The organism is Thiocystis violacea, from assembly GCF_016583565.1.
Lineage (GTDB): Bacteria > Pseudomonadota > Gammaproteobacteria > Chromatiales > Chromatiaceae > Thiorhodococcus > Thiorhodococcus violaceus_A.
Genome location: NZ_NRRF01000018.1, coordinates 1 through 56,987, shown reverse-complemented (window position 1 = coordinate 56,987; position 56,987 = coordinate 1). Strand labels below are relative to the sequence as shown.

The following is a 56,987-nucleotide window of genomic DNA, read 5'->3' as shown; positions in this document are numbered from 1 at the left end:
ACGCGATTCAAGGGCTGCTTGTGCTCGATGCGGAGGGCAAGGCTATCTGGCGCTCACGCAGCGGCGCGCATCCGCTGGCGCAGCGGCTCGTCACTGCCGCCCGAGGGGTCGCGGAGACACAAACGATCGGCGACTACGGACCCTACCGCGATAGCGCGGGCGAGAACCACCTGGACTTCCTGGTGCCCTTGCCGCGCGGTGAGGCTGGCGCGCCAGGATCCGTGCTGGTGCTGCACACGGATCCCGCCGCCTTCCTTTACCCGGAACTCCAGGTGTGGCCCGTGCCTTCAACGACGGGCGAGACGCTCTTGTGTCGACGCGAGGGCGAGCGGGTGCTGTTTCTGAATCAGCTGAGGCATCAGGGGGATCAGCCGCTGACCTTCAGCTTGCCGCTCGCGACGCCTGAGCTGCTGACGGCCAAGTATCTGCGCGATACCCGGTTGATCGGACGTCAGGTCGAGGGTGAGGACTACCGCGGCGAGACTGTGATCGGGTTTGGCGTTGCGGTTCCCGGGACCGATTGGCTCCTGGTGGTCAAGATGGATGTCGCCGAGATTTATGCAGAGGCGACCGGAAATTCACTGTGGATCGGTTTCACCGGGCTGCTGGCACTCTTCATGACGGCCGCCGGTGCCTTCCTGATGCGCCAGCGCCAACGGATCGCGATGGCCGAGGCGCTGCAGCGCTCGCAGTCCGAGCGGCTTCAGGCATTGAGTCTGCTGGACGCTATCGTGGATGGCTCGACCGATGCCATCTACGCCAAGGACAGGGAGGGGCGCTACATTCTCTTCAACCAGGCGGCGGCGGAGCTCGTCGGGGTGTCGGTCGAGCAGGTGATGGGACACGACGAATCCGCCTTCTTCGAGCCAGATGCGGTCAAAGCGATCAAGGCCACGGATCTCGAGGTGTTGAAGGGAAACAGTCTGACCAGCTTCACGGAGCATCTCAAGACCCTGAGGGGCGAGCGTACCTTCCTGACCAGCAAGGGGCCTCTACGCGATGGGCAGGGTCGGGCGATCGGCGTCTTTGGTGTCTCGCGCGACATCACCGAGATCGATCGCGTCAACCGCGCGCTGGCGGATGAGACGCGGCGCCGTCAGGCGCTGATCGAGGGCTCGCGGGACGGGATTCTGGTCATCGATCGCGACCATCGCATCATCGAGGCCAATACCCGATTCGCAGAGATGCTGGGCTATCCGCTCGAGGAAGTCATCGGCCTGCAAACCTGGGACTACGACGTCTTGCTGGACGAGGCGCAGGTGCGCAGCCGCTTCTCTCAGTTGGGGAATCTGCGGGCGCTTGTCGAGACGCGCTATCGTCGCAAGGATGGCTCCGAATTCGACGTGGAGGTCGGTGTCAGTGGCGTGAGCTGGGGCGGCGAGCAGGAGATCCTTTGCGTTTGCCGTGACATCACCGAGCGCAAGCAGGCGGAGCGGTGGATTCGCGAGACCCATCAGCTCCTCTCCGAGATGAGCGCCATCGCCCACATTGGCGCCTGGGAGTTCGATCCGGCAACGGGTGAGGGGACCTGGACCGAGGAGGTCGCGCGCATCCATGGCATGCGTCCGGATCAGACGACGAATGCCGGCATTGGGCTCGGCTTCTTCGAGGGCGAAGATCGCCGGCGCCTCGAAGCGGCCATCGCCAAGGCGCGCGACCTGGGTGAGCCCTATGACCTGGAGCTGCGGCTAGTTGCGGCCGATGGTCGGCGCAAGTGGATCCGCACCATCGGGCGGCCGGTCTTGCGGGATGGCCGCGCGGTGAAGATGTGCGGCTCGATCCAGGACATCAGCGCGCTCAAGGAGGCCAGCCTGGAGGTGGAGCGCTACCGCGGCGAGCTTGAGGCGTTGGTGGACAGCCGCACGGCCGAGCTGCGCCGTCAGGGCCAGACGTTGCGCGCCGTGATCGACAACATCCCCTTGCTGATCTGGCTCAAGGACTGCGAGGGCCGTTTCATGGCGCTCAACCGCGCGACCGCCGAGACCTGCGGGCGCGCGGTCGAGGAGATGGTCGGCAAGACCGATTTCGAGATCTGGTCTCACGAGGTTGCGCGCGTCTATCGCGCGGACGACGTAGAGGTCATGGAGACAGGGCGCTCCAAAGTGGTGGAAGAGTTGATTCCCGGCGCGCGGCCCATCTGGAGCGAGACCTTCAAGGCGCCCGTGCTGGATGCCGATGGCAGCATCCTGGGCACCGTTGGCTTCTCCCGTGACATCAGCGTTCAGAAGGAGACCGAGCGCCTGCGGGAACTGGCGCGGCAGGGCGCCGAGGAGGCCAACCGGGCGAAGAGCGCCTTCCTGGCGAATATGAGCCACGAGATTCGCACGCCCATGAATGCCATCGTGGGCTTCTCCTATCTGCTGCAGCAGGGCGAGGTCACCCCTGATCAGGCCGAGGCATTGGGCAAGATCGAGGCGGCCGCCAAACACCTGCTGTCCATCATCAACGATGTGCTCGATCTCTCCAAGATCGAGTCGGGGCGCATGGAGCTGGAAGCGACCGATTTCGCCCTGGCGGTCGTGCTGGACTACACCAGATCCATGATCGCCGATCAGGCGCAGGCCAAGGGACTGCGCATCGAGGTCGATCCGGGCGATGTGCCGCCGTGGCTGTGCGGGGATCCGACCCGTTTGCGCCAGGCCCTGCTCAACTTCGCCGGCAACGCGGTCAAGTTCACCGAGCAGGGCAGCGTCAAGCTGGGTGCGCGTCTGGTCGCGGAAGCGGGAGACCGCCTGCTGGTGCGCTTCGAGGTTCGCGATACCGGCGTGGGATTGACCGACGCGCAGATTGCGCGGCTCTTCACGGCCTTCGCTCAAGCGGATGCCTCAACGACGCGCAAGCACGGCGGAACCGGCCTCGGGCTCGCGATCACACGGCGTTTGGCCGAGCTGATGGGCGGCGAGGTCGGGGTCGAGAGTGAGCCAGGGGTGGGCAGCCTCTTCTGGTTTACGGCCTGGCTCGGCCGCGGTCGCCAGTCCAGCGCGGCCCCCATGGCGGCCCGGATGCACGGCGCCGAGGCCGAGCTGCGGCGGCGCGTCGGGGGTGCGCGCGTGCTCCTGGTCGAGGACAACGCGATCAACCGGGAAGTGGCGCTTGAGCTGCTGCGTGCCGTCGACCTCTGCGTCGACACCGCCGAGCACGGTGGCCAGGCCCTGGAGCGTGCAGCCGCCGCGTCCTACGCGCTGATCCTGATGGATGTTCAGATGCCGGTGATGGATGGGCTGGAGGCCACCCGTCGCCTGAGAGCGGATGGGGTGCATGCCAGCATCCCAATCCTCGCCATGACGGCGAATGCCTTCGAGGAAGACCGGCGCGCCTGCCTGGAAGCCGGCATGAACGGGTTTGTCCCCAAGCCGGTCGAGCCGGACGTGCTCTACGCCACCTTGCTGGACTGGCTAGCGCCGGGGGCCGAGCCAGAGGTGGATCCCTCGATCGCCGATGCCGAGGAGGCGGCGGCGGTCGTCGACGATGCCGTCTTGGCGGAGTTTGAGGCGATCCCCGAGCTGAATGCTGCGCGCGGACTGCAGGTGGTTCGCGGCAAAGGCGCGAGCTATGTGCGGCTGCTGCGGATGTTCGCGGCCGGCCATGGCGATGATCTGCAGCGGCTGAGGGCGCTGCTGGCGCGGGGACGGTGGGGCGATGCCGCCGAGATCGCACATCGCCTGAAGGGCGTCGCGGCCAATCTGGGGGCTGATCACTTGGCGGACGCTGTGTCTGCTTTGCAGCAGCACTGTCGGGCCGACACGCAGTTGCAAGACCCCGAGGCGCTGCTTGCCGAAGCCGAGATGGCCTTGTCCGCGTTGGTGAAGGCCATTTGCGCCTTGCCGGAAGCGTACCCACAACCCGAACCGCCGGCATTGGACCACCAGGCGCTACGGGCCGTCCTGGAGACGCTGGAGGGGCTCCTTGCGGAAGACGACAGCCAGGCGATCCAATGCCTGCGGGCGTCGGCCGTTCAGCTGCGTGCGGTTTTGGGTACGTCCTTCGATCGACTCGCGCACCAGATCGAAGGGTTCGAGTTCGATGTCGCGCTCGCGACGCTGAGAGCCGCGCGCGCCCGGACAGGCACCTAGAGCCTGATCTGGTGGTGTTTCAGGCTGTGGCCCTGCTCGCGGTAGAGACGGTAGCGTTCCCGTCCGGCGTCGCGCAGACGGGGGTCGTGGTCGACGAGGTCGCAGACGCGCTCGAAACGTGCGACGAAGCTGGGTACCTGGGGCGCGAGGTTGATCAAGACCTGGCGCTCGGTTTCGGGGGCTGCGGTTGTGCTGATGAGGATGGGCGTGAGATGCGGATCCACCTGATCGACGAGACCGTGTGGCAGGAAGCTGTCGTCGCGAAAGGTCCAGAGGAGGCGGTCGAGATGGCGCGCCTCCTCGCGGTCCGGACAGTGGATGAGGATCCGAAGCGCGCTGGCGCGGATCCGCTCGACCAGTCGGCAGGTCAGCAGGAAGCGGTCGCCGCGGCTCTCGGGCTCAAGGCTGTAGAAGTCGATCTTGGTCATGCCGCTGTCTCGCGCCTCCGCTGTCCGAAGGGCACCCGCGCCGTGGCCTGTGGCCTGGTGGCTGCCGGCCCGCCCGGCGGCCCTCAGAAGCCCTCGGTCGAGGTGAAGAGTCCGACCCGCAGATCGCTGGCCGTATAGATGGTTCGCCCGTCCACCTGGACCACGCCGTCACCGATGCCGAGCACCAGCTTGCGCGAGATGACGCGCTTGATGTCGATGTGGTAAGTCACCTTGGTCGCACTGGGCAGGACCTGCCCCGTGAATTTGACCTCGCCGACGCCAAGGGCGCGGCCGTGTCCGGGATTGCCGATCCACGCCAGATAGAAGCCGACGAGCTGCCAGAGGGCATCCAGACCCAGGCAGCCGGGCATGACCGGATCCCCCGGGAAGTGGCACTGGAAGAACCAGAGGTCGGGGTTGATGTCCAGCTCGGCGAGGATCTCGCCCTTGCCATTGGCGCCGCCGAAGTTCGCGATCCGGATGACGCGATCCATCATCAGCATGTTGGGCACGGGCAACTGGGCGTTCCCAGGTCCAAACATCTCGCCGGCCCCGCAGGCCAACAGCTCATCGCGATCGAAAGAGGCTTCTTTATTCACGGGTGATCCTGGATTCCTCGACGGGAAACAGTTGGGCTCGGTCGTTCCGTCGCAGTGACCTGGGTCTGACGGGGCGACCGCCTGGTTGTGATTGAGGCAGGACGAACAGGGCTCCGGTCGACGCGGGTTTGCGCGATCGATGAACAGCGCGGGCATTCTGTGATTGCGTCGCCGAATCCTGTCGATCCTGCCGAGTGGTGGTGGGGCGGCTTCCGGCGACTAGGCCGAGAGACGATCCCGAACGAAGCCGACGATCTCGGAGATGGGGATGAGCTGCATCTCCGCGTCCGTGCGGCCCTTGTACTCGACCTGTCCGTCATCCAGACCCTTGTCGCCGACGACGATCCGGTGCGGGATGCCGATCAGCTCCATGTCGGCGAACATGAAGCCGGGGCGGGCGTCGCGGTCGTCGAGCAGGACTTCGATGCCTGCCGCCCGCAGGTCGGCGTAGAGCTGCTCGGTCGCCTCGCGCACGCGATAGGACTTGCCGAGCTTCATCGGCAGCAGGGCGACTTCAAAGGGGGCAATGGGCGCCGGCCAGCAGATGCCGCGGTCGTCGTGGTGCTGCTCGATGGCCGCCGCGACGACGCGCGAGACGCCAATGCCGTAGCAACCCATGGTCAGCGTGGTGGCCTTGCCGTCCTCGCCCAGCACGGTGGTCTTCATCGCCGCGCTGTATTTGCGCCCGAGCTGGAAGATGTGACCGACCTCGATCCCTCGGGCGATGGTGATTGCGCCCTTGCCGTCCGGGCTCGGGTCGCCTTCGACGACATTGCGCAGGTCGGCGACCTCGGGCAGCGGTAGATCGCGCCCCCAGTTGAGACCGAACCAGTGCCTGCCGTCCTGGTTGGCGCCGGCGCTGAAATCGGCGGTGACGGCGACGGCGCGGTCGACGATGCAGGGGATGGCCAGCTCCTTGGGGCCGAGCGAGCCGGGGCCGGCGCCGACGGCGGCGCGGATCTCTTCCTCGCTCGCCATGCGCAGCGGGATCGCGACCTGCGGCAGCTTCTCGGCCTTGACCGCGTTCAGCTCATGGTCGCCGCGGATCAGTAGCGCGACGAGGTCGGCCTCGACCGCGTCGGAGGCCGCGACGACCAGGGTCTTGACCGTGTGCTCGACGGGCTGGTCGAACTGCTCGACCAGATCGGCAATGGTCCTGGCCTTGGGCGTGTCGACCAGGCGGGCCTCCTGCCGCGGCGGCGGGAGGGTGTCGGTCGCGGCGACGGCCTCGGCCAGCTCGACGTTCGCCGCATAGTCGCTCTCGGTCGAGAAGGCGATGGCATCCTCGCCGGAGGTGGCGAGGACGTGGAACTCATGCGAGGCGTTGCCGCCGATGCTGCCCGTGTCCGCCTGCACCGGACGGAAGTCGAGTCCGCAGCGCGAAAAGATGCGGCAGTAGGTGTCGTGCATCTGCTGGTAGGTGGCGGCCAGCGAGGCATCGTCCAGATGGAAGGAGTAGGCGTCCTTCATCAGGAACTCACGCGCGCGCATCACGCCGAAACGCGGGCGGATTTCGTCGCGGAACTTGGTCTGAATCTGGTAGAAATTGATCGGGAGCTGCTTGTAGCTCTTCAGCTCGTTGCGCGCGAGGTCGGTGATGATCTCCTCGTGCGTCGGGCCGAAGCAGAAGTCGCGTTGGTGGCGGTCGCGCAGACGCAGCAGCTCTGGCCCGTATTGATCCCAGCGCCCCGACTCCTGCCAGAGTTCGGCCGGCTGCACGGCCGGCATGGCGACCTCAAGCGCGCCGGCGCGGTCCATCTCCTCCCGCACGATCCGCTCGACCTTGCGCAGCACCCTCAATCCCAGCGGCAACCAGGTGTAGAGACCGGCGGCCAGTTTGCGGATCATGCCCGCACGCAGCATCAGCCGGTGACTGGCGATCTCGGCGTCGGCGGGTGTCTCCTTGACGGTCTGGAGGGGGAACTCAGAGGTGCGCATCAAATCGCCTTCGGTCGGATAAAGCGCGGGAGTCTATTGGTCCTCGCGCGCAGAAACAACTTCTGCGTCTCAGAATTCGGTCCGCGCGTCGGGTAAACTCTTGGAACTGTCATCGGATGGTGCCGTTGCCTGACCAGCGGCGCGGGTCTGTGTTTGGTTTCGGACCAAAGTGGGATTCTTTTCAATTGCCAATGCCCGACAATTCAAGGCTTGCCAAGGTACCGACGTTTCTCGCGCCGCGCGGCACGTCAGTATCCTCTAGGGAGCTTTGCCGACAGGCTATAGGGTATGTTTGCCATGAATCAGTTGCAGCCACAGCTTGAATCGCCGACCCCTCGGGATCGTCGCACGCAGATTCGGGTCGACGTGCGCATCCCCGTGCAGGTCACCTTCCCCGGGCGGGAGGAGCCGATCACGGCGATCAACCAGGACATTTCCTGGGGCGGGGCCTTGCTGCTCATTTCCGAGCCGCTTCCCAAGCAGGCGGGTCCGCTGAAGATTACGTTGCCCTGGAAACGCGACGAGAAGATCACCGCCCACGCTCAGCTGCTGCGGGCCCGGCCCCTGCAGAGTGGCGACTACCTCATCGCCGTGCGCTTCATCAGTCTCTCACCGCGCAGCCAATCCAGGCTGGAGCGCTTGCTCAAGATGCTGAGCGCATGCAACGAGATGGTCGAGTTCGACGAGGAGAACGGCCTCGTCAGGGAGCTGGAGGTCACGGTGAACGATGCCGACGAGCTGCGCCATATGCTGCGCCAGATCGCCAAGGGTCGGCATACGGTGACCGTCTTCGATGCCTACGAGGCCAATCAGAGCATCAGTCTCTCCATCACGGGGACGCGCGATCTTCCCGGTATCCGGCTGCGCGCCCGCGTCGTCGAGGTCCGGCAGTCGCGCTCCAAGGGGTTCGACTGGACCAATCTCTACACCCTGGTGCTGGAGTTCGAGCACCCGAGGAAGGCGGTCAGATCCTTCGTGAAGCTCCTGCTGGATCAGCTTCCGGAGAGCAGCTCCGATTCGGGACACTCGCACGAGCGTCCGGATTGGCTGCGCTCCGTGCCCTTGGCCAAGCCAACCAAGGCCGACGTGGCGCGGCAGGCGGTGCGCGGCGGCGACCTCTCCTCGCTCGAGATGGACTTCCCGGATGCGCTCACCCGCCTGATCGCCGGCTGGGGCGATCCGGAGTCCTTCGAGATCATGTTCCGCGATCTGGTCCTCGGTGATCAGGGTCAGCCTGGTGGTTGGCCGACAGAGGCCTGGGTCGAGCTCGAGCTTCTGCAGAACGTCCATGACGAGGCCTACGGCATGTCCCCGACCCGCAAGAGCGTGCTGAAAGGTGGCCGCATCTGATGCCGCTCGGATGGCGGTGCTTGGGGCGCTCCCAAGGCCGCGCGTCGATCCGATCGGATCGCGCCCATCCAGCCATCTCCCCCCGGATCCGTCCTCGGCCGAGACGCGGCCCCGCCGAACGCCCCGCGTGAGGTCTGAAGGTCCTCGGCTGAGGCCGAATGCGCCGGCGACTGCCGCTATTGCTTGACCGCTGCCTGCGATCCTTGTAACGTCAATCTCTTTTTCAACGTTTTCAACGTCCCTCTCCCGAGGGCATCGCAACCACCTGCGCCGCGACTGGCGTTGCAGGTCTTGCGTGTGGCGTGAGCCAGGGGTAGCGCGGCGCTTGCCGTGCGCAGGATCCCTGGCCCTCGCCGTCGACGGGGCGGGGCGATCGGAGGTCGCTTAAGGTGGCACTGACTGACGCGCAACCGGACGAGGCTGGCATGAGCGAGGCTGGCGTGGAGCTGAGCGGGGCGGAGATCGTCATCCAGGCCCTGATCGACGAGGGCGTCGAGTACGTCTTCGGGTATCCGGGCGGGGCGGTCCTGCACATCTACGACGCCCTCTTCAAACGCGGGGCGCTCAAACACATCCTGGTCCGCCATGAGCAGGCCGCCGCGCACGCGGCGGACGGCTACGCACGCGCAACCGGCAAGTGCGGTGTCTGTCTCGTCACCTCTGGCCCGGGCGCGACCAACGCGGTGACTGGCATCGCGACCGCCTACATGGATTCCATCCCCATGGTGGTGCTCACCGGGCAGGTGCCGACGCCCTTTATTGGCAGCGATGCCTTTCAGGAGGTCGACACCGTTGGCATCACCCGTCCCTGCGTGAAGCACAATTTCCTGGTCAAGGACGTCAAGGATCTTGCGGTGACCATCCGCAAGGCCTTCTTCATCGCCATGACCGGGCGACCGGGGCCTGTCGTGGTCGACATCCCCAAGGATGTGACGGATCCCAATATCAAGATTCCCTACGTCTATCCGCGCGAGATCCGGATGCGCTCCTACAATCCGGTGGAAAAGGGACACCTGGGGCAGATTAAGAAGGCCGTGGATCTCATGCTCGCGGCCAAGCGTCCGGTCTTCTACACCGGCGGTGGCGTGGTGCTCGGCGAGGGCTCGGCCCAGCTGACCGAGCTGGTGCATGCGACCGGTTTTCCGATCACCAGTACCCTCATGGGACTGGGCGCCGTCCCGATGACGGATCCGCAGTTCCTCGGCATGCTCGGCATGCACGGGACCTACGAGGCCAACATGGCGATGCACGAGACCGACGTGCTCATCGCCGTGGGTGCGCGCTTCGACGATCGCGTGACGGGCAAGATCGAGCACTTCTGCCCGCATGCCCAGATCATTCACATCGATGTGGATCCCGCCTCGATCGCCAAGAACGTCAAGGTGGATGTCCCCATCGTCGGCCAGGTCGCCAGTGTGCTTGCCGACCTGCTGCGGCTCTATCAAGAGCGCGCGTCCAAGTCGAGCGAGCCGCCGGTGGCGCAGTGGTGGGCCAAGATCGCCGAATGGCGCGCCGTCAACTGCCTCAAGTACGACGGCTCTGGCCCCGCGATCAAACCGCAGTACGCGGTCGAGACGCTCTATAAGGTCACGAATGGGGAGCTCTATCTCGCATCGGACGTGGGCCAGCACCAGATGTTCGCGGCCCAGTTCTATCCGTTCGACAAGCCGCGCCGCTGGATCAATTCGGGCGGTCTCGGCACCATGGGCTATGGTCTGCCGGCGGCCATGGGTGCCCAACTGGCCTTTCCGGAGGCACAGGTCGCCTGCATCACGGGGGATGCCAGCATCCTCATGTGCATCCAGGAGCTGGCGACCTGTCAGCAGTACCAGCTGCCGATCAAGGTGCTGCTGCTGAACAACGGCTACATGGGAATGGTGAGGCAGTGGCAGGAGCTCTTCTACGAGAGCCGGTATTCGCACTCCTATGTCGATGCGCTCCCGGACTTCGTGAAGCTTTCCGAGAGTTTTGGGCACGTTGGCATGCGGATCGAGCGGCCCGAAGACCTCGAAGACGCCATGCGCGAGGCCTTCGCCATGAAGGACCGCTTCGTCTTCATGGACGTCATCGTCGACCCGACCGAGAACGTCTACCCGATGATCGTGGCCGGTAAAGGGCATCACGAGATGCAGCTCTCGCCAAGCCACTCAGACCGGGAATTGGCCTGATTCCTCGGTAGTAACGATCAGAATCGACACGAGATCCGCCCATGAGACATATCATCGCCGTGTTGCTGGAGAACGAAGCCGGCGCCCTGTCGCGCGTTGCCGGCCTCTTCTCGGCCCGTGGCTACAACATCGAATCATTGACCGTCGCCCCGACGGACGACCCGACCCTGTCGCGCATGACCCTGGTCACGACCGGGAACGACGAGGTTGTCGAGCAGATCAAGAAACAGCTCAACAAGCTGATCGATACTGTGAAGCTCCTCGACCTCTCCGAGGGGCCGCATATCGAGCGCGAGATGATGATGGTCAAGGTGCGCGCCGAACGGCAGGACCGCGAGGAGCTCAAGCGCCTGACCGAGATCTTCCGCGCCAAGATCATCGACGTGACGGACACCAGCTATGTCGTCGAGCTGACCGGGGCGTCCAAGAAGCTCGATGCCTTCATCGACGCCGTTCCCGAAGGTCTGATCATTGAGGTCGTCCGCTCCGGCCCAACGGGCATCGCGCGCGGCGAGAAAGGGCTCTCTCTCTAATCTCTTCCGTCAACCGGTGGTTCAGGTCTCGAATGTGCCGCGAGGCACACCCGTGGCCTGTGCTCGCCGGTCTTGACACTTAAATCCAACAGGATCCATGCAATGACCATCAACGTGTATTACGACAAAGACGCCGATCTCTCCCTGATTCAAGGAAAGAAGGTGGCCATCATCGGCTACGGCTCGCAGGGCCATGCCCACGCCAACAACCTCAAGGACTCGGGTGTCTCCGTCACCGTCGGTCTGCGTCCGGGATCCGCCTCCGCCGCCAAGGCGTCCAACGCCGGTCTCGAGGTCAAGTCGATCGAAGAGGCCGTTGCAGGGGCTGACGTGGTCATGATCCTGGCTCCGGACGAGCATCAGGCATCGCTCTACCGCGAGCAGATCGCGCCCAACATCAAGCAGGGCGCCGCGCTGGCCTTCGCGCACGGCTTCAACATCCACTTCGGCCAGGTCGCTCCGCGTGAGGATCTGGACGTCATCATGATCGCACCCAAGGGCCCCGGTCATCTGGTGCGCTCCACCTACACCCAGGGCGGCGGCGTGCCCAGTCTGATCGCCGTCTACCAGGATGCGACCGGCCAGGCGCGCGACATCGCCATGGCCTACGCCTCCGCCAATGGCGGCGGCCGCGCAGGCATCATCGAGACCAGCTTCCGCGAGGAGTGCGAGACCGACCTCTTCGGCGAGCAGGTGGTGCTCTGCGGTGGTCTGACCTCCCTGATCCAGGCCGGCTTCGAGACCCTGGTCGAGGCTGGGTATGCCCCCGAGATGGCTTACTTCGAGTGTCTTCACGAGGTCAAGCTGATCGTCGACCTCATCTACGAGGGCGGCATCGCCAATATGCGCTACTCCATCTCCAACACCGCCGAGTACGGTGATCTGACCCGCGGTCCGCGCATCATCAACAGCGAGACCAAGGCCGAGATGAAGCGCGTCCTGGGCGAGATTCAGAACGGTCAGTTCGCCAAGGAGTTCATCCTGGAGAATCAGGCCGGCGCGGCGTCCATGAAGGCGATGCGCCGCCTCGGCGCCGAGCACCAGATCGAGGAAGTCGGCGAGCGCCTGCGCGAGATGATGCCCTGGATCCGCGAGAAGAAGCTGGTCGACAAGACCCGGAATTGATCCAGCTGCTGAAGCCTGCCGCCACTGGCGGCGCGAAAGTGGCCTAAGCAAAAGCCGCACCCTTGGGTGCGGCTTTTGCGTTTGTCGTGGCACCCTTCGGCGGTGTCACCCGATTCTTCCAGACGACTCATCCCATCGCCGAGACATCCACCTCGCGCCGAGCGAGTGCGCGGTGCTTCGGGAAGCGGCAGGAGAAGATGGATCCGTGGCCGATCTCGCTCGAAATGCTCAGCCTGCCCTCATGCCGGTTCAGGGCATGCTTGACGATGGCGAGCCCGAGCCCCGTCCCGCCCGATTCGCGCGATCTGGCCCGATCCACGCGGTAGAAGCGTTCCGTCAACCGGGGTAGGTGCTCCGGCGCGATGCCAGGGCCATCGTCCTCGACGGTGAATCTCGGTCCCACGCCATCCTGACACCAGATGATCTGGATGCGTGTCCCCTCGGGGGTGTGTTTGACGGCGTTGAAGACGAGGTTCGACAGAATACTGCGCAGCTCCGGTTGACTGCCAAGGAGCAGTAGATCCTCATCGACGCGGCTCTCGAGGCGATGGCGGCCATCGCTGAGTGCCTGCGCCTCCTGCAGGAGCAGGTGGATCTCGTCCGGCACGTCCACGGATTCCTGCTCGTCCGGGCTGTCGTTCATCTCCAGCCGCGAGAGTGTCAGCAGATCTTCGATGATGGAGCACATCCGATCGGTCTGATTGCGCATGAGCATGAGCGGGCGGCGATGGCCCGCCGGGGTGACGGGGGCGTCCTGCAGCGACTCGATGAAGCCAGCGATCACTGTCAGGGGGGTCCGCAGCTCGTGCGAGGCGTTGGCGACGAAGTCGCGCCGGATCATGTTGAGGTGGTAGATCTTGGTGATGTCACGCCCCACCACCAGGCGTTGACGCTTGCGCTCCCCGAAGGGCGTGATGCGCAGCGAGAGCATGATGGCGCGATTGTGCTCGGGCGCCATGTCCATCGGACGCATGTATTCGCCGTCATGGATCAGCTCGCCGAGGCCCGGGTTGGTCAGGATATCCGTCAGGGGGCGCGCATCGTCCTCGGGCCAGCGGATGTTCATGAGCCTGGCGGCGGCGGGATTGGCCCAGTCGATCCGGTGCTGCTTGTCGAGGATCACCAAGGCATCGGGCACGGCATTGGCGGCCTCCCGGAAGCGCCTGGTGAAGCGGATCTGGCGCTTGCGGCTCTTGCGTCCGCGTTGCTGGTAGCGGGCGAGACTGCGATAGATGTCGCCCCAGAGTCCGCGCGGAAAGGGTGGGGCGAGCCGATGCTGGCGCCGGATCAGGAGGGCGAGCTTGATCAGGTGGTAGAGGCTGCGCCCGGCGGAGGGCAGGAGTGCAAGGGGCAAGACCCAAGCCGCGCCCGCACCCAAGAGCACGAGCAGAACGCTCGCTGCCAGTGGCAGCAGGACGAGGCTGAGATCGAAGGCGAGGGCGTGCCGAAAGGCGTTCCCCTGGCTGGCGTCCCTGGCACCCAAGTCGGTCAGGTCTTTTCCGAGAAGCGGTAGCCGACGCCGCGCACCGTCTGCAGCAGGCGATCGTGACCCGTCTGCTCCAGGGCCTTGCGCAGGCGCCGGACGTGGACGTCGACGGTGCGTTCCTCGACATAGACCTGATCGCCCCACACCTGGTCGAGCAGCTGCGAGCGGCTGAAGGCGCGGTCGGCATGGGTCATGAAGAAGTGCAGCAGCCGGTACTCGGTTGGCGCCACCTCCACGGCCTTGGCGTCCGCCGTGACGCGATGGCTGACGTGGTCGATGCGCAGGCCGCCGATCTCGATCTCGTCGGCGGGCTCGTCGGGCTGGCTGCGTCTCAGCACGGCCTTGACCCGGGCGACCATCTCACGCGGGGAGAAGGGCTTGGCGATGTAGTCGTCCGCGCCCGTGTCCAGACCCTTGACGCGGTCTTCCTCTTCGCCGCGGGCGCTGACCATGATGATGGGCACCGCCTTGGTCTTGGGGTTCTGCTTGAGCTGCTGTGCCAGCTCCAGACCGGAGCGCCCCGGCAGCATCCAGTCCAGCAGAATGAGGTCGGGGCTCTCCTGACTGAGGAGCTTGCGGGCATCGTCGGCGTGTCCGGCCTCGGTTACGCGGAACTCGGCGTTCTCCAGGGCGAAGCGCATCACTTCGCGGATATCCGGTTCATCGTCGACGACAAGTATGGTAGCCATAGCCAAGGGTCCTGGAGGGGTGGTTGCCGTGATCTCGGCGCATGGGTGGTTGAAGGTCGTGGTCCGCGGAGCACTGCGCGGCGCGCGAAGCATCAGCGACTGGGCAGGCGCTAGTTTATTGACATCCGGTTACAGACTCATGACCGTGGCCGCCGCCAAGCCCACGACCTCTGGCGTCCACGCGCGCTCGGATGCGAGGCATGCTCCGCGGCCGCTAGGACGCCCCTCCGTCGGTCCGCGGATCGCCACCCTGGCGTCGGAGTTCCACGAAGCGCTCCGCGAGTCGCCGAGACCGCTCGCCCTGGGTCATGGCGCTGACCACATAGATGGCGAGGCTCGATGCCAGCATACCTGGAACGATCTCGTAGAGGTCGAAGAGACCGCCGCTGAGCGACTTCCAGATCACGACGACGAGGGCGCCGACGACGATCCCCGCCAGCGCGCCGGAGCCGGTCATGCGCGGCCAGTAGAGCGATAGGATCACGGCGGGTCCGAAGGCGGCGCCGAATCCCGCCCAGGCGTATGAGACCAGATCCAGCACCATGGTGCTCGGGTCGAGTGCGATGGCGAAGGCCAGCAGAGAGACGAGAACGACGGCCACGCGGCCCACGGCCACCAGCTCCTTCTGACTCGCCGAGCGCCGGAAGGCCGTGCGGTAGACATCCTCGGTGAAGGCGGAGGAGCAGACCAGGAGCTGCGAGTCCGCCGTGCTCATGATGGCGGCGAGGATGGCGGCGAGCAGGATGCCGGCCACGACCGGGTGGAACAGCAGATTCACCAGGACGATGAAGACGGTCTCGCGTGCGTCCTCGGCGAGGGGCGGATCGACCAGCAGGATGCCTGCCATGCCGGTGAGCGTCGCACCCAGGAGGGTGACGGCGACCCAGGTCACGGCGATGCGCCGCGCGCGCCCGATCTGCCGCGCGGACTGGATGGCCTGAAAGCGCGCCAGGATGTGCGGCTGGCCGAAATAGCCCAGGCCCCAGGCGGCGAGCGAGAGGATGCCGATGAAGCCGAGGGCCGTGCCATCGGTCTTCGTCAGCGCATCGAGCAAGCGCGGATCGGCGGCGCGCAGCTGGCTCAAGGCGGTCGTCGCGCCGCCGACCTGGTCCAAGGCGATCCAGGGGACGACGAGCAGCGCCAATGCCATGAGCAGACCCTGGAGCACGTCGGTCCAGGAGACCGCGAGGAAACCGCCAACGGCGGTGTAGAGGATGATCGAGAGGACCGCCGCCGCGACCGCCCAGACGTAGGGAACGCCGAACACCGAGGCGAACAGGGTCCCGCCCGCGACCAGCCCGGAGGCCGTATAGATGAGGAAGAACAAGAGGATGATGATGGCGGCGAGACCGCGCAGCAGGCCGGTCCTGTCCTCGAATCGATTGGCGAAATACTCCGGCAGCGTCAGAGCGTTACCATAGGCCTCGCTGAAGACGCGCAGGCGCCGGGCGACGATGCGCCAGTTGAGCCAGGTCCCGAGCAGCAGGCCGCCCGCCAGCCAGATGGACTCAAGCCCGGCGGCGTAGGCGAAGCCAGGCAGCCCGAGCAGCAGCCAGCCGCTCATATCCGAGGCGCTGGCGCTCAGCGCCGTCACCCCGCTGCCCAGCCGCCGCCCCCCCAGGATGAAGTCCGAGAGATCCCTGGTGCGCTGATAGGCGAACCAGCCGATCAGCAAGACGCCCGCGAAGTAAATGGCGAAGGTCAGGGCGATGATGACGGGGTGATTGGTCAAATCTCGACTCCTTGCGTCAGGATCTTGCTTGTCGAAACCGTTGTGCGACGCTAGTTTAAGGCGACTTTTTGGCGGCATCCAATGCGACCGCCCCCATGTGCCGCAGCATGTGCGGCGCCGATCAGGCCCTGGCGGGTTCCTGTCGTCCACCCGCCAATGAGGAGAACGTCATGAGTGAAGGCAAGATCCTGAAACGCGAGCAGGTCTTTCAGGGCAAGGTGATCGATGTCGCCGTCGAGAGCGTCGAGCTGCCGGATGGCACGCAGGTCGATCTCGAAATGGTGCGTCATCCAGGCGGCGCCGCCGCCGTGGCGCTGGACGATCAGGACCGCGTCTGCCTCTTGCGTCAGTTCAGGCATGCCAGCGACGGCTGGCTCTGGGAGCTGCCCGCCGGCCGCATCGAGCCGGGCGAGTCGCCCTTTGGGACGGCCCAGCGCGAGCTGCTGGAGGAGGCCGGTCTGGAGGTGTCCGAGTGGAGCGAGCTGGGCATCATGCACAGCTCGCCCGGCATCTTCACCGAGGTGATCCACCTCTGGCTCGCGCGCGGTCTCAACGGCGTGCCGGTCGAGCATGAGCACGGCGAGCTGATCGAAGTCCACTGGATGCCGCTGGTGCAGGCCCTGGATTGGTGCAACGACGGCAACATCACGGACAGCAAGACCCTGGTCGGTCTCTACCGCGCGGGGGCGCTGATCCGCAACCGCCTTGAGATCCTCTCGGAGGATCCGGGATGTTGAGCGGGCGCGTCGTGGTTTCATTTCGAACAAGGAGGTGTTGAGTCGATGCGCATCCATTGTTTGCAGCATGTCCACTTCGAGGGTCCCGCGGCGATCGGCGAATGGGCGGAGCGCAAGGGCCATGGCGTCACCCGGACGCCCCTCTTCGAGCACACGGACCTGCCCGCGCAATCCGACTTCGACTGGCTGGTCGTCATGGGCGGTCCCATGGGGATCCACGACGAGGCCGAGCACCCCTGGCTGGTGCCGGAGAAGGCCTTCGTTGCCGAGAGCATCGCCGCTGGCAAGACGGTGGTCGGCGTCTGCCTGGGCTCGCAGCTCATTGCGCACGCGCTCGGGGCGCGCGTCTATCGCAATCCACACACGGAGATTGGCTGGATGCCGATCATGCTGACGGACGCGGGCCAGGCGTCCCCGATCACCGGATTCATGCCGCCGACGCTGGAGGTCTTCCATTGGCACGGCGATACCTTCGAGCTTCCGCCGGGGGCGACGCACCTCGCCCGCAGTGCCGCCTGCGAGCATCAGATCTACCTCTACGAGGATCGCGTGCTGGGGCTGCAATGCCACCTGGAGTCCACGCCGGAGAGCATCGCTGACATCGTTCACCTCTGTGCGGACGAGATCCGGCCCTCGGCCACCGTCCAAGGCGCGGAGCGGATGCTGGCCGCGACGGAGGACGACTATGCGCGCATCCATGGAACCCTGTTCGCCCTGCTCGACCGGCTCGCCGCGACAGGGCGCTGAACGCGCGCAGGCTGCATTGCGGAACCCGGCATCAAGCCTCCCGTGACACCGCCGCGCGGTGTCACGCGCTTCCCGGCACTCAGCGTCGAGCGTCCACCGAGGCTCACGCCCCCGCCTTCTGCCGCAATAGCTTCACCTGGAAGAGCGTGTTGCGCTCCTCCTCCTCCAGCGACGACTGGATGAAATGAATGGTCCGCCGGTACAGCGGGATGATGTTGTACTTGAGCGCGTTCACGCGCTTCTGCGCCTTGCGCTGCTCCTCGAGCAGGCGGTGCAGCGCGATCTCGACCTCTGACAACCGCGCCAGCAGCACCGCCGCATTCGCCAGATTCTCTCGCGTGGTGTCGAAGCTCGCGTCCGTCCCCAGCAGGCCGACCGGTTTCAATGCAATCCGCTCACTGGTTACCGCCGGATAGGCCACGCCCAGCGCGCGGCGCGGCAGGATGTCCACCTTGAGTGCGGGCTCGGCCCCCAGGGCGGCCTGCCGGATGCCGCGGCTGCCCATGCGCAGATGCGTGATGCTCAGACACTGATAGGCGTCGCGCAGCGCCGCCTCCGACTCATGACGGAGTTGGCGGTAGACCCCGATCCGCTCGTAGACCAACCGCGTTAGCAGCTCGCGCTTGCGCTCCAGCAGGGTGTGTCCCTCCTCCAGGAACTTCACCTGCTTCTTCAGGCGGAGCAGGGTGTTCTTGGTCGGTGGAACCTTGATCAGTTGTTGTGCCATAGACGCTCTCGCCAGAAGCTCTCGCCGTTGGGGTCACGCCTGCGGGACCGACCGCGGGCGTTTCATGAACGCCTGGCCGCGCGCTCGGCGAGGCAATCCGCGCCGCCAAGCTCCAGCTCGCGGCACCCGAGTGGTCGCTGCGCATAGATCCGGCAGCGCAGGGTGTCGCGATCCAGCGCCGCGCACCAGCCGTCGTCCAGGCGCGCCATCAGCGTATTTCCCCAGGCGTTCCGCGTGGTGAAGCGCGCGGGGATCTCGCCGTCGGAGATCGCCATCACCTCCAGCCGACAGCAGGCCGCGGCGCAGCTGTCGCAGCTGACCGGTGCCGAGGCGTCCATCAGGCGCTTGGTCGGGGTGCTCATTCGCTCCCCTGGTGGTACTTGGCGAGATCCGTCTCCTTCAGACGTGTCAGCGCCTCGCGCGGGAAGCGGCTCATCAGCTCCCAGGCCAGGTTGAGCGTCGCCTCGATGGAGCGGTCCTCGGCCTCGCCCTGGCCGACGAAACGCTGGTCGAACTCATCGGCGAAGCGCAGGTAACGCCGATCCCGCTCGGAGAGCTCGTCCGCCCCGATGATGGAGGCCAGGTTGCGCGTCTCCTGCGCCCGGGCATAGAGCGCGTAGAGCTGGGCGGCGACGCGCGGATGGTCCTCGCGGGTGTCGTCCTTGCCGATGCCGTCCTTCATCAGCCGGGACAGACTCGGGGAGATGAAGACCGGCGGGTAGATGCCCTGGTTGTGCAGCTCGCGCGAGAGCACGATCTGCCCCTCCGTGATATAGCCGGTCAGGTCCGGGATGGGGTGGGTGATGTCGTCAGACGGCATCGAGACCACGGGCATCATGGTGATGGAGCCGTGGCGCTCGTGGATGCGCCCGCAGCGCTCGTAGATCTCGGCCAGGTCGGAATAGAGATAGCCGGGATAGCCCTTGCGCGCCGGCACGTCGCCCTTGGCGGTCGCGACCTCGCGCAGGGCCTCGGCGTAGTTGGTCATGTCCGTGATGATGACCAGGACGTGACGATCGAGGTCATAGGCCAGGTACTCCGCGGCGGTGAGCGCGGTGCGGGGCAGGGTGAGACGCTCGACCGGCGGATCGTCCGCCAGGTTGACGAACATGACGACGTTGCGCAGCACGCCCGAGTTGGCGAACTCATCGCGGAAGAATTTGGCGTCCGCGTAGGACACGCCCATGGCCGCGAAGACGACCGAGAAGCTCGAGCTCTCGTCGACCAGCTTCGCCTGCCGCACGATCTGCGCGGCCAGCCGATTGTGCGGCAGACCCGAGCCCGAGAAGATCGGCAGCTTCTGCCCGCGCACCAGACTGTTGAGTCCGTCGATGGTCGAGATGCCGGTCTGGATGAACTCGCGCGGATAGGTGCGCGCCGCCGGGTTGATCGCCGAGCCGCCGACCGGGCGGCGAAGGCCGGAGAGTACCGGCGGGCGACCGTCACGCGGCTCCCCGAGCCCGTTGAATTCACGTCCCAGGAGTTCCGGCGAGAGGGCGATCTCGATCGGCTCGTCCAGGAAGCGCACCCAGGTGCTTTCCAGGTCGAGATCGTCCGTGCCCTCGAAGACCAGGATCAGCACCTCATCGTCCGCCGCGCGGATCACCTGGCCGTTGCGGATCTGTCCCGCATGGTCCTCGATGCGCACGCGGTCGCCGAAGGCGACGCCGGGGGTCTTCCTCACCACCAACAGACCGCCCCGGGCTTCGACTGTGGTGCGATATTCTTTGATGCTCATGGGTCCGGTTTTCAGGTGTCAGGTGTCAGGTGTCAGGTGTCAGGTGTCAGGTGTCAGGTGTCAGGTGTCAGGTGTCAGGTGTCAGGTGTCAGTTTGCGCTTGGTCTCGGGTCGTTTCCAAGGGGGGCGTCGATCATCCTTCGGACCAATCGTCTTCGGTAGGGTGGACAAGCGTAGCGCAGTCCACCAACAACGGCGCGGGGTTCGGTGGACTTCGCGCTCGCTCGTCCACCCTACCGGTCCAACCGATGACCAAGACCCCAAGGGGGATGCGCAGTCAGTGCGATGCCTCTGAGCGCGACTCGAGGCGAGGATGTTCGATCGTTGTGCGGGTTGCGCGTCTGCCGTCGCCGGACCAGCTCAGTGGTCCGCGCGAGGTGAAGGGTCCGCGGATCCCGAACACCAAGTCGATGATATCGGAGGAGGCCCGCCGGGTCTTGCCGGGCGGGATCTTGACGGCTTCGCGCGCTACCTGCGCGATGACCCATGCGATGAAGTCGCCGGCCCTTGGTGTTCCCGTGGGAGGCGGGGCCGGTTCTGTTTCAACCGGCTCGGGGATGCCTGCTGACGACTCTTTAGGCTAAAAGCATGCATTCAGGCTAAAAGCATCCATTCAGGCTAGAAGTATCCATTCGCCAGAGGTTTGGGCGGCGCCACCGCGGCCTCTCTGAACCCGGCGCTCAAGGTTTGCAGATTGAGCAGGGTGTGCTGGTCGCCGCCGAAGAGGTCGTTGCGCAGCGTTTCGACGGCCTTCACCCATGTGGCGGAGGTTGCACAGTCCGACGCGTCGGTTTCGCCATGGCGGCACACCTCGACCGCATCCCCGTCGAAGGCGAGATGCACACCCGGCAGGGGGCGGATGCGCTGCGTTTGGCCCAGCTGAGCCGCGAGCGTCATCATTGTCGGGCGCTGGTCGTCGAGCAGCTCCAGCAGGAGGGCCGGAACCTGGTAGGCGGGCAGGTTGCCCACCGGGACTGGGCCGCGTTTGCCGTCGATGATGATCAGCGGAGTTTCCACGAGCGTTCGGAACATCTCGTCGGTGAAGTCGCCGCGCCGCTTGGCGAGCACCGCAGACTCGGTGTAGCCGCCGAAGTTCGGGTTGAGCGCTGGCAGGTGGTCGCCGAAGAGGACGATGACGGCGTCCGGATCCTTTGCCCGCAGTGCTTCGAGAAAATCCATCAGCTCGCGGGATTTGTAGTAGACGGTGTTGGCATAGGCGGCGACCACCTCATGTCCCGGCGCCGCCGTGATCATCGCCGGGCGCTGCTCGTTGAGCGGATAGGGCAGGTGTCCGAAGTAGGTGAGGATATAGTCGAAGACCGGCTTGGATTCGCCGAATTCCGGCTCCAGGCGGTCCATCACCTGCCGATAGAGGGACGCGTCGCTCAGGAACGAGCGGTTCATGTCGTCCATCTGGAAATCCTTGTCGGCCAGATAGGTCTCGAAGCCGATGCGTCGATAGGCGTTGACGCGGTTCCAGAAGGACGCCGAGTTGGGGTGCGAGGCGACGCCGTGATACCCGGCCTGGCGCAAGTGCTCGGGCAGGCAGGGGGCGTCGCGTCGCAGGCCCGTCTCGAAGTAGACGTTGTCCGCCGTGACCGGAAAGCCGCAGAGCACCTCGAACTCCGTGTTGGCGGTGTAGCCGCCGAAGACGGGCGAGAGTAGGTGCGACTCGTCGGTCGCGGACCAGAGTTGCCGGAATCTCGGGTCGAGGGGATCGGCCGACAGCTTCGATGCCTTGAGAAGGGTCGGATCCCAGAAGGACTCCAGCAGGATCATGTGCAGGTTGCGCTTTTGCAGGTTGCGCTCTGGACGGTTGGGCGCGGAGACCTTGACGAAGGGCGCCTTGGGCTCGGTGTTCAGATAGGCCAGCGCGTCCGCGACCTCCGTCTCGGTCGGCGGTGCGATCCGGCGCGAGAGATTGCGGGCGGTCTCTTGCAGCAGATGGATGGGTAGGCCACGCTTTTGGTAGTTTTCCGGCTGGTTCCAAACGGAGTTGCCGAAGTGCTTGTCCAACTCGGCGGAGATCAATCCGGGATCGGCTGCGACCAGGGACAGGGCAGCCCCGAGCAGGGCGACGTTGATCCAGGTGCGAGGCCGCTTCCAGGCGATCATCCAGCCCAGCAGGAGGATGGGCGTGGCCACCAGGAAGACTGCGCCCGCCAGCAGCCAGCCATCGAGCAGCAGGAACATGTTGCGTGCCGCGGCGAAGTCGTCCGGCATGATGGGGGCGCCGAGAATGGCGAGCTTGGCGGCGTTGCTCGCGGTGAGGGCCGTGAAGATCACGCTGGCCGTCACCATGAATCGCGGCAGGGAGCGCGCGATCCCGAAGAGGAGCGCGCCAATGAGGAGGTGCGCGGCCAGATCCCGGACATAGGTCGAGCCCCAGGGCTTGACCTGGAAGACATGCTCGATCGCCATCTGTGCCGCGAAGTACCAGACGACGACGAACGAGAGCGCGGCAGCCCAGCATGAGAGGCTGCGCAAAAGCGGACTTGAGAGCAGGTGGCGCTTCACTGTGGTTGCGAACGAATCCAGCCGTGTCGAAGACCTGTACATCTTTAGGAGCCTACTCGATTGTCATCAAAATGTCTTTGAAGCGTCACAATAGCGCAAACAGACTGAACGAGACCTTAACGACGACGCACTCAGCACCGCGAAGGAGTCAGAGATGGTCAAGATCACAGTGAACGGTCGCGAGCATCAGCTCGACCTGGATCCGGATACGCCCCTGCTGTGGGTCATCCGCGAGCATGTCGGGCTGACCGGCACCAAGTACGGCTGCGGCATCTCAGAGTGCGGTGTCTGCACCCTTTTTTTGAATGGGGCGCCCGTGCGCTCCTGCTCGACGCCCTTGTCGGCGGCCGCGAATGGGACCGTTTTGACGATCGAGGGCCTGGACACGCCCGAGGGGCGCGCGATTCAAGCGGCCTGGGCGGATCTGGACGTCGTCCAGTGCGGCTTTTGCCAGTCCGGGCAGATCATGTCCGCGACAGCCTTGCTGACGCAGAACCCGTCGCCGACGGACGCGGAGATCGACGCCGCCATGTCGGGCAACATCTGCCGGTGCGCGACCTATGCGCGTATTCGGTCCGCCATCAAGCAGGCCGCGGCCGCGTTGGCCTAGGAGAGGGATATGCGCAATCGGATCGAGAATCTCAGTCGCCGCCGCTTCCTCCAGCAGGGCCTCGCCGCCGGCGCCGGTCTGACGCTCGGCGTCCAGCTGAGCGGCGTCTCGCGACGGCTGGATGCGGCACCCTCCAAGCCGGATGCCGCCGCGCCACTGGAGCCCAACGCCTTCGTGCGCATCGGCACCGACGACAGCGTCACCGTCATCGTCAAGCACTTGGAGATGGGGCAGGGCACCTACACGGGTCTGCCGACCTTGGTCGCGGAGGAGTTGGACGCGCGCTGGGACCAGGTCCGCGTCGAGGGCGCGCCGGCCGACGCCGCGCGCTACAACAACCTTTTCTGGGGTCCGACCCAGGGCACCGGCGGAAGCACCTCGATCGCCAACTCCTGGGAGCAGATGCGCAAGGCCGGCGCCACCGCGAGACAGATGCTGGTCGAGGCCGCCGCCAAGCGTTGGCAGGTCGACGCCGGGGAGATCCAGGTGCGCGACGGCCAGCTCAGTCATGCCAAGGGCCAGCGCGCGAGCTTCGGTGAACTGGCGGAGGCGGCGGCCGGACTGGTGGTGCCAGAGGACGTCTTTCTCAAGGATCCGGCCGAGTTCCGCCTCATCGGCAATGCCCGGCTGCGCCGCAAGGATGCGGCGGAGAAGATCGACGGCAGTGCCCGCTACACCCAGGATGTCTCGCTGCCGGGTCTGCTGACCGCCGTGGTCGCCCATCCGCCCAGATTCGGTGCGCGCCTGAAGTCGCTGGATCCGGAGCCCGCGGTCGCGATCCGGGGCGTGGAGAAGATCCTGCGCATCCCCACCGGCGTCGCCGTGCTGGCGGCCGATTTCTGGACCGCCAAGCGTGGGCGCGATCGTCTGAGCATCGAGTGGGACGAGAGCGATGCCTTCACGCTGGGCTCGGAGGAAATCCTGCAGCAATACAGGGAGCTTGCCGCGACGCCGGGCGCGGTGGCGACGGCGCGCGGCGACGCCGAGGCGGCACTGGCCTCCGCGGACAAGGTGATCGAGTCGGAGTTCGCGCTGCCCTTTCTGGCCCACGCCTCCATGGAACCCCTGAACTGCGTCATCCTGCCCGAGGGCGACGGCGTGCGGGTGATCAACGGCGAGCAATCCCAGACGCGCACCCAGGCGGGCGTCGCCTCGGTTCTGGGTCTGAAGCCGGAGCAGGTGCGCATCGACATGCTCTACGCGGGCAGTTCCTTCGGCCGGCGCGGCAATCCGCAGGCCGATTTCACCTCGGAGGCGGCCGAAATCTTCAAGGCCGCTGGCCGCAAGACGCCCATCAAGCTGCAGTGGACGCGCGAGGACGACACGCGGGCGGGGTGGTACCGTCCGCTCTTCCTTCACCGGGTGCGCGCCGGACTCGACGCGGCGGGTAAGCCCGTGGCCTGGCACCAGCGCATCGTCGGCCAATCCATCGCGGCCGCCGCGGGCATGACGTCCAGACTGGTCGTCGACGGGGTCGACCGGCTCTCCGTCGAGGGTGCCAGCGATCTGGCCTATGGCATCCCCAACCTCTACGTGGATCTGCACTCGCCGACGCTGCCCGTGCCGATTCAGTGGTGGCGTTCGGTCGGCCATACGCACACGGCGTTCGCGGTGGAAAGCGTCATCGACGAGCTGGCGACGGCGGCCGGACGCGACCCGGTCGATTTCCGCATGGCGCTGCTCGAGGGCCATCCGCGGCACCAGGGGGTGCTCAAGCTCGCGGCCGAGAAGGCCGGCTGGGGCGGCGCCTTGCCGGAGGGGCGCGGACGCGGCGTCGCCGTGCACGAATCCTTCAACTCCTATGTCGCCCAGGTGGCCGAGGTCACGGTCAGAGGCCGGTCCTTCAGCGTCGACCGGGTCGTGATCGCCGTCGATTGCGGCATGGCCATTAACCCGGACGTCGTCAAGGCGCAGATGGAGGGCGGCATGGGCTATGGTCTGGCCGCGGCCCTGGTCAGCCGCCTCACCCTGAAGGAGGGGCGCGTCGAACAGTCGAACTTCCACGACTACAAGGTGCTGCGGATGGACCAGATGCCGCGGGTCGAGGTCTACATCCTCCCCTCCGCCGAGGCACCGACGGGGGTGGGCGAGCCGGCGACGCCGGTGATCGCACCCGCCGTCGCCAACGCGCTTGCCGCGGCGACCGGCCAACGGCTTCGCCGTCTGCCGCTCAGGCTCGCCTGATGCCCCCAAGCGGTGCCGAGCCCGCCGGCGATCTGGAGCTGCTTGGCCTGGCCCGGGACTGGCTCGCGGCCGGTGATCGCGTCGCGCTGGTGACCGTGCTCCACACCTGGGGCTCCGCGCCGCGCCCTCCGGGCGCCTGGCTGATCATCCGCCGGGACGGCGCCATGGCCGGCTCGGTCTCCGGCGGCTGTGTCGAGCAGGCGCTTTCCGAGCGCTACCGCGAGGGCGAGTTCGGCGGGTCGATCCCGACGCGCATCGACTTCGGGGTCGATCGGCTGGAGGCGAATCGCTGGGGTCTGCCCTGCGGCGGCCGGCTGGCGCTCCTGGTCGAAGTGCTGGACACCGAGGCGCCGCTGGCCGCCCTGATCGCAAGGATCGAGGCCGGCGAGCTGGTGGCCCGGCGTGTTTGTCTCACAACCGGCGAGGTGAGCCTGCACCCCGGCGCCGGTCGGTCGGATTTCGAGGCCGGCACAGCGGCAGTGACCAAGGTTCTGGGGCCGAGCTGGCAGCTGCTGCTCGTCGGCGACGGCCAATTGGCGCGCGACCTGGCCCGCATGGCCCGGCTGCTGGACTACCGCGTGACCATTTGTGATCCGCGTGAGGCGTTCGCGGATCCCCAACCCCTGGCCGGGGTCGACTATTGCCGTCTGATGCCGGATGACGCCGTCCGGCAGCTCGGCACCTGCCCGCGAACCGCCATCGTCACAGTCTCGCACGACCCCAAGCAGGACGATCTCGCCCTCGGCGAAGCGCTCGCGACCCCGGCCTTCTACATCGGCGCCCTAGGCTCCAGGGCCAGCGCGGCCGCGCGCCGGGAGCGACTGCTGGCGCTTGGGCTCGCGCCCGAGCAGATCGCCCGGCTCGACGCCCCGGCGGGGCTGCCGATCGGCAGCAAGCGGCCGGCCGAGATCGCCCTGTCCATCCTGGCCGGGATCACGGCGGCGCGAAACGGGCTGTCGGGGGCCGGGTGAGCCGCGTCGTCGGGATCCTGCTCGCCGCGGGCGAGGCGCGCCGATTCGGCGGGAACAAGCTGCTGGCCAGGATGCCGGATGGTGAGCCGATGGCCTTGAAGGCCGCGCGCCATTTGATGGCGACGGGCATCGAGGCGCTTGTGGTGATCCGCCCCGGCGACGCGGCGCTCGCCGGCATGATGCGCGCGGCCGGCCTCGGTCTGGTCGAGAATCCCGACGCGGATCAGGGCATGGCGACCAGCATCGCGAAAGGCGTCGCGCAGGCGTCGGACGCCGATGCCTGGCTGATCGTCCTGGCCGACATGCCCTGGATCCGGCCGCAGACCATCCGGCGCGTTCTGGATGCCCTCGACGCGGGTGCCCAGATCGCCGCACCCACGGTGAATGGACGGCGCGGTCATCCCGTCGGTTTCGCCAAGGGCTATCGACAGGCGCTCATGGCGCTCAGGGGCGAGCGCGGCGCCAGCCGGCTCGTCCAGGCCAGTTCCTCCGGGCTTGTGCTCGTGCCGACTATGGACACCGGTATCTTGATGGATGTGGACGAGCCCGCGGACCTGCACCTTGAGGCCGAACGCGCAGGCATCGTCTCCGGCGGCCCTGACTGATGTCTGCAAGATTGGGCCGAGGGATGAGGCCCAACGAAACGAGCATGCAGGAGTGGTGGCACTCTGGAAGATGAAACGATGACGGTCGCTCGCGACACAGCTCTGCGCCGCGCGGCCTGCGCAACCTGCCGGAGCATCTGGGCGCAGAGCGCCGGGAGCGCGCGTGGCACCGCGGAGCGGGTGCCACGAGAGGCAGCCGTACCTCGTCCCTGTGGCGGCTTAGCAACAGTGAAATAACCGATGATCAAGGCCCGAGACGGCACGAAGTCAACCACTCGCCGCTAAAAACGCAGTAATACACTGAGATCTTGAATAGAGGCGGTGTGGAACGCTGGCTTTCAACGCGATCGGTCTCTCGCTCCAGCGAGCAGGTCGCTCCTCGCAGCCCCTGACCGGCTTCAGGACAGCTTCTTCACGAGTCCAACCAGACCTAGGGCCAGAGCGCCGGCGATCATTCCGATGAGCGCGTTCAGGAGCAGTGGCGTGAGCGCGGCCAGGAATCCGCCGATACCGGCGATGTCGCGCAGTCCCTCGCTCAGGTGCGCGATGAGGTGATGCACGGCGGGAATGCCATGCGCGATGATGCCGCCGCCGACCAGGAACATGGCGATGGTGCCTGCCACGGAGAGCGTCTTCATGAGCAGGGGTGCCGCTCGCAGGAGCCCGCGGCCGATGGCGCGCAGCTGATCTTCCAGGAATCCCGCCCCGTCGCGGAGGCTCAGATAAAGGCCGGCGTCGTCGAGCTTGACGATGCCAGCGACGAGCCCGTAGACACCAATGGTCATGACGACCGCGATTCCGCTCAAGACCAGCACCTGGGTCACGAACGCGGTGCCTTCGACCGTCCCGAGCGTGATGACGATGATCTCCGCCGAGAGGATGAAGTCCGTGCGTATGGCCCCTTTGATCTTCTCGCGCTCCAGCGCGACGAGGTCCGCCTTGGGATCCGCCAAGGCGGCGGTCAGCTCGGCGTGATGCGCCTGGTCTTTCGCCGCCGCATGCAGGTACTTGTGCGCGACCTTCTCAATGCCCTCGAAGCAGAGATAGAGGCCGCCAATCATCAGTAGCGGCATGATGGCCCAGGGGGCGAAGGCGCTGATCGCCAATGCGGCCGGGACGAGGATCAGCTTGTTCTTCAGCGAGCCCTTGAACACGGCCCAGACGACCGGCAGCTCGCGCTCGGCCCGCACACCGCGGACCTGCTCCGCATTCAAGGCCAGGTCATCCCCCAACACGCTGGCGGTCTTGCGGGCCGCGACCTTGGTGAGCAAGGAGACGTCGTCCAGGACGGTCGCGATGTCGTCGAGCAGCGTCAGCAAGCTGGTTGCCATGATTCCGGTGGTTCCTGAGTCTTGATGCGGAGCCGCTATTTCACCTGCCGCATTCCCTTGTGTCGAGAGAGGAGAGGGAGGAAAATTCGCGGTCTTTTCTTTCGCCTAGATTCGACCCGAGACAATTGCCATGCCTGCTCCACCGCGCTTTCTCCGCACCCTCACCTTTCCGCTTCGGCTCATGCCGAGCGTCCTGCATAGCCGAGCACTCGCGACCATGCTCAATCAGGTCATGAAGGAGGCATTGGAGGAGGGGGAGTTGGACTTCCTGATCGGACGTCGCATCGCGATCGAGATCGACGACATCGGGGTGCGTTATCGCTTGGGTCTGAGCGACGGCAAGATTCGCGGCTACGGTGACGACATGCCCGCGGATTCCTCCATTGCCGGAGGATTGCACGAGTTCCTTCTGCTTGCTGCGCGCCGCGAGGACGCCGACACGCTCTTCTTCCAGCGTCGCCTGCGGATGTCCGGCGACACCGAACTGGGGCTCTACCTCAAGAACTTCCTCGACGCCTTCGAACCGCCGGAGCGGTGGGCGCCCATGGTGCGCGCCCTGGATAAGATGGCGGATATTCGGTTTCCGGGGAAGTCGTAGGCTCGATGGCTGGTGAGCGAATCGACGCGAATCCGTTCGCGTCGACGCGCACTGCTTGCGATGAGAACGGCTGCCGTTAGCCGAGAACCTCCGGCTGGTCTTTCAGCAGATAGGCCTCTTCCTCAGGCGTCAAATCCACCTCGTCGAAGCCATTGATCATGGGCATGACATGCTCTTTGAACGAGTGCCCGGTCGTGAGCATATAGACGTGGATCATGACGAAGACCACGATCGTGAAGGCCGCGCCGGTATGAATCAGTGCCACGCCATCCAGCACCTGCGTGGCATGGGGGATGTCTCTCCATAGGAAGTAGAAGAGATAGACCAGCCCCGAGATCCAGATCAGCGGAAAGAGCACGATCTTGAGCATCAGGTAGGCCAGCGCCTGCAACGGATTGTGCTTGCGCCAGTAGGCCTTGCGGTAGGGGTGATGCTCGCCCTGGAAGATGCCGAAGCTGTAGAACCGCAGCACCTGCCACATGCCCTTGACGGTCGGGATGAAGTGGCGCCAGTTCCGGGTCGTGAAGAGCCAGAAGATGCTGAAGGCCCACAGTAGCAGGAGCGAGAAGGCGGCGAGGGTGTGCAGCGTCACCGCCTGCTCGAAACCGAGCAGATGATGAAAGCCGTGCAGCCCGAATCCGCTGAACATCAGGATTACGATCAAGAGCATCTGCGACCAGTGCCAGAAGCGCTCGAACAGACTGAAGATCCTTACGCGACGAATGGCCATTAGTGCTTTGCTCCCTTGGGTGCGACGATACGAACCAGTGCGTGCCCCAGAATGACGATGAGAGTCCCGAAAACCGCGATGGTGCCGATCAGATCCAGCCAGCGGTTGTGGTCTCGCCCCGGCATGTAGACCCCTTCGACCCCCTGAAGACGGCCCTGCTCTGCGTGGCAATCCTGGCAGGATAGGGCATCTTCCTTGGGGGACACCATGTGCGTGATGGGCCAGTAGGAAAAGGTCTCGACGAAGCCGAACTCGCCGGAGTAGGGGAGCCCGAACTTCTTCATGCCGTGCGCGATGGCCTTGCCCATGTCGTAGTTGCCCCAGTAGGAGTCATCGTCCTCGCCCCACAGGTGGGTGTAGACCAGGGTGCCGTTGCCCATGTCGGCCGGTAGCCATGTCGTCATCTTCTTGAAGGGCCAGATGCGTGAGTCCGCGTTCTCCCGCGAGCCGGTGAAGTCGTTGATGGCGACGGGCTTGGCGACGTTGAACTTGGTGTCGATCGTGGTGTACTGCATTTGCCCGTCGAACCAGCGGTAGAGCGGCACCAGGTTTTCGCCATAGGTAAAGTCCCCTTTGATCGACTTGTAGGTGTAACGCTCCTCGCCGTTGCCCTGGGTGTAGCCGTGCTCATGATAGCCTTCGCCGTTGCGGAGCTTGCCGGCGGTGCGCCAATCCCAGTTGGTGATGGTGGCCACGCCGCCCCGAGCGAATTCCGGGATATGACAGGTCTGACAGGCGACGCTGGAGATATGGTCGTTGCGTTTGAAGGCCGCCAGCGAATCGACGGGATGCGGTGCCGTGCCGTGGCAGGACTCGCAGGTGGCTACATCGCGGCGCTGGCCGGGCTTGCCGGTGCCTTCCATATCTTTGGACAACACGTGATAGCGGCTGCCGGCCCAGACATGCGATTTGGTGATGTGGCAGGCGGTGCAGGCAAAGTTGAGTCCTTTCGCGTCCATGTGCACGTCGAGTTCGCGCGGCGGATTCTTGAGCGCCGAGGAGAGGTCGCCGTGCTTGACGTTGTCTCCGCCTCCACCGTTGAAGTGACAGGTTCCGCAGTTCGCGCGCTCGGGTAGACCGACGTTCTCGGCGACCAGGTTGTAGTCGATGGGCGGTTTGCCTTCGAACATGACCGAGCAGGCGGGACTCCCCGCGCTGTTGGGGGTCTTGTAGTAGGTTCCGGTCGTATCGTGACAGACCAGGCAATCGATGTTGTCTTCGTTGGTGAAGTCGAAGCTCTCGTCCTTCCAGCCATAGCCCGCGTGGCATTGGGCGCACATCCCCTCGTTGCCACGGGCGTTGGTGCAGAAGTTGTTGATCAGGTGCTTCTTGCCCAGCAACTGGCCGGTATCGGGATTGCGATATTCCCAGGTCCAGTGGATGTTCTTCATGAAGTGCTTGCCGGTCTCGGTGTGACAGCTCAGGCACGCCTTGGTCACCTCCGGGCCGGAGGCGAAGGGCTGTTTCAGCGCTTCATACTTGGTGTGGTCTCCCGTCCCGCCGGACAGTGGACCCGAGATCTGGGGTGGCGGCTTGCCCTCCACTGGCGGAGTCGGCCACTGGCCTTCGCCCATGACCGCGAACGGAGCCAAGCCGGCAAATAACAGCAATGCCAGGGAAAATCGCAAAACGGGTCGCATCGAACGGCCTCCGGGTGTGAGCGAGACCGCATGCCGCGGTCCCGATGTGCCGTGCTGATCCTGCGCCGCACGGTCGTTTTTGTTGGTCGCATCCTGCGGGCGATACGGTGACAGCTCCATGACAAAAGACAAAATCAGAAACGGGATTACCTGAGCCAGGTCAATGGCCGCGGGGTTCAATGCCCAATAGCGCGGCGCGGCTGTCATCTCTACAATGCCGGCGCCGCGGGCGATGTGCCGAGGGCTGTGAGGAAGCAGCTGGCCGCGCCCGAGCGCCTGAAATGGGATCAACTGAGGAGTCGCCGCGTGCTGGAGTCTTTCGTCGAACGTGTACTTTACGCCAGCCGATGGTTGTTGGCGCCGATCTACTTGGGCTTGTCTCTCGTCCTGATCGCGCTGGCGATCAAGTTCTTCCAGGAGATCTACCACCTCGCCGTTCATATCCTCGAGGTCGGCGAATCGGACATGGTGTTGATCATCCTGGGACTCATCGACTTGTCCCTGGTGGCCAGTCTGGTGGTGATGGTGATGTTTTCCGGCTATGAGAACTTCGTGTCGCGGATCGATGTCCGTGAGGGAGACGACAAGCTCGACTGGCTCGGGAAGCTGGATGCCGGAACCCTGAAGCTGAAGGTTGCGGCATCCATCGTGGCGATCTCGTCAATTCACCTGCTGCAGATCTTCATGAACGTGCCGGAGGTGCCGCCGGACAAGCTCCTCTGGTACGTCGTCATCCACCTGACCTTCGTCATCTCCGCCGTGCTCATGGGGGTGTTGGACAGAATCTCTTTCGCCTCCCATCGCGATCATGGCGACAAGCCTGAGGGACACTAGGCGCGCTTGAAGGTCGCGACCCGATCGCGGCCGGCCTCTTTGGCTTGATAGAGCGCGCTGTCCGCGGCCCTGAGCCATTGCCCGGCCGTCGGGTGTGGCTTGAGCTCGGCGAGGCCGATGGAGACGGTGATGCCGAACTCTCCGGTCTCGTGCTCGATGCGCATGGCGCGGATGGCGTCCACCAGCCGTTGGGCGAGCTGCAGACCCGTCGCAAGCGCCGTGTCTTGCAGGACGACGGCGAATTCCTCGCCGCCGTAGCGTGCGACGAAATCCGTCTTGCGGGGGAAGCCCTGAGCGCAGCAATCGGCAACCCGGCGCAGCACGAGATCGCCCACCGGATGGCCGTGGGTGTCGTTGACTCGCTTGAAGTGATCGGCGTCGACCATGAGCAGGCAGGCGGGTTGCCCCGAGAGCTTGCAGAGCTCGAAGACGCGCTCGAGCTGGACGTCGAAGGCCTTGCGGTTGTAAAGCCGGGTGAGGGGGTCGAGTTCCATCTCGCGCTGCGCGGCGTCCAGTTCGCCGCGCAGGGATTGGAGCTTGTCCGTCATGTCGTCCAGCAGCCCCTGGTGGCGCTGCGCGCGCTCGCGGGCGATGTCCGCGATCATGTCGATGGCGTGGGTGGCCTCCTGGGTCAATGCCTCGACCGGGGCATTCTCCTCGATCGTTCTGCGCAGATGGTTGATGACGGAGAGGACGCGCGCCTGCTCTTCCTGGTCTTCCGCGAGCATCTGGCCGAGCGTCTGCACGAAGTCACCCATGACTTTGCGCGTGCCGATGACCTGGCGGCTGACGTACGCCTGCTCGGCGCGACGGATGCGGGTGGTGGCGGTGCGCAAGCCGGCCCAATCGCGGCGCTGCTCGCCGCCGGCTTTCTCGTCGCGCGGTGGCGGCGTATCGCCGACCGGGGTGGCGTTCAGGACGTGGCGTCCCCAGCGCTCGAGCTGCTCGGTGATCTTGTCGGCCTTGATCTCGTCGAGGTCGAAGGCGTGCTCGCCCCAGAGGCGCAGCAGGCCCGCGAGCTGATCGAGCGCCATCTTCTCCAGCTCGGAGGGGGTAGCCGCCGGTTGAGGCGTGTCGGCCGCGGAGGGTGTCTGTGCCGCGGCGATCGTCCCGGATTCCCGCTTCCAAAACTTCACCATGTCGAACTCGCGCTCTCGGATCGTGGTTTTCGATGCGCAAGAGTATCGGTTCCGGCGCAGAGCTGCGAGTCGAGATCCGAGAAACGGGAATGCGCGAGCGTTTCGTCCCGATCAGGTGGCGGGCACAGGCGTATCTGGCTCGAATATCGCCGTGGAAAAGGCAGGCGTGGAGCCCTGGGCGACTGATCCGGTGCGCCGCGGCGGCGTCCTTGTGCCGCGGCGTCAGGCCTTGATCAGCCGGTTGGGCGCTACTTCGTGGTGTCGACGTCCATGGGGATGTAGAGGGGGCACACGCGGTAGTAGGCGGTTGCGAGGGCAATGAAGCCGAGCAGACCCAGTGCGTTGTGGTTGGAGATGCCCCAGAGGATGATGATGATGCCGCCGATGGCGCGGTAGATCCGGTCTTTGTCGCCGATATTCTTCGAGATGCTCATAGCGATTCTCCTCATTCAAACGATATCTGGCCAAGGGCTCAGCGGCACGCGCTCGCGCCGCGAGCCTACCTAGATTGGCTGCGGTGCTCTGTCGCAACGTCGCAGCGCGATTACCATAAAACAAATGCGGTATTCGTGGAAGTCATTCGGCGCCGCGTCCCTTGATGTGTGGACGCCGGTGTCGGCCGAGGGTCTCCGGAAGGCGTTGCGCGGAAGAGGCGTGCTGATCAGCGCGGCAACAGAAGGCTCCTCGGGGCTCAGGGCGTCTGCAAGCGCCGCTCTAGCATCTCTGGATTGCGGACCTCGATCTGGCCGCGCCGGGTCGCCACGGCCCCAGTCTGCTCGAAGTCGCGCAGGATGCGGGTCACGACCTCGCGCGAAGAACCCAGCTCGGAGGCCAGCTCCTGGTGGGTGATGCGCAGGACGCGCTCGGCCGACGCCGCTCCGGTCGAGCGTTTCAGGCGTTGCAGCAAGAAGGCCGCCAGACGTTGATCCAGGGGTTGGAAGAGCACGGCGTCCAGGACCGCGAAGACCTCGCCGATCCGGTCAGCCACCAGGTCGAAGATGAAGCTGCGCCAATGCGGGGATGCCGTCAGCCAGGCCTCGACGTCAGGCTTCGCCACCACGGCGGCCTCGACCTCGGTCTCACAGACCGCGAATGCTGGAAAGGGACGCTGGCTCAGGATGCAGGAGGCGGTCACCACGCAGCTCTCGCCGGGCTCCACCCGATAGAGGGTGACCTCGCGTCCGTTCTCGCCCAGCTTGTAGATGCGTGCCTGCCCGGCGAGGACCAACGCCAGATGGGCGCATTGTCCGCCGTCGTGACAGATGATGTGCCCGGCTGGAAGCCGCACCAGGCTGGCGCGCTCGAAGAAGGTCTTGCGCATCGCCGCATCGCTCTTGGCGAGAAAGGCGAAGTGCTCGATGAGGCGTTGGCGGTTGCCCGGCTCGCTGATCATGGTCTGACGTTGGCCTCCTGAGGCGCAGCGTGGCGTCCTGCTGTCCCGCGGCAGAGCACGAGGAAGCCGCAGACCGCGAGCAGGCCTGAGGTGCCCATCCCGATCAGCAGCGGAGCCGCCGTGCCATTGTGGACCAGGCTGACCAGTGTGCCCATGGCCGCGCCCGCCCCGAACCGCGTGGCGCCGGCAAAGGCTGAGGCGGTGCCGGCCATCCTGGGGAAGAGCGACATGAATCCCGCCATGGCGTTGCCCATGACCACGCCTGCCATGCTGAGATAGAGCGCCGCGACGGCGGCAATTCCCCAGAGTGGCGTGTGACCGGCCGCGGCCAGCGCCAAGGCGAGCAGCGCAGCCGTTCCCTGCACCCCGAGTCCCCAGCGCAACAGCCGATCGGCACCGAAGCGGCTGACGAAACGGGCATTCAAGGAGGCGAAGAGCATCCCGAGCGCCACATTGGCGCCGAAGGCCAGGCCGAACCAGGTCGCGGGCAGCTGATGCAGCTCGATGTAGACATAGGGTGAGGTCACGATGAAGGTCATCATGCCGGCGAAGCTGCAGGCCCCCGTGAGCAGATAGCCGAGCGCCAGCGGCTGCGCGAGGATGGAGGCGTAGTTTCTCAGGATGCCGCCGACATCGAAGACATGCCGCCGGCCGGGGTGCAGCGTCTCGTCGACCAGGCGGAAAAACAGCAGCGCCGTGGTGAGCGCGATGGCGAAGAGCACCAGGAAGACCATCCGCCATGAGGCCACGCCGATGATGAGCGAGCCCAGCGTCGGCGCCAGCAGCGGCGCCATGGCCATGACGAGCATCACCAACCCCATCACGCGGGCGTAGTCGTCCTTCTCGTAGAGGTCGCGGACCAGGGCCGGCACGGTCACGGCGACCGCGGCGCCCCCGAGCGCCTGCGCCGCGCGGGCGACGAGGAGCACGGCCATGCTGGGGGCGAGCGCGCAGGCCAGGTTCCCGAGCAGGAAAAGAATGAGTCCGCCACCAATGGTCTTGCGTCGGCCGAGCACGTCGGACAAGGGGCCGAGAAAGAGCTGCGTCAGCGCGAAGACGCCCAGATAGACAGTGACGCTGAGCTGTGCCAGTTCGATCGAGGATTCCAGATCCTGCGCGATCGATGGCAGACTGGGAAGATAGAGGTCGATCGCGAAGGGCGTGAGGCCGGACAGGAGGCCCAAGGCGATCAGAAGAGCGGGGCGGATTGACATACGGCGACCGAATCGAGCCGCCGACGCACGGATGACGGGCGCCGGCGAGTGTTAAGGGCAATGGCCAGGTTCAAGCCTGAGTGGCGGCGCAGAGCGAGTTGTCGGGTCAGACGCCCTGCTGGACGCCGACCACGAGCGGGATGAGTATGGCGGCGACGATGCCGACAAGCCCGAGCACGAGCAATACGACGCCGATGATACCCACGACCCGCTCCCAGGTCGGTGTCGGGCGGGGCGGGGCAAAGCGGTTCGCGTCGGGGGTGCCGGCCTTGAGGAAGAGCACCAGCGCCAGTCCGATGTTGACGATGGGGACCACGGAGAGAAGCATCCACCAGCCACCGGCATTGATGTCATGCAGGCGGCGGATCCCGAAGAGGATGCCGACGACGGCGGCCGGAATGGTGACGAGGATCTGGACCAGTCCGACGCTTTCAGGCGAGGATGTGTTCATAAGACCCGCCGCGCTGAGGGCGACAGCGACCAACATGACGATCAAATAGAGCACCGTGCCCCAGGCGAGGTAGCTCAGTCGGCCGAATCGGCCGCGCGGCGAGAACGGGCTCGACTGGTCGGTTTCGCCCTTGAGCGGCTGGCGCAGGTCTGACGCAGGGGTTTGATAAGGATTCTCTGGGCTCATGGGTGTGACTCCGTGGTTGAATGCCCTGCGGCGGGCGCAGGGTGCAGTGGAAAGCGGTCGAGCCGACGTGGCGAGCGCGTGACCGGCTTGGCACGCCAGATGGCCAGTTCCGGGTTAGGGTTGCCGAACGTGAAACGACCGACGCACGCCCGAGCGCTTGCGAGAGGATGCACATGACGTCCAACCAAGAGAGGAATCCGCAACCCAATCGCCTCATCCTCTGGGGCGCCCAGTTCGGCTCGGTCTTCGTCATCACCGTCCTGACCTGGTGGCTGCCCGGGCTGATCCTGGTCGAGCCGATCGACGCGGCGCGGCTGCCCATCCTCGCGGCGGGCATCGTTTCCGTGCCCTTGGCCATTCTCGCGGCCCGCCTGCTGCGCGCGCGCCGGCCGAGATCCGACGTCAGGGTTCACGAGCCCGTTGCTGACCCGGAATCTCCCGGTAAGATTGGCCGCTATCTGGTTGCCCTGGCGTTCGCCGAGCTGCCTGCGATCCTTGGTCTGGTCTATGTCCTGATCGGCGGAGATCGACTCCATTCCGCTGCGCTCGGAACGGCTGCGATCATGCTGCTCCTTACCCTGTGGCCGGGCCGCCCGGACGCGACCTCGGGCTGAGGATGCGTCAGAACCTCGGGGTGATGCGGTGCTCCTGGCCGTCGTCGTCCAGTCCGAGCACCAGGGCGTGACGCTCGTCGTCCCAGGTCCAGCCATCCGCCTCGTTGCCGTCTAGCAGGACGCCGACCGGAGGCTGCATCAGATGCAGTCGAACGGTCAGGCGACGCGCCGGAGGGCGATAGTCGCCGCGTCGGGCGGCGACCCATAGCTCCGCGCCTTGACCCGCGGGCGCGATCCCCATCTCCGTCTCGCAGAGCGCACCCTCGCGATAGGCGAAGCTCTCGCCGTCGTCCTCGATCAGTGTCCAGTTGCCGGCGTTGTTGTGGTCCGGATAGACCTCCAGCGTCAGCTCCGAGACGGGGTCTGCCGTCGAAGGGCGGATATTGCCCAGGGTCAGGACGGACCCGCCGCGGACCAGGATGGGGATGCCGCCCAAGGGCGCGTCCGCGACGAGGTGGTCGGAATCGATCGGCAGCCCGGTGCGGAAGTCGTACCAGGTGTGTCCGGGCGGCAGCTCCACCAGGCGTCGCCTCACACCGGGCGCACAGACCGGGGCGATCATCAGCTGCGGTCCGATCATCACCTGATCCTGGATCTGATGGAGATGCGTGGCCCAGGGGAAGTCGTAGAGCAGAGGCCGCAGCAGCGGCTGGCCGGTGCGATGCGCCAGGTGGGCCAGCGTGTAGAGATAGGGCAGCAGACGGTAGCGCAGCTCGATGGCCGAGCGCACGATGGCCTCGATCTCGGGCCCGAACGACCAGGGCTCCTGGGGGCGGCTGTCGCAGTGCGTGTGGCAGCGCATGAAGGGGTAGAAGGTGCCCAGTTCCATCCAGCGGGCATAGAGTTCGCCGACCGTGTTCTGGTAGAAGCCGCCGATGTCCACGCCAACGTGCGGCGAGCCGCACAGGCCCATGCTCGCCAACTGTGGCAGGCTCATCTCCAGATGCTCCCACCAGGCGTTGTTGTCGCCCATCCAGCTCGCGGCCCAGCGCTGCGTGCCGACGAAGCCGGAGCGCGTCAGCACCCAGGGGCGACGCTCGGGTCGGAGGCGCTCCAGTCCCTCCCAGGTCGCCTGTGCCATGAGCTGGCCGTAGAGATTATGCGTTTCGGCGTGCAGCGCCTCACCGTCGTCGCCCTGCGTGATGGAGAGCGGAACCGGCTGCTCGCAGACGCCGGACACCTTGAACGGGCGGTCGACGATGGAGGGTTCGTTCATATCGCACCAGATGCCGTCGATGCCGAGACCGACCAGATCCGCGTGCAGCTCGCCCCACCACTGCCGTGTCGCGCCGCGGCAGAAATCCGGGAACAGCGATTCGTCCGGCCAGACCCAGCCGGTAAAGGGCTCGCCGTCCGGCCGCTGAATGAAGTGCCCGCCGGCCAGGCCGGATTCCGCCGTTCGATAACCCGTCTCGCGGTCGTTCTTGACGCCAGGATCCACGATGGTGACGGCGCGGACCTGCGCTTCATGAAGGGCGGCAATGGTCTCGCTTGGCTCGGGGAATCGATTCCGGTCCCAGGTGAAGATGCGGTAGCCGTCCATGTAGTCGATGTCCAGGTGGATGGCATCGATGGGGATCCAGTGCTCGCGAAAGGTCTGGGCGATGCCGCGTACATCCGCGTCCGTCCCATAGCTCCAGCGGGACTGGTGATAGCCCAGCGCCCAGAGCGGCGGCAGCATTGGGCGTCCGGTCAGGCGTGTGAGTTGCTCCACCACCGCCGCTGGCGTCGGGCCGGCAAAGACGAAGTAGTCAAGCTCGCCGCCGAGCGTGAAGAGGGTGAGCACCTCTTCGTCCGCGGCGCCCAGGTCGAAGGCGCTGTACCAGGTGGAATTGAGATAGAGCCCCCAGGCGAGTCCAGGCCGCACGGCCATGAACATCGGGTGGGCCTGGTACATGTTGTCGTCGCCGCGGCTGTGCCCCGGCGATGACTTGTCGATGGTCCAGTTGGTGAGCCGCCGGTAGCGCCGGTTGAGCTGACCGGTCCGTTGGCCGAAGCCGTAGTAGCCCTCCTCGGGCGCCATGCGCTTCTGCAGGAAGACGCCGATACGCGCGTCGCCGGCCGGCAGTTCGGGCTCGGGCATGTGCTCCATGCCGGTCTCCTCCAGGGCCACCTCGCGCCAGAGGGGGGCGCCCAGATCCGCGGCGAAGACCTGACCCTCGGGCGTCAGGAATTGCAGCAGTCCGCACTCTAGACCCAGGGTTGCGCCCATGGCGTCGGTCGACATCCGCACGACCCCGTCTTCCTCGGTGACGGAGAGCCCCGCTGGCGGGAGATCCAGCACCGGGCTCCAGGATCGAGGGGGCGCGAGTCGCCCGGAAGGCGCAAAGCGCACGCGCAGGATGTCTGCCGCCACGGCGTCGATACGCAGGAGGCCCTGCGCGTAGTGTGCGACGCAGGCCGATGCCTGGCTCACCCAGCTTTGTATTGGGCAGGGGCTTTCGGGAAGATTCTCGTCCATCGGGTGCTCCTACTAGGTCTGGCGAGGCCGTTTGGCGGTTACGCCCGGATCGGTCGTTCGGATCGGGAGGTCGCTCGGATCAAGCGATGGCCAGCACACTATGACACGGAGAGGTCGGGCGCTTCCACTGCCGGAGTCGAGTGGTGGCGAGGCTCGGAACCCGGCCTGAATCTCTGGAGAATGGCGGCGCCTGCGTGACACTGGGAGGGGTCGGGCTATGATGGCGCCGTCGACATGCATTTGAACAGGACAAAGAGGTTTCATGACTGAATATTCCCCTGGATTGATCGTGGATCCCCAGACCTTGCGCGCGCAGATCCATGACCCGGACCTGCGCATCTTCGACTGCAGGTTCGCCCTGAGTGACACGGAGCTGGGTAGACGGCTCTATCACGAGGGTCACATTCCAGGCGCGATCTATGCGCATCTGGACGAGCATCTGTCATCCGCGATCACGCCAACGTCGGGTCGCCATCCCTTGCCGGATCCGTCCCGTTTCGCCGCCTGGCTGGGGCAGTGCGGTGTGTCGCCCGAGAGCCGGGTGGTGGTCTACGACGACCTCAACGGTGCCTTTGCCGGTCGGCTCTGGTGGATGCTGCGCTGGGTCGGGCATGCGCGGGTCGCCGTGCTGGAAGGCGGGCTCCAGGCCTGGGAGGCTGCCGGCGGGACCTTGACCCCGGACGTGCCGCGGCACCGACCCCAAGGCTTCGAGGCCAGGGTGAGGGATGACCTCTGGGTAACCTCGGATGACTTGGCCGACGCGCTTGCGCGTGGCGACATTAGGGTGATCGATGCGCGCGCCCCCGAACGCTATCGGGGCGAGGTGGAGCCAACCGATCCGGTCGCGGGGCATATCCCAGGCGCGCTCAATCTGCCGCTCACGGAGAATCTCGATGCCGAGGGTCGCTTCCTCCCTGCCGCGCGGCTGCGCGCGCGTTTCCTCGACGCCATGGGTGACGGATCGGCGACGACCATTGCCCATAGCTGTGGCTCTGGCGTGACCGCGTGTCACAACCTCCTGGCGATGGAGTTGGCGGGGCTCTCGGGGTCGAAACTCTACGTCGGCTCCTGGAGCGAGTGGATTCGCTCGCCGGAGCGCGCCGTCGCGACCGGCGAGGCGTCCTAGCTCAGCTCAACGCCATCAAGGCAAGGAGTTCGTCGCTGCGCATCACATGGCAGTAGATCATGTTGATGATCTCCAGCTCGCGCCGGTGCAGTTCGTCCGTGCCGGCGGCGCAGCAGTCTTCGAGCAGGACGACGAAGAAGCTCTCGTCGGCCAGGCTGCGGACGGTCGATGAGACGCACTGATCGGTATAGATGCCGGTGACCACCACGTTGCGGATGCCCATGTTGGTGAGCACCAGGCGCAGGTTGGTGCCCGTCAGGGCGCTATCCGTCGTCTTGGTCACCACGATCTCGCCCGGCGCCGGCGCCACCTCGGGAATGATCCGCGAGGCCTCCGAGGTCCGCGGCATGAGCAGGTTGTTCCATCCAGGCAGCTTCTGACTCAGCGAGCGGTCGCGTCCGTCGTCGAGCAGACAGGCGATGCGGGCGTGGATCACGTCGATTCCGTTGCGGCGGCAACACTCCTGCATGGCGCGCAGCCCCGGAATCACGGTGCCGCGCATGCGCTGGTGGAAGGGCTCCCAGCGTGCGCGCTCCGCCGGATCCTCCGCGAGCACCATGCCGTAGTTCTGCGCGTCGATGCAGAGCAGGGCGGTCTCGTGCGGCAGGAGCACCGGGTCTTCCGGCGCGGGCGCCTGTTCGTAGTAGAAGGATCGATGCGCTGTTTTCCAGCTGGGTCGGCTCGTGCTCATCGTTCGCACCTCGCGATCGGCCTGTGAATCAGGGTTGCCCCGCTTGTATGAGGGGGCTCAGCCCGGCCGGTGCCTGTCCTGGCACCATACCCACCCTCGGCCAGTCTTTCCAACGCCCCCAGGCGTGGCCGGCGTTGGATATTGTCCCCAGTCCTTGTGGTTCCTTCTGTGGATAAGCTGTGTCTTGGAGACGCAAGGCCTTCTGTGCGCGCGAAAAAGGCAGGGCTGATTCATTCCTGATCAGCTGCGCCCTGCGCTTTTCCCCAATCCCTGTGGTCGCTTCTGTGGATAAGGTGTGTTGATTGCACCTAACCGACGCTCGCAGCAGCGAAAGTTGCTTGGTGATCGATTCTTGATCGGCCTGTGATTCGATCGGCACGTGATTCGTGTGTGATCGGGCAGCGAGCGGCTGTCTCATCGTCATTCGGCGGGGCCTCAATGCAGCTTCTGCCCCACGCACCAGATCTCGAAATAGCGCCGCATAACCTCGCGGGCCTGCGGCGGATAGTCCAGGGCCTCGACCTGACCCATCCCCTCGCGGAAGAAATCCGGCGCGTCCTCGCGCAGGTGCTCGACGACGGACTGGAAGGACTCCTCCATCAGCAGCGGCTGATGGCTGCGGGTCGCGACGATGGCGCGATTGAGCAGGAGGATGCGCCAGGGGCGCTCGGGATTGCTGGATTCGAGCTCCAGGGCGCGCTCGATGCCGATCCCCTTCATGACCTCTGTCAGCAGGCCATAAAGCTCGGCGAGCTGGCTCGGTGCACGCAGGTGGTTGGCGAGGTGTGCCGCGGCATTGACGACGGGCTCTGGGTGCTTCAGCTCGGATCCGCGTCGCAGCATCCAGCAGGTCAGTGGCAGACAGAGCTGCTCCACGCCGCGGGCGTGGTGTGTGAGATGGAGTTGCTCGGCCAGGCCGGCGAGCTGAGTGAGCAGCCCGAGACCATGCTCGAGCAGCACCTCGGGATCCGATCCGGTCGCTGCGCGGAGATGCTCCGCGAAGTCGCCTGGGGAGCCGGCGTCGGCGCCTCGGATGATGTCGATGAGCCGCGCGAGCCCATCGAGCAGGACGTGAGGCGCGGGCTCGACCCTGTCCGTGGAGTCCTCGAAGGCGCGCTGGATCTCGTCACTCAGGTCGTTGAGCCTGTCGGCGATATAACTGATGTCGATCGGTGGCAGCATCGTGTCTGGTCGTCCCCGGGCACCCTGCGGTGGCTGGGTGGTTGCCCGCATGCAGGAATGAACCCAAGCGCCTCTCCGACTTGGGTTGAGTCGAGCAGGCTCCTGGGAGCCCGTTCGGCTTAGGATGAGCTGGAAGCTGACAGCGCCTTTTCGAAAGGAGCCTGTCCTGGGAAGCATAGCAATCCGATTGGCCTCCGTCTTGCGTAACGGCGCACGCGCCTTGCTGGCTTCGGGTAAACTAGTGCAATGAAGCCAATCCCTGATCTGCATTCCCACTCGACGGCCTCCGATGGCACGCTCTCGCCCGAAGCCCTGGTGCGGCGCGCCGCGTCGGCGGGTGTTCGGGTGCTCGCCCTGACCGACCACGACACCACCGAGGGTTTGGAGGAGGCGACTGGCGCCGCCCAGGCGCTCGGCATGGTGCTGGTGCCCGGCGTCGAGATCTCGGTGACCTGGGGCGTGCGCACCGTGCATGTCGTCGGCCTCAACGTCGACCGCCACAATGGCGTTCTCAGCCAGGGGCTGGCGCGTGCCATGGAGCAGCGTGCCTGGCGGGCCGAGGAGATCGGACGCAAGCTCGCCAAGCACGGCGTTGAGGGCGCCTACGAGGGTGCCAAGGCGCTCTCCAACGGCCGCTTGATCGGGCGGACGCATTTCGCCCGGTTCTTGGTCGGCCAGCGTCTGGCGGCCTCGACGGGCGAGGTGTTCAAGCGTTTTCTGACGCGCGGGAAGCCGGGGCATGTGTCGGTTCAGTGGGCCACGCTCGAGGAGGCGGTAGGCTGGATTCGCGCGGCCGGTGGGCAGGCCGTGATCGCGCATCCGGCCCGCTATGATCTGACGCGCACCCGAATGCTGAGGCTAATCGGCGAATTCCGCGAGCTGGGCGGGGTCGGTATCGAGGTGGTGACCGGCAGCCATAGCCGGGACGATGCCTTCACCTTCGCGCGTCATGCGCGGGAGCAGAGGCTCCTGGCCTCCGCGGGCTCCGACTTCCACGGACCCGAGAATCCCTGGGTCGAGCTGGGCCGCCTGCCCGCGCTGCCGCAGGGTTGTACCCCCATTTGGCAGGACTGGACCTGTCTGCCGGACGACGCGGCCTCAGTGCGCGCCGCCGTCGGCTGAGGAGGGCTGGATGGCTCAATTCTTCCAGATTCACCCCGAGAATCCGCAGGCTCGCCTGGTGCGCCGGGCGGTCGAGATCCTGCTCGAGGGCGGTGTCGTGGTCTATCCCACGGATTCCTCCTACGCGCTGGGGTGTCAGATCGGCGAGAAATCCGCCATGGAGCGGATCCGGCGCATCCGCCGCGTGGATGACAAGCACCACTTCACGCTGGTCTGTCGCGACCTCTCGGAGATCACCACCTACGCGAAGATCGACAACCAGGCCTTCCGTCTCTTGAAGACCTTGACGCCCGGCCCCTACACCTTCATCCATGAGGCCACCAAGCAGGTGCCCAGGCGCCTGCTGCATCCCAAACGCAAGGCGATCGGGATCCGCGTGCCTGATAATGCGATCTGTCGCTCGCTCCTGGGCGAGCTCGACCAGCCCATTCTCAGCACCACGCTCATCCTCCCCGATGACGATCTGCCCATGACGGATCCCTACGAGATGCGCGACATCCTCGACAAGCATGTCGACCTCATCATCGATGGCGGCTTCTGCGGGATGGAGCCCACCACGGTGGTCGATATGATCTCGGATCCGCCAGCCGTTCTCCGAACGGGCAAGGGCGACCCAACGTTGTTCGAGCAATGATGCAAGCCCTGAATCACATCCAACTCCTGGCCGTGCTCGCCATCCCCGTGCTCTTTGCGATCACGGTCCATGAGGCGGCTCACGGCTGGGTCGCCAGTCGACTCGGGGACAAGACCGCCCTCATGCTCGGCCGGGTCACCTTCAATCCCATCAAGCATGTGGATCTGATGGGCACCCTGGTGGTGCCCATCCTGACCTTCTTTCTGGCGGGCTTCCTGTTCGGCTGGGCGAAGCCGGTGCCGGTGAACTGGCGCAACCTCAAGAACCCGCGCCGCGACATGGCGCTGGTCGCGATCGCCGGCCCGGGTGCCAACCTGCTGATGGCGATCGGCTGGGCCTTGATCATCAAGCTGGGCCTCGTGATCCTGGACGGCAGCCAGTGGCTGGCTCTGCCGCTGATCTACACTGGCGCGGCCGGCGTCGTGATCAACGTCTTTCTCATGGTCCTGAACCTCTTCCCGCTGCTTCCGCTGGATGGCGGGCGCGTCCTCAGCTCCCTGCTGCCGCGGCCTGTGGCTTACCAGTTCTCACGTCTCGAGCCCATCGGGCTCATCATCCTCGTCGCCCTTCTGGTGACCGGGCTCCTGGGCTCCTTGCTGCTGCCGGTCGTCACGGCCGTGATCAATCTGCTGCCGGGCTCGGGGGTCGTGAGAGAGCTCTTCTTCGTCTGACACGAGGTCGTTGAACCCTTGGCTTCCGTTTCTGCTCAAAATGCGCGCGTGCTCTCGGGCATGCGTCCCACCGGCCGTCTGCATCTCGGCCACTTCCACGGCGTCCTCAAGAACTGGCTGGAGCTGCAGCACGAGTACGAGTGCTTCTTCTTCGTCGCCGACTGGCACGCGCTCACCACGCACTACGAAGATCCGACCATCATTCCGGACAGCTCCCGCGAGATGGTCATCGACTGGCTCGCCGCGGGGATCAACCCGGGGTCGGCGACCATTTTCGTGCAGTCGCGCGTGCCAGAGCACGCGGAGCTGCACCTGCTGCTCTCCATGATCACCCCCTTGGGCTGGCTCGAGCGTGTGCCGAGCTACAAGGACCAGCAGGAAAAGCTCAAGGAGCTGGACCTCTCGACCTATGGCTTCCTCGGCTATCCGCTGCTGCAGAGCGCGGACATCCTCATGTACAAGGCCGGTCAGGTGCCGGTCGGGGAGGATCAGGTCGCGCATGTGGAGCTGACGCGCGAGGTCGCGCGGCGCTTCAACCACATCTACGGTCGCGAAGCTGGCTTCGAGGAGAAGGCCGAAGAGGCCAAGAAGAAGATGGGCAAGAAGAACGCCAAGCTGTTCGACTCGCTCAAACGCCGCTATCAGGAGCAGGGCGACCAAGAGGCTCTGCAGGTGGCCCGCGCGCTGCTCGATGGTCAGGGCAACATCACCCTGTCCGATCGGGAGCGCCTCTTCGGCTACCTGGAGGGCGGTGGGCGCATCATCCTGCCCGAGCCCCAGGCGCTGCTGACCAAGGCCTCGAAGATGCCGGGCCTGGACGGTCAGAAGATGTCCAAGTCCTACAATAACACCATCGCGTTGCGCGATGAGCCAGCGGTGGTCGAGAAGGCCCTCAGGACCATGCCGACCGACCCGGCGCGGGTGCGTCGCACCGATCCCGGCAACCCCGATAAATGCCCGGTCTGGCAGTTCCATCAGGTCTATTCGAACGATGAGGTGCGCGAGTGGGCGCAGCAGGGCTGCCGCTCGGCGGGCATCGGTTGTATCGAATGCAAGCAGCCGATCATCGATGCCGTTCTCGCCGAGCTGGTGCCCATCCAGCAGCGCGCCAAGGAGTACGAGGCGCAGCCCGATCTGGTGCGCAGCATCCTCAACGAGGGGTGCGACAAGGCGCGCGACGTGGCGCGCGAGACGATCGACGAGGTGCGTCACGCCATGTCGTTGGTGATGGTCTGAGCGCGGCCTGGCTCTGGCGGTTGGCGATGCGCGTGTCGGAGATGGGCGGCGTGCCACGCTGATGGAAGGGACGCGTTTGGCGCTGGTGGCCGCCGAGGTGGCTCGGGAGGCGGTCGACCGGGCGGGATCGGATATTGCGATGAAGGCCGCGCCGGACGGCGCGGTCGAGGTGCTGGGCGATCCGGCCGTCGGCGTCCAGCAGGAGCTGCGATTCGCCGTCGTTCAGGGGGCACCGCTCTTGACACTCCCTCAGGATCTCTACATCCCGCCGGACGCCCTGGAGGTCTTCCTGGATGCCTTCGAGGGTCCGCTCGACCTCTTGCTCTACCTGATCAAGCGTCAGAACCTCGACATCCTCGATATCCCCATCGCCCAGATCACCGATCAGTACATGGAGTATGTCGAGATGATGCGCGAGATGCGCCTGGAGCTGGCCGCGGAGTACCTGGTGATGGCCGCCATGCTCGCCGAGATCAAATCCCGCATGCTGCTGCCGCGCGTCACGGCGGAGGAAGAGGAGGGCGCCGACCCGCGCGCCGAGCTGATCCGGCGGCTCCAGGAATACGAGCGTTTCAAGCAGGCCGCCCAGGATTTGGACGCGCTGCCGCGCATCGAGCGGGACGTCTTCAGCGTGCATGCCAGTGTTCCGCCTGGCTATGTGCAGCGCCAGCCCCCCGACGTGGATCTGCCCGAGCTGCTGCTGGCGCTGCGTGCCGTGATGTCGCGCGCCGCACTCTTCACCAGTCACAAGGTCGAGCGGGAATCCCTGTCCTTGCGCGAGCGCATGGCGCAGGTCATGGAGCGTCTGCGTGGCGGCGGATTCAGCCCCTTCGTGGACCTGTTCGATGACAGCGAGGGTCGCCCCGGTGTGGTCGTCACCTTCCTGGCCCTGCTGGAGCTGATCAAGTCGAGCATCGTGGAGCTGGTCCAGTCCGAGCCCTTCGCGCCCATCCACGTGCGGCTGCGCGAGTCCATGCATCAGGAGATCCATGACGCCCCCGCCGCTTAAGCAGATCGTCGAGGGCGCCCTGGTCGCGGCCGGAGTCCCTCTGACCCTGGATCAGATCCTCGGCCTCTTCCCCGAGGACGATCGTCCGGCGCGCGCCGAGGTCGCCGATGTCTTGCGGGAGCTGGAGCTCGACTATCAGTCGCGCGGAATCGAGATCGCGGAGGTCGCCGGCGGCTATCGCGTTCAGGTGCGCGCCAGCGTTGCACCCTGGGTCGCGCGGCTGTGGGACGAGAAGGCACCGCGTTATTCGCGCGCCTTGCTGGAGACGCTCGCGCTCATCGCCTACCGCCAGCCCATCACCCGTGGCGAGATCGAGGACATCCGTGGCGTCGCCGTGAGTACCAACATCGTCAAGACCCTCACGGAGCGCGAGTGGGTCCGCGTGGTTGGGCATCGCGACGTCCCCGGCCGACCGGCACTCTATGCAACCACGCGCAAGTTCCTCGACTATTTCGGGTTGCGCTCGCTCAACGACTTGCCGCCGCTCTCCGAGATTCGTGATCCGGAGTCTTTTCTCGGCGAAGCGCTGGCGTTGAAGGATCCAATGGATGAGGCATCGGATGAGGCGCGCCCCCGCGTCGCGCCCTCGACCGAAGACGCCTGAAGGCCGGCGCGCCGCGCCCGGCATCTCCGAATCATGACGTCGCGGGCACGGGCCGGCTCGACGCAGAACCCGGTCCGCCACGTCCCTGGTCACTAATCCCCGACCGCGATCCAATCGCCCGGAATCCAGTATGAGAAAGCACCGCCCAACCTCTTCCTTCGGCTCCACCGAGGAGCCGATTCGGCTCCAGAAACTCCTCGCAGAGGCGGGGCTCGGCTCGCGCCGCGAAGTCGAGAGCTGGATCACCGAGGGGCGCGTCCGCGTCAACGGCGGGCTGGCCAAGCTCGGCGATCGCGCCACGCCCGCCGACCGCATCCGCGTGGATGGGCGCGACGTCAAGATCCGCGGCAAGCGCGATGTCCAGCAGCAGGTCATCGCCTATCACAAACCCGAGGGCGAGCTGGTGACCCGGCGCGATCCGGAAGAGCGCCCGACCGTCTTCCGGCGGCTGCCGCGACCCAAGCAGGGCCGTTGGATCGCCGTGGGGCGGCTCGACATCAACACCTCGGGTCTTATCCTCTTCACCACCGACGGCGAGCTGGCCAACCGTCTCATGCATCCCTCGCAAGAGATCGAGCGCGAGTATGCGGTGCGTATCCTCGGCGAGGTCCCTCCGAGCACCCTTACCCGTCTCGCCGAAGGCATCGAGCTGGAGGACGGTCCGGCCAAGTTCGACGCCGTCACTGAACGCGGCGGCAGCGGTGCCAACCAGTGGTTCCACGTCGTTCTGCGCGAAGGTCGCAACCGCGAAGTCCGCCGCCTCTGGGAAGCCGCCGGTTGTACCGTCAGCCGCCTGATTCGCGTCCGCTACGGCAACATCGAACTCGGCCGCCGCCTCTTCACCGGCAACTGGCGGTCCCTGACGGATGAAGAGATCGCCGCCCTCATGCAGCTAGCCGGTCTCGAGCCGCCCAAACGCGCCCGTCCCAACAAACGTGGTCCGCACCCACTCAGCCACCACAAGCCGCATGCCGGGCATGGGCCGGGCGGTGGCCCGAAATGGGGCAATCCGCGGCGTTCGAAGTAGTTGAAGTTTCCTGTGTGACGTTTCGAGTGTGATGTTTCGAGGGTTCGGAACGGATCGCGTGTCACCGCTCTGCGGTGACACGCGTGAGTGGTGCTTGGGAGAGGCTCCTAGGACGTCGAGCGGCCGAGCTTCGGCCAGAGAAAGCCGGTGCTGGCTCGATAGGTCGCGTATTCCGGCAGGGTCCGGAGGAACTTACGCTCCTCGATCTTGGCCCGGATGACCTGGAGCACGACCGAGACCGCGAAGAGCCAGAGACCGACCGGCGTCCCCGAGAGGATGGCGACGCCCAGGATGTGGATGATCTCGCCGACATAGAGTGGATGGCGGATGCGTTTGTAGGGGCCTTCAGTGACCAGGGTCCGCACCGCCGCTCTCAAACCGAACGACCGCTTCAGATAGCTCAGCGCCCAGATGCTGGCGCCGGCTCCGATGAACCCCAGGACGAACCCGACCAAGCTCAGGTAGAAGCCATAGAACGGCGTGATCGCGCTCAGCCAGGCGAGCGTCTCTGGCGAATAGCCTGGCAGCAGCGCGTGCATGCTCGGAAAGAACAGGAGGGTGAAGCCGATCACCGGAACGAAGACCGTGATCAGCGGGAAGAGGTTCTCTAAGAGCCCCTCGGGGCGGCTCTTGGCCTCGTTGCGGACGATGAAGCTGTAGAACACGAGGGCGTCGAAGGCGATCGCCGTGATGAAGTAGAGCAGATAGGACAGCTGATTGGTCAGGTAATAGAGGGCGCCTGGCCCGTAGACGTCGAGCGTGTCGATGTGGCGGAGAAAGAACCAGAGGCGTTCGTCGCCGCTCAGGTAGCTCCAGAGCGAGTAGATCTTGGTGCAGACGACCAAGGCGAAGAAGGCGATCGGTGCGCCGTCTCGCTTGAGTTTCGCTGTGAATGTCATGGCCGGAATCCTCGATGACAGCCCTGTGGATTGGCAGGCCTGGGTGTTGGACCAAGCTGGCTCGGGTGGACGACCCGTCCGCTCGCTAAAGATAGCCTGAGACGGGCGGGGCGCCTAGGCGTCTCGCGAGCCGGCGGCGGCTGCCTCGACGGCATTCAAGCCAGGCGGAGAACGGTCGTGATCGGAGGGCGCGGCAGCCTCGCGTCGATGAGATTTCTTCGGCAAGTCCGAGTGATGCAGTGAGCAGATGCCGGAAACCGGAACGGCATCACAGGATCGTCGCGCATTTTCAGGATGATGAGGATCCTTGGGTGTCGGCAGGCGCTGGATGCTTGGCGGGCTGCGCGGGGTGCTTCGCTTCCAAGGAAGCCGCTGCCGAGGGTCGTTCGATGCCGCCTGTGCGCCCATGTGATCGATGTGTATCCATGTGATCGATGTTCACCCACGTGATCAAGATGCTGCATCGAGCACAAAAGGTGGCGAGGGACTATCCTGGATCAGGAGCAGGGCGCCCGTCGTCGACTGATCCTCGTTGCCGCGCGCGTCCACGGGGAGAGACGGTGTCCGAGCACCTGCGGCTAGCGTCAGGCGCTTTCGCCTGCTGTGCGCCGAGGTGGAGAAGTCGCCAGTCGGCGCAGGGGCTTATCACGGAATTCGAGGCGTGACAGAGACAGAATCGCAATTCATCGATGTCGACGCGCTCTGCGTCGGCATGTTCATCTATCTGGATCTTGGCTGGATCGGTCATCCGTTCGCCTTGAATAGCTTCAAGATCGTTTCGACGAGTCAGATCGAAACCATTCGCGGTCTGGGGCTGACGCGGCTGCGCTGGTCGCCGGCAAAGAGCGAGCTGCCGCAGCCCGAGTCCCCCGCGGCGGCCGCGGCGCCCGTGGCCGTGCTCTCCGTGGTCGAGGAACGGCGCAAACGCCTGCTTGCACAGCAGCTTAGTCTGGAGCGCTGCGACCGTGATTTCTCCGAGGCGACGCGCGCCTTCCGCGACATCCTCACGCGGGTGCGGACCGACCCGGCGGCCGCGCGGGCGCGGGCCGAGACGATGGTGGGCGCGCTGGTCGACAATCTTCTCGATCAAAGCGAGTCCTTCATCCGGCTGCTCTCGGAGAAGGCCGGCGAGCAATCCTCGCTGCATGCGATCAATGTCACTCTGGTTTCGCTGCTGCTCGGCAGACGCCTCGGCTTCGACAGCGCGGCCCTGCAGTGCCTGGGGCTGGGTGCGCTCTTGCACGACATCGGCAAGCTCGAGCTGCCGAACCGCCTGCGCTGGCGCGAGGAGGGATTCACCACCGCCGAGCGCAATCTGTACAAGCAGCACGTCGCCGAGGGGGTCGAGGTCTCGGCGCGGATGGGTCTGCCGGACGAGGTGCGTTGCATCCTGGCGCAGCATCACGAGCACGCGGACGGGAGCGGCTTTCCGCAACGGCTGAGCGGGGATGCCCTCACGCCTGCCGCCGCGATCGTGGCCCTGGTGAATTACTACGACAACCTCTGCAATCCCTCCAACCCCTTGGCGGCGATGACGCCGCATCAGGCGCTGTCCCTGATCTTCGCGCAATCCCGTGCCAAGTTCGAAGCCAAGACCCTGGAGACCTTCATCCGCATGATGGGGGTCTATCCGCCTGGCTCCGTGGTGATGCTGACCGACGACCGCTATGCGCTGGTGGTCTCCGTGAGCGCATCGCGCCCCCTGAAGCCCCGAGTGCTCATCTATGACCCCCGGGTGCCGCGCGAAGAGGCGCTGGTGGTCGATCTCGAAGCGCACCCGGATCTGGGGATCCGCCAGAGCCTCAAGCCGGTGCAGTTGCCGCGTGCCACCTTCGACTATCTCTCGCCGCGTCAGCGCATGTGCTACTTCTTCGAGCGTGCCCGTGATCCGGCCGAGGGGCGGGAGGGGGTATGAGCGGGATGCCTGAGCGATCCGCCCAGGCCCAGGGCGCCGCGGACACCACCCTGGCCAACTGCCTCGGGCTCTGGCAGCCCTTGATCGAGGCGTTGATCGAGGCCGTGTGGCTGGTCGACGCCGGTGATCTGCGCATCCTGGCCGCCAATGGGGCGGCGGTGGAGTTGCTCGGGATGTCGCGGGAGTGCTTGGTCGGGCGTGCGGTGACCGAGCTTGCGTCCACCCCGGAGGACGTCTTCTTCTGGGAGGACATCGCGGCGGGCCGCACCGACACGCTCTTGTCCGAGACCCTGCTGCGCCGCGGGGACCAAACCCTGGTCACGGTTGTGCGCCGCGTCAGCCAGGTGGCCTCGATCGAGGGCGTGCCCGTTTATCTGGTGGGGATCATCAACCAGAGCGCGCATCGCGCGGTCGAGGCGGAGTTGGAGAAGCTGGTCGCCGAGCTTCGCGCGACCCTGGAATCGACCGCCGACGGGATCCTGGTGACCGATCTCGACGGTGCGGTCCGCGGCTTCAATCAGCGCTTCGCCGAGATGTGGGGGCTGCCCGAGGCGCTCCTGACCGCGCGCGACGATGCCGGGATCTATGCCTGGATGGCGTCGGCGGTCGTGGATGTCGGCCACTATGCCGCGCGGATCAGTGCGATTCGCCACAATCCCCTGCTGGAGGCATCGGATGTCCTGGCGCTGCGCCGTGGCAGCGTCCTCGAGCGGGTGACCTTGCCGCAATATGCCCGTGGCCGGCCGATCGGTCGCGTCTATTCCTTCCGCGACATCACTCGGCGACTCGCCGATGAGAAGCGGCTCAAGCTCGCGGCCCGCGTCTTCGAGGCCAGCCTGGATGCCATCTTCGTCACCGATGCCGACTTTCGCATCGTGACGCTGAATCCGGCCTGCGAGCGCATGATCGGCGACTGGGCGCTGGCCCTGACCGGGCAGCCGCTCACCGACATTCTGCCGCTCTGGACCGGGGCGCGACCCCATGCGGACATCGAGGAGGCACTGGCGCGCCATGGCGTCTGGCAGGCCGAGGTCGCGCAGCGCACCAAGAGCGGCTCGGCCTTTCCCTGCCTGGTCTCGCTGGTGCGGGTGCTGGATGCTGGGGCGCCGATCCACTACGTCGCCTTCGTCAAGGACCTGTCGGAGGCGGTCGCGGCACGCCAGCGGATCGAGCAGCTCGCCTACACCGACGGCCTCACCGGTCTGCCCAACCGGATTCGCCTCACCGAACGGATCGAGTTCGCCATCGACCTCGCCCGCCGCGAGGAAACCGGCTTTGCCGTCCTCTTCATCGATCTCGATCGGTTCAAGCAGATCAACGACTCCTTGGGGCATGTCTTCGGCGATCAGGTCCTGGTCGAGGTGGCGCGGCGCATCCAGGGCTGCCTGCGGCAAGTGGACACCACGGCTCGGCTCGGCGGCGACGAGTTCGTGTTGCTGCTGCACCGCGCGGATGGTCTTGGGGCGGAGAAGACCGCGCGCCGTCTGCTGGAGGCCATGGGGCAGCCGTTCGACATCGCTGGCATGAAGTTCTCCCTCACGGTCAGTATCGGCATCGCGCTCTATCCCGAGGATGGCGCGACCCTCGACGACCTGATCAAGAACGCCGACAGCGCCATGTACGACGTCAAGGAGCGTGGCCGCGGGGACTTCCGCTTCTACCGGCGCCAGATGAACGTGGATCTCCTGGCGCGGATGAAGATCGATCACGCCATGCGCGAGGGGCTGACGCATGCGCGCTTCCGCCTCGCCTACCAGCCGCAGGTCGATCTGCGCAGCGGGCGTATCGTCGGTGCCGAGGCACTGCTGCGCTGGAACGACCCCAGCCTGGGCGAGATGTCGCCCGGCCAGTTCATTCCCATCGCCGAGGAGACGGGCTTCATCGTCGCCCTGGGCGGGTGGGTGTTGCGCGAGGCGATCCGCCAAGGCGAGCAATGGCAGGCTAGGGGCATGGCATTGACCATGTCCGTGAACGTCTCGGCCGCCCAGTTCCATCAGGATGGCTTCATCGATGCCTTGGCGGAATGTCTCGCCAACAGCGGCCTGTCGCCTGGACAGCTGGAGCTGGAGTTGACAGAGTCGATCCTGATCCAGAACGTCGAGGAGACCCTTGTGCGGCTCGACGCGCTGGTCGCGTTCGGCGTCAAGCTCGCCGTCGACGACTTCGGCACCGGCTATTCCAGCCTGGCCTATCTCAAGCGATTTCCCATCCACCGGCTCAAGATCGACCGCTCCTTCGTGCAGGACATCCCGGACGACGAGAGCGACGCCGCCATCGCCACCGCCGTGATCAATCTGGGGCGCGCCCTCAACCTGCGCGTGATTGCCGAGGGGGTCGAGAACGACACCCAGCGCCGCTTCCTGCTGGACGCCGGCTGCGACGAGTTCCAGGGGTATCTGGTCGCCCCAGCCATCTCCCCCGAGGACTTTCTGACCTTGGTGGAGGAGATTGGGCTGGCCGAGGATCCCACGCGGACCGCTCACTTCGACGCGGGCTGAACCGACTCCTTAGCTGCATTTCGCGCCATTCGTCTCAGGTCAGGAGGTGCGCGCGGCGCTATCGCTTGAGCGCCAGCACCAGGACGCCGCTGGCGACCAGACCGATTCCCAGCCAATCGCGCGGCGAGGGACGCTCGCCGAGGAAGATGACGGCGAAGATGGCGACCAGGACGAGGCTGAATTTGTCGACGGGCGCCACCTTGGAGGCATCTCCCAGCTGCAGTGCCCGGAAGTAGCACACCCAGGAGGCGCCGGTCGCCAGACCGGACAGGGTCAGGAAGATCCAGGTCTTGGCGCCGAGGGCGAAGGGATTGGTCCACTTTCCGGCGAGCCAGACGAAGGCCGAGAGCACGACGACGATCACGAAGGTGCGTATCAGCGTCGCGAGATCGGAATCGACACCGCGGATGCCGATCTTCGCGAAGATGGCCGTCAAGGCCGCGAAGCCGGCCGAGAGGATGGCCCAGATGAGCCAGTTGGTCGAGGTCGTCATGGCGTCGCGTCCTGGAGTGACGGTGATCGACGGCGGCATTCTCCCGCGGGGCACATTAAAGAAGTCTGGCGGTGGGATTAATTCGCGGTAATGGCCTCTCCGACTGACATCTACCGATCGTCATGCCGGGTCGGGATGTGGATGTCATCACATTGCCGGGAGGCGAAATGCATTACAACACCCGAGTGGGCGAGGGTGTTGCGATGGAGGTCCTGGAGCAGGGGGATGACAGGATGGTGCTGACCATCGGACTCCGGCTTCGGCGCTCGGCGCGCATCCCCAATGCGCATGACTCGGGGGCGCCAGTCGGTGGAGCTGTTCTTCGGGGCCAGGCCCGCGTCAATTCATGAATGCAACCGGCAGGGACAGATACTCGTGGCAAAGACAAAGACACTTTCGACAGACGATATTCTCGTGATGCTCTGTACCTCCGTCAAAAAGGTCCTCTCGGCCGCGACGCAGTCCGACATCAAATACTCACCCATGGTGCAGAAGATCACGCGCACCTGCCTGCGCCCGGACATCGGCTGCTTCGTGCTGTTCGACGGCGGCTTTTCCGGGCTGGTCCTCATGAACTTCTCGTCGCAATCGGCGATGGAGCTCTACCGGACCTACATGATGGCCATGGGGATGCCGGAGTCCGAGCTCGCCACCCAGCACACCTCGGACGAGGTCGGCAATATGCTGGGCGAGCTGATGAACCAGATCGTCGGGGATTTCACCGGTAAGGTGGGGCATGAGCTGATGGTCTCGATCAACCAGAATCAGCCGAAGATGCTCGCCATCAACAAGGAGGTCCTGGTCAGCATCGATACCAATCTGGATCGCGCCCAGGCGCGCCGCGTCTCCTTCACGACCGAGCGCCATCATGTCTTCTACATGGAGCTGGCCATGGACAGGACGGAGTTCATCCAGCTGCACGAATTCGAGCGCGAGGAGGTCGATCCGGACCGCATCGTCGAGGAGATGGGCCGGCGCACCGTGGCGGCGACGACGCGCGAGGATCTCGTGGATCAGGCGCTGTTGGATGAGCTAGGGATCTAGTGGTCTCCGTCAAGGGCGGCGAATAGGCTCGCCCTCGATGGCCGTGACCTGGAGCGGATGGCCAGGATGCGTCGAGCACGCACCGGGCTCGAACCCTGCGTCGGCGCTGAACGGGCATGCCCGGGTTGCAGGCTTGGCGCTGGGATCTGCGTGCGAATCCGTGATTCGCAGCAGATGCGATCACCGGTGATCCCGGTTCTCGTTCCTCGATCGAGCCGTCGACGCGGCTCCGTTGCCGTCTGTCTCAGGGTGCCTGGCGGCACCCGGTCTCTTCACTTCCCCGTCATCTGTTTCGCGCGTCCGATGAGTTCATCGATCTCGCGCTCCGCCATCGCCCAATCTTCCGCGTCATGTCCAGGGGAGAAGTTGCGCTTTTCCGCTCGGTAGTAGGCGGCTTCCTTGATCATGTCGAGCCGATTCTCTGGGGACACAGTTGCGAGCTGGCGGAGACTGCCCGTATGCGTGGGGTCGGCCGCGGTCTTTTCGGGTGCCGGCGTGTCGCGCTTCTGGATCGGCTTGGAGGCCGTGGCGGCCGGCTTGACCGCGGCCTTCTTGGCCGCCGACTTCGACGACGTCTTCTTCGCGACCGGCTCGGTCGTGCTCGCTGCCGCGGCGTTCGCCGCGGCCTTGGTCTCCGGCTCGCCGACAGTCGTCTTCTTGGCCGCTGTTTTCTTTGGAGCCGCTTTCTTGGCCGCCGTTTTCTTGGTCACGATCTTGTCGTCAGCCATGTCTCTCGCTTGCCTCTTGAATACTGGTTTCGTTCGATGTGATGGCCACGATTGCCTCAATAGTCAAATGGTCAAATGGCCGCTGAGAACCTGGGGAGGGTGTTGACTCAGACCCCCATAGAATACACGCAATCCGGCGCGCTTCAGGCGTTTTTGGACCGGCGTGCCGGATCGTTCCGCCCGCTGGCGTTCCGCGCGGTGCCGTGCCGACGGCCGCCTGAAACGCAAGCATCGACGAGCGCTCCGCAACCCCACCCTGGGCCTCGCCTTGGACGTCGCATGGCAAGCGCATTCGCGGATCATTCGAGCCAGCGCACCAGGTAGTAAACGCGCTGCCCCTCGGACGAAGGGGAGGGGCCGTAGACCAGCGCGGGCAGGAGCTTGGCTTGCGCGTCGGCGCCGGCCCGCGCCGCGGCTTCATCATCGACCAAGACCACGCAGCCTTCTGGAAACCGCGCTCGATTGCGCCGCGGGTTGCGGATCAGCGCAAAGTGCTCGGCCAGCGATCTGGATTCTGGATCGACGAGGATCTGGGGCATTGGGTGGGGACAGATGTCAGGG

General features: G+C 65.6%; 50 protein-coding genes (1 of these 50 running past the window's edge). 25 read left to right on the top strand and 25 right to left on the bottom strand.

The window, feature by feature from the left end; translation table 11 throughout:
- Positions 1-4,073: the 3' portion of a PAS domain S-box protein gene (locus tag CKO23_RS09850; RefSeq protein WP_200330526.1), read on the top strand. The gene continues 583 nt to the left of window position 1, outside the view; the window shows 4,073 of its 4,656 coding nt (coding positions 584-4,656); its start codon lies beyond the left edge, outside the window; its stop codon occupies positions 4,071-4,073.
- On the opposite strand, the gene CKO23_RS09845 is transcribed toward CKO23_RS09850, so the two are convergent.
- From CKO23_RS09845 to CKO23_RS09835, 3 genes are all read right to left on the bottom strand, one after another.
- Entirely contained in the window at positions 4,070-4,501 is a 432-nt protein-coding gene (locus tag CKO23_RS09845; protein WP_200330524.1) for a DNA polymerase III subunit chi, read from the bottom strand. The two genes, CKO23_RS09850 and CKO23_RS09845, sit on opposite strands and share 4 nt — an antisense overlap.
- An 83-nt stretch (positions 4,502-4,584) precedes the next feature.
- Complete coding sequence (fabA, locus tag CKO23_RS09840; RefSeq protein WP_200330522.1) at positions 4,585-5,100, bottom strand: 3-hydroxyacyl-[acyl-carrier-protein] dehydratase FabA; 516 nt, start codon at positions 5,098-5,100, stop codon at positions 4,585-4,587.
- Between the two features lie 219 nt (positions 5,101-5,319).
- Entirely contained in the window at positions 5,320-7,038 is a 1,719-nt protein-coding gene (locus tag CKO23_RS09835) for a proline--tRNA ligase (protein WP_200330520.1), read from the bottom strand.
- Between the two features lie 297 nt (positions 7,039-7,335).
- Here CKO23_RS09835 and CKO23_RS09830 point away from each other — a divergent pair, with 297 nt between their 5' ends.
- From CKO23_RS09830 to ilvC, 4 genes are all read left to right on the top strand, one after another.
- The gene (locus tag CKO23_RS09830) at positions 7,336-8,388 is read left to right on the top strand and encodes a PilZ domain-containing protein (RefSeq protein ID WP_242482336.1); all 1,053 of its coding nucleotides are present in this window, start codon (positions 7,336-7,338) and stop codon (positions 8,386-8,388) included.
- Between the two features lie 425 nt (positions 8,389-8,813).
- Positions 8,814-10,556, top strand: coding sequence for an acetolactate synthase 3 large subunit (locus CKO23_RS09825; protein WP_200330566.1), 1,743 nt, complete (start codon positions 8,814-8,816; stop codon positions 10,554-10,556).
- Between the two features lie 41 nt (positions 10,557-10,597).
- Entirely contained in the window at positions 10,598-11,089 is a 492-nt protein-coding gene (gene ilvN, locus CKO23_RS09820) for an acetolactate synthase small subunit (protein ID WP_200330516.1), read from the top strand.
- A gap of 108 nt (positions 11,090-11,197) precedes the next feature.
- Positions 11,198-12,214, top strand: a complete 1,017-nt coding sequence (gene ilvC, locus CKO23_RS09815) for a ketol-acid reductoisomerase (RefSeq protein WP_200330564.1) — start codon at positions 11,198-11,200, stop codon at positions 12,212-12,214.
- Between the two features lie 127 nt (positions 12,215-12,341).
- Here the strand turns inward: ilvC and phoR are convergent, their stop codons facing one another.
- From phoR to putP, 3 genes are all read right to left on the bottom strand, one after another.
- A complete protein-coding gene (gene phoR, locus CKO23_RS09810; RefSeq protein ID WP_200330514.1) occupies positions 12,342-13,697 on the bottom strand; it encodes a phosphate regulon sensor histidine kinase PhoR in 1,356 nt (451 codons plus the stop codon).
- 5 nt (positions 13,698-13,702) lie between these two features.
- On the bottom strand, positions 13,703-14,389 hold the full coding sequence (gene phoB, locus CKO23_RS09805; protein ID WP_200330512.1) for a phosphate regulon transcriptional regulator PhoB: 687 nt from the start codon (positions 14,387-14,389) through the stop codon (positions 13,703-13,705).
- 214 nt (positions 14,390-14,603) lie between these two features.
- Positions 14,604-16,121 carry a sodium/proline symporter PutP gene (putP, locus tag CKO23_RS09800; RefSeq protein ID WP_242482335.1) on the bottom strand — a complete coding sequence of 506 codons (1,518 nt, stop codon included), beginning with the start codon at positions 16,119-16,121 and terminating at the stop codon, positions 14,604-14,606.
- 170 nt (positions 16,122-16,291) lie between these two features.
- On the opposite strand from putP, the gene CKO23_RS09795 reads away from it, so the two are divergent.
- Complete coding sequence (locus CKO23_RS09795; RefSeq protein WP_200330508.1) at positions 16,292-16,858, top strand: NUDIX domain-containing protein; 567 nt, start codon at positions 16,292-16,294, stop codon at positions 16,856-16,858.
- A gap of 45 nt (positions 16,859-16,903) precedes the next feature.
- Positions 16,904-17,605 (top strand): type 1 glutamine amidotransferase, encoded by a 702-nt coding sequence (locus CKO23_RS09790; RefSeq protein ID WP_200330506.1) that lies wholly within the window; start codon positions 16,904-16,906, stop codon positions 17,603-17,605.
- Positions 17,606-17,708: 103 nt separating this feature from the next.
- On the opposite strand, the gene CKO23_RS09785 is transcribed toward CKO23_RS09790, so the two are convergent.
- The 4 genes from CKO23_RS09785 to CKO23_RS09770 all read right to left on the bottom strand — a co-directional run bounded on the left by CKO23_RS09785 (position 17,709) and on the right by CKO23_RS09770 (position 22,556).
- Entirely contained in the window at positions 17,709-18,332 is a 624-nt protein-coding gene (locus CKO23_RS09785; protein WP_200330504.1) for a V-type ATP synthase subunit D, read from the bottom strand.
- Between the two features lie 62 nt (positions 18,333-18,394).
- Positions 18,395-18,694 carry a YkgJ family cysteine cluster protein gene (locus CKO23_RS09780; protein WP_200330502.1) on the bottom strand — a complete coding sequence of 100 codons (300 nt, stop codon included), beginning with the start codon at positions 18,692-18,694 and terminating at the stop codon, positions 18,395-18,397.
- Positions 18,691-20,070, bottom strand: coding sequence for a V-type ATP synthase subunit B (locus CKO23_RS09775; RefSeq protein WP_200330500.1), 1,380 nt, complete (start codon positions 20,068-20,070; stop codon positions 18,691-18,693). The genes CKO23_RS09780 and CKO23_RS09775 overlap by 4 nt, the downstream gene beginning before the upstream one ends.
- Before the next feature lie 617 nt (positions 20,071-20,687).
- Positions 20,688-22,556, bottom strand: a complete 1,869-nt coding sequence (locus CKO23_RS09770; RefSeq protein ID WP_242482334.1) for an LTA synthase family protein — start codon at positions 22,554-22,556, stop codon at positions 20,688-20,690.
- Positions 22,557-22,740: 184 nt separating this feature from the next.
- Here CKO23_RS09770 and CKO23_RS09765 point away from each other — a divergent pair, with 184 nt between their 5' ends.
- The 4 genes from CKO23_RS09765 to CKO23_RS09750 are packed head-to-tail and all read left to right on the top strand — an operon-like array spanning position 22,741 to position 26,956.
- Entirely contained in the window at positions 22,741-23,196 is a 456-nt protein-coding gene (locus CKO23_RS09765) for a (2Fe-2S)-binding protein (RefSeq protein ID WP_200330497.1), read from the top strand.
- 9 nt (positions 23,197-23,205) lie between these two features.
- Complete coding sequence (locus CKO23_RS09760; protein ID WP_200330495.1) at positions 23,206-25,380, top strand: xanthine dehydrogenase family protein molybdopterin-binding subunit; 2,175 nt, start codon at positions 23,206-23,208, stop codon at positions 25,378-25,380.
- Positions 25,380-26,351, top strand: coding sequence for an XdhC family protein (locus CKO23_RS09755; protein ID WP_200330493.1), 972 nt, complete (start codon positions 25,380-25,382; stop codon positions 26,349-26,351). Before CKO23_RS09760 ends, CKO23_RS09755 begins: the two co-directional genes overlap by 1 nt.
- The gene (locus tag CKO23_RS09750; protein ID WP_200330491.1) at positions 26,348-26,956 is read left to right on the top strand and encodes an NTP transferase domain-containing protein; all 609 of its coding nucleotides are present in this window, start codon (positions 26,348-26,350) and stop codon (positions 26,954-26,956) included. The genes CKO23_RS09755 and CKO23_RS09750 overlap by 4 nt, the downstream gene beginning before the upstream one ends.
- A 398-nt stretch (positions 26,957-27,354) precedes the next feature.
- On the opposite strand, the gene CKO23_RS09745 is transcribed toward CKO23_RS09750, so the two are convergent.
- On the bottom strand, positions 27,355-28,287 hold the full coding sequence (locus CKO23_RS09745; RefSeq protein WP_200330489.1) for a DUF808 domain-containing protein: 933 nt from the start codon (positions 28,285-28,287) through the stop codon (positions 27,355-27,357).
- Between the two features lie 130 nt (positions 28,288-28,417).
- On the opposite strand from CKO23_RS09745, the gene ubiT reads away from it, so the two are divergent.
- A complete protein-coding gene (ubiT, locus tag CKO23_RS09740) occupies positions 28,418-28,885 on the top strand; it encodes a ubiquinone anaerobic biosynthesis accessory factor UbiT (RefSeq protein ID WP_200330487.1) in 468 nt (155 codons plus the stop codon).
- Positions 28,886-28,961: 76 nt separating this feature from the next.
- Here ubiT and CKO23_RS09735 read toward each other — a convergent pair whose 3' ends face one another.
- Entirely contained in the window at positions 28,962-29,615 is a 654-nt protein-coding gene (locus CKO23_RS09735) for a cytochrome b/b6 domain-containing protein (protein ID WP_200330485.1), read from the bottom strand.
- A complete protein-coding gene (locus CKO23_RS09730) occupies positions 29,615-31,255 on the bottom strand; it encodes a tetrathionate reductase family octaheme c-type cytochrome (protein WP_200330483.1) in 1,641 nt (546 codons plus the stop codon). Before CKO23_RS09730 ends, CKO23_RS09735 begins: the two co-directional genes overlap by 1 nt.
- A 306-nt stretch (positions 31,256-31,561) precedes the next feature.
- Between CKO23_RS09730 and CKO23_RS09725 the strand changes: the two genes are divergently transcribed.
- Positions 31,562-32,089 (top strand): TIGR00645 family protein, encoded by a 528-nt coding sequence (locus tag CKO23_RS09725; protein WP_440870566.1) that lies wholly within the window; start codon positions 31,562-31,564, stop codon positions 32,087-32,089.
- Here the strand turns inward: CKO23_RS09725 and CKO23_RS09720 are convergent.
- From CKO23_RS09720 to CKO23_RS09700, 5 genes are all read right to left on the bottom strand, one after another.
- Positions 32,086-33,228: a GGDEF domain-containing protein gene (locus CKO23_RS09720; RefSeq protein WP_200330481.1), complete on the bottom strand. Its 1,143-nt coding sequence runs from the start codon at positions 33,226-33,228 to the stop codon at positions 32,086-32,088. The two genes, CKO23_RS09725 and CKO23_RS09720, sit on opposite strands and share 4 nt — an antisense overlap.
- A 248-nt stretch (positions 33,229-33,476) precedes the next feature.
- Complete coding sequence (locus CKO23_RS09715; protein ID WP_207168494.1) at positions 33,477-33,662, bottom strand: YgaP family membrane protein; 186 nt, start codon at positions 33,660-33,662, stop codon at positions 33,477-33,479.
- Positions 33,663-33,919: 257 nt separating this feature from the next.
- A complete protein-coding gene (locus CKO23_RS09710) occupies positions 33,920-34,621 on the bottom strand; it encodes a Crp/Fnr family transcriptional regulator (RefSeq protein WP_200330479.1) in 702 nt (233 codons plus the stop codon).
- Positions 34,618-35,835, bottom strand: coding sequence for a Bcr/CflA family multidrug efflux MFS transporter (locus CKO23_RS09705; protein ID WP_200330477.1), 1,218 nt, complete (start codon positions 35,833-35,835; stop codon positions 34,618-34,620). The genes CKO23_RS09710 and CKO23_RS09705 overlap by 4 nt, the downstream gene beginning before the upstream one ends.
- A 106-nt stretch (positions 35,836-35,941) precedes the next feature.
- On the bottom strand, positions 35,942-36,472 hold the full coding sequence (locus CKO23_RS09700; protein WP_200330475.1) for a DUF805 domain-containing protein: 531 nt from the start codon (positions 36,470-36,472) through the stop codon (positions 35,942-35,944).
- A 173-nt stretch (positions 36,473-36,645) separates the two neighbouring features.
- Between CKO23_RS09700 and CKO23_RS09695 the strand changes: the two genes are divergently transcribed.
- Positions 36,646-37,086: a hypothetical protein gene (locus CKO23_RS09695; RefSeq protein ID WP_200330473.1), complete on the top strand. Its 441-nt coding sequence runs from the start codon at positions 36,646-36,648 to the stop codon at positions 37,084-37,086.
- Between the two features lie 7 nt (positions 37,087-37,093).
- Here the strand turns inward: CKO23_RS09695 and CKO23_RS09690 are convergent, their stop codons facing one another.
- Positions 37,094-39,547, bottom strand: a complete 2,454-nt coding sequence (locus CKO23_RS09690) for a glycoside hydrolase family 31 protein (RefSeq protein ID WP_200330471.1) — start codon at positions 39,545-39,547, stop codon at positions 37,094-37,096.
- Between the two features lie 262 nt (positions 39,548-39,809).
- On the opposite strand from CKO23_RS09690, the gene CKO23_RS09685 reads away from it, so the two are divergent.
- Complete coding sequence (locus tag CKO23_RS09685; RefSeq protein ID WP_200330469.1) at positions 39,810-40,673, top strand: sulfurtransferase; 864 nt, start codon at positions 39,810-39,812, stop codon at positions 40,671-40,673.
- 1 nt (position 40,674) lies between these two features.
- Here CKO23_RS09685 and CKO23_RS09680 read toward each other — a convergent pair whose 3' ends face one another.
- Together CKO23_RS09680 and CKO23_RS09675 are read right to left on the bottom strand one after the other, a co-directional pair.
- Complete coding sequence (locus CKO23_RS09680; RefSeq protein ID WP_200330467.1) at positions 40,675-41,364, bottom strand: cysteine hydrolase family protein; 690 nt, start codon at positions 41,362-41,364, stop codon at positions 40,675-40,677.
- A gap of 435 nt (positions 41,365-41,799) precedes the next feature.
- On the bottom strand, positions 41,800-42,546 hold the full coding sequence (locus tag CKO23_RS09675) for a hypothetical protein (RefSeq protein ID WP_200330465.1): 747 nt from the start codon (positions 42,544-42,546) through the stop codon (positions 41,800-41,802).
- A gap of 246 nt (positions 42,547-42,792) precedes the next feature.
- Here CKO23_RS09675 and CKO23_RS09670 point away from each other — a divergent pair, with 246 nt between their 5' ends.
- The 7 genes from CKO23_RS09670 to rluB all read left to right on the top strand — a co-directional run bounded on the left by CKO23_RS09670 (position 42,793) and on the right by rluB (position 48,849).
- Positions 42,793-43,668: a PHP domain-containing protein gene (locus CKO23_RS09670; protein ID WP_200330463.1), complete on the top strand. Its 876-nt coding sequence runs from the start codon at positions 42,793-42,795 to the stop codon at positions 43,666-43,668.
- 10 nt (positions 43,669-43,678) lie between these two features.
- Positions 43,679-44,302: an L-threonylcarbamoyladenylate synthase gene (locus CKO23_RS09665; protein WP_200330461.1), complete on the top strand. Its 624-nt coding sequence runs from the start codon at positions 43,679-43,681 to the stop codon at positions 44,300-44,302.
- On the top strand, positions 44,302-44,973 hold the full coding sequence (locus tag CKO23_RS09660; RefSeq protein WP_200330459.1) for a site-2 protease family protein: 672 nt from the start codon (positions 44,302-44,304) through the stop codon (positions 44,971-44,973). Before CKO23_RS09665 ends, CKO23_RS09660 begins: the two co-directional genes overlap by 1 nt.
- Before the next feature lie 18 nt (positions 44,974-44,991).
- Complete coding sequence (locus CKO23_RS09655; protein WP_200330457.1) at positions 44,992-46,209, top strand: tryptophan--tRNA ligase; 1,218 nt, start codon at positions 44,992-44,994, stop codon at positions 46,207-46,209.
- A 139-nt stretch (positions 46,210-46,348) separates the two neighbouring features.
- Complete coding sequence (locus tag CKO23_RS09650) at positions 46,349-47,218, top strand: segregation and condensation protein A (protein WP_200330558.1); 870 nt, start codon at positions 46,349-46,351, stop codon at positions 47,216-47,218.
- On the top strand, positions 47,199-47,822 hold the full coding sequence (gene scpB / locus CKO23_RS09645; RefSeq protein ID WP_200330455.1) for an SMC-Scp complex subunit ScpB: 624 nt from the start codon (positions 47,199-47,201) through the stop codon (positions 47,820-47,822). The genes CKO23_RS09650 and scpB overlap by 20 nt, the downstream gene beginning before the upstream one ends.
- A gap of 130 nt (positions 47,823-47,952) precedes the next feature.
- Positions 47,953-48,849, top strand: coding sequence for a 23S rRNA pseudouridine(2605) synthase RluB (rluB, locus tag CKO23_RS09640; RefSeq protein ID WP_200330453.1), 897 nt, complete (start codon positions 47,953-47,955; stop codon positions 48,847-48,849).
- A gap of 107 nt (positions 48,850-48,956) precedes the next feature.
- Here rluB and CKO23_RS09635 read toward each other — a convergent pair whose 3' ends face one another.
- Positions 48,957-49,748 (bottom strand): methyltransferase family protein, encoded by a 792-nt coding sequence (locus CKO23_RS09635; RefSeq protein ID WP_200330451.1) that lies wholly within the window; start codon positions 49,746-49,748, stop codon positions 48,957-48,959.
- A gap of 661 nt (positions 49,749-50,409) precedes the next feature.
- Here CKO23_RS09635 and CKO23_RS09630 point away from each other — a divergent pair.
- Positions 50,410-51,663, top strand: a complete 1,254-nt coding sequence (locus CKO23_RS09630) for an HD domain-containing phosphohydrolase (RefSeq protein WP_200330449.1) — start codon at positions 50,410-50,412, stop codon at positions 51,661-51,663.
- A gap of 5 nt (positions 51,664-51,668) precedes the next feature.
- Entirely contained in the window at positions 51,669-54,161 is a 2,493-nt protein-coding gene (locus tag CKO23_RS09625; RefSeq protein ID WP_200330447.1) for an EAL domain-containing protein, read from the top strand.
- Between the two features lie 58 nt (positions 54,162-54,219).
- Here CKO23_RS09625 and CKO23_RS09620 read toward each other — a convergent pair whose 3' ends face one another.
- Positions 54,220-54,654 carry an EamA family transporter gene (locus tag CKO23_RS09620; RefSeq protein ID WP_200330445.1) on the bottom strand — a complete coding sequence of 145 codons (435 nt, stop codon included), beginning with the start codon at positions 54,652-54,654 and terminating at the stop codon, positions 54,220-54,222.
- Between the two features lie 375 nt (positions 54,655-55,029).
- Here CKO23_RS09620 and CKO23_RS09615 point away from each other — a divergent pair, with 375 nt between their 5' ends.
- Positions 55,030-55,698 carry a DUF3334 family protein gene (locus tag CKO23_RS09615; RefSeq protein ID WP_200330443.1) on the top strand — a complete coding sequence of 223 codons (669 nt, stop codon included), beginning with the start codon at positions 55,030-55,032 and terminating at the stop codon, positions 55,696-55,698.
- A gap of 272 nt (positions 55,699-55,970) precedes the next feature.
- Here the strand turns inward: CKO23_RS09615 and CKO23_RS25560 are convergent, their stop codons facing one another.
- Both CKO23_RS25560 and CKO23_RS09605 read right to left on the bottom strand, forming a co-directional pair.
- Entirely contained in the window at positions 55,971-56,426 is a 456-nt protein-coding gene (locus CKO23_RS25560) for a DUF2934 domain-containing protein (RefSeq protein ID WP_242482332.1), read from the bottom strand.
- A 299-nt stretch (positions 56,427-56,725) separates the two neighbouring features.
- A partial coding sequence (locus tag CKO23_RS09605) for a hypothetical protein (RefSeq protein ID WP_242482331.1) occupies positions 56,726-56,987 on the bottom strand: 262 nt, incomplete at its 5' end.

Bases quoted from the DNA above. Each gene is read 5' to 3' on its own strand.
- CKO23_RS09845 (WP_200330524.1), bottom strand. From the start codon at position 4,501: ATGACCAAGATCGACTTCTACAGCCTTGAGCCCGAGAGCCGCGGCGAC.
- CKO23_RS09835 (WP_200330520.1), bottom strand. From the start codon at position 7,038: ATGCGCACCTCTGAGTTCCCCCTCCAGACCGTCAAGGAGACACCCGCC.
- CKO23_RS09830 (WP_242482336.1), top strand. From the start codon at position 7,336: ATGAATCAGTTGCAGCCACAGCTTGAATCGCCGACCCCTCGGGATCGT.
- CKO23_RS09825 (WP_200330566.1), top strand. From the start codon at position 8,814: ATGAGCGAGGCTGGCGTGGAGCTGAGCGGGGCGGAGATCGTCATCCAG.
- ilvN (WP_200330516.1), top strand. From the start codon at position 10,598: ATGAGACATATCATCGCCGTGTTGCTGGAGAACGAAGCCGGCGCCCTG.
- phoB (WP_200330512.1), bottom strand. From the start codon at position 14,389: ATGGCTACCATACTTGTCGTCGACGATGAACCGGATATCCGCGAAGTG.
- CKO23_RS09795 (WP_200330508.1), top strand. From the start codon at position 16,292: ATGAGTGAAGGCAAGATCCTGAAACGCGAGCAGGTCTTTCAGGGCAAG.
- CKO23_RS09790 (WP_200330506.1), top strand. From the start codon at position 16,904: ATGCGCATCCATTGTTTGCAGCATGTCCACTTCGAGGGTCCCGCGGCG.
- CKO23_RS09785 (WP_200330504.1), bottom strand. From the start codon at position 18,332: ATGGCACAACAACTGATCAAGGTTCCACCGACCAAGAACACCCTGCTC.
- CKO23_RS09780 (WP_200330502.1), bottom strand. From the start codon at position 18,694: ATGAGCACCCCGACCAAGCGCCTGATGGACGCCTCGGCACCGGTCAGC.
- CKO23_RS09775 (WP_200330500.1), bottom strand. From the start codon at position 20,070: ATGAGCATCAAAGAATATCGCACCACAGTCGAAGCCCGGGGCGGTCTG.
- CKO23_RS09765 (WP_200330497.1), top strand. From the start codon at position 22,741: ATGGTCAAGATCACAGTGAACGGTCGCGAGCATCAGCTCGACCTGGAT.
- CKO23_RS09760 (WP_200330495.1), top strand. From the start codon at position 23,206: ATGCGCAATCGGATCGAGAATCTCAGTCGCCGCCGCTTCCTCCAGCAG.
- CKO23_RS09755 (WP_200330493.1), top strand. From the start codon at position 25,380: ATGCCCCCAAGCGGTGCCGAGCCCGCCGGCGATCTGGAGCTGCTTGGC.
- CKO23_RS09745 (WP_200330489.1), bottom strand. From the start codon at position 28,287: ATGGCAACCAGCTTGCTGACGCTGCTCGACGACATCGCGACCGTCCTG.
- ubiT (WP_200330487.1), top strand. From the start codon at position 28,418: ATGCCTGCTCCACCGCGCTTTCTCCGCACCCTCACCTTTCCGCTTCGG.
- CKO23_RS09735 (WP_200330485.1), bottom strand. From the start codon at position 29,615: ATGGCCATTCGTCGCGTAAGGATCTTCAGTCTGTTCGAGCGCTTCTGG.
- CKO23_RS09730 (WP_200330483.1), bottom strand. From the start codon at position 31,255: ATGCGACCCGTTTTGCGATTTTCCCTGGCATTGCTGTTATTTGCCGGC.
- CKO23_RS09720 (WP_200330481.1), bottom strand. From the start codon at position 33,228: ATGGTGAAGTTTTGGAAGCGGGAATCCGGGACGATCGCCGCGGCACAG.
- CKO23_RS09715 (WP_207168494.1), bottom strand. From the start codon at position 33,662: ATGAGCATCTCGAAGAATATCGGCGACAAAGACCGGATCTACCGCGCC.
- CKO23_RS09710 (WP_200330479.1), bottom strand. From the start codon at position 34,621: ATGATCAGCGAGCCGGGCAACCGCCAACGCCTCATCGAGCACTTCGCC.
- CKO23_RS09705 (WP_200330477.1), bottom strand. From the start codon at position 35,835: ATGTCAATCCGCCCCGCTCTTCTGATCGCCTTGGGCCTCCTGTCCGGC.
- CKO23_RS09700 (WP_200330475.1), bottom strand. From the start codon at position 36,472: ATGAGCCCAGAGAATCCTTATCAAACCCCTGCGTCAGACCTGCGCCAG.
- CKO23_RS09695 (WP_200330473.1), top strand. From the start codon at position 36,646: ATGACGTCCAACCAAGAGAGGAATCCGCAACCCAATCGCCTCATCCTC.
- CKO23_RS09690 (WP_200330471.1), bottom strand. From the start codon at position 39,547: ATGGACGAGAATCTTCCCGAAAGCCCCTGCCCAATACAAAGCTGGGTG.
- CKO23_RS09685 (WP_200330469.1), top strand. From the start codon at position 39,810: ATGACTGAATATTCCCCTGGATTGATCGTGGATCCCCAGACCTTGCGC.
- CKO23_RS09680 (WP_200330467.1), bottom strand. From the start codon at position 41,364: ATGAGCACGAGCCGACCCAGCTGGAAAACAGCGCATCGATCCTTCTAC.
- CKO23_RS09675 (WP_200330465.1), bottom strand. From the start codon at position 42,546: ATGCTGCCACCGATCGACATCAGTTATATCGCCGACAGGCTCAACGAC.
- CKO23_RS09670 (WP_200330463.1), top strand. From the start codon at position 42,793: ATGAAGCCAATCCCTGATCTGCATTCCCACTCGACGGCCTCCGATGGC.
- CKO23_RS09665 (WP_200330461.1), top strand. From the start codon at position 43,679: ATGGCTCAATTCTTCCAGATTCACCCCGAGAATCCGCAGGCTCGCCTG.
- CKO23_RS09660 (WP_200330459.1), top strand. From the start codon at position 44,302: ATGCAAGCCCTGAATCACATCCAACTCCTGGCCGTGCTCGCCATCCCC.
- CKO23_RS09650 (WP_200330558.1), top strand. From the start codon at position 46,349: ATGAAGGCCGCGCCGGACGGCGCGGTCGAGGTGCTGGGCGATCCGGCC.
- scpB (WP_200330455.1), top strand. From the start codon at position 47,199: ATGACGCCCCCGCCGCTTAAGCAGATCGTCGAGGGCGCCCTGGTCGCG.
- rluB (WP_200330453.1), top strand. From the start codon at position 47,953: ATGAGAAAGCACCGCCCAACCTCTTCCTTCGGCTCCACCGAGGAGCCG.
- CKO23_RS09635 (WP_200330451.1), bottom strand. From the start codon at position 49,748: ATGACATTCACAGCGAAACTCAAGCGAGACGGCGCACCGATCGCCTTC.
- CKO23_RS09625 (WP_200330447.1), top strand. From the start codon at position 51,669: ATGCCTGAGCGATCCGCCCAGGCCCAGGGCGCCGCGGACACCACCCTG.
- CKO23_RS09620 (WP_200330445.1), bottom strand. From the start codon at position 54,654: ATGACGACCTCGACCAACTGGCTCATCTGGGCCATCCTCTCGGCCGGC.
- CKO23_RS25560 (WP_242482332.1), bottom strand. From the start codon at position 56,426: ATGGCTGACGACAAGATCGTGACCAAGAAAACGGCGGCCAAGAAAGCG.